The organism is Jiella pacifica, assembly GCF_010500815.1.
Classification (GTDB): Bacteria; Pseudomonadota; Alphaproteobacteria; order Rhizobiales; family Rhizobiaceae; genus Jiella; species Jiella pacifica.
Genome location: NZ_JAAAMG010000010.1, coordinates 1 through 57137 on the forward strand (window position 1 = coordinate 1; position 57137 = coordinate 57137).

The 57137-nt window shown below is 66.2% G+C and carries 50 protein-coding genes, 3 tRNA genes and 1 pseudogene (1 of these 54 running past the window's edge); 25 read left to right on the forward strand and 29 right to left on the reverse strand.

The genetic code is table 11. The features are described 5' to 3' along the window. The 3 genes from GTK09_RS13240 to GTK09_RS13250 form a co-directional block, all read right to left on the reverse strand. On the reverse strand, positions 1-127 hold a 127-nt coding region (locus tag GTK09_RS13240), incomplete at its 3' end, for a GTP-binding protein (protein WP_245396639.1). 211 nt (positions 128-338) lie between these two features. Further along, positions 339-412: transfer RNA gene (locus GTK09_RS13245), tRNA-Gly, on the reverse strand. Positions 413-453: 41 nt separating this feature from the next. Next, a tRNA-Tyr gene (locus tag GTK09_RS13250) sits at positions 454-538 on the reverse strand. A gap of 201 nt (positions 539-739) precedes the next feature. On the opposite strand from GTK09_RS13250, the gene GTK09_RS13255 reads away from it, so the two are divergent. Continuing rightward, positions 740-1600, forward strand: a complete 861-nt coding sequence (locus tag GTK09_RS13255; protein ID WP_163463800.1) for a TrmH family RNA methyltransferase — start codon at positions 740-742, stop codon at positions 1598-1600. A 100-nt stretch (positions 1601-1700) separates the two neighbouring features. On the opposite strand, the gene GTK09_RS13260 is transcribed toward GTK09_RS13255, so the two are convergent. The 7 genes from GTK09_RS13260 to GTK09_RS13290 form a co-directional block, all read right to left on the reverse strand. Continuing rightward, complete coding sequence (locus GTK09_RS13260; RefSeq protein WP_163463656.1) at positions 1701-3047, reverse strand: MSMEG_0569 family flavin-dependent oxidoreductase; 1347 nt, start codon at positions 3045-3047, stop codon at positions 1701-1703. A 5-nt stretch (positions 3048-3052) separates the two neighbouring features. Further along, entirely contained in the window at positions 3053-3340 is a 288-nt protein-coding gene (locus tag GTK09_RS13265; RefSeq protein ID WP_163463657.1) for an MSMEG_0570 family nitrogen starvation response protein, read from the reverse strand. Further along, positions 3333-4307, reverse strand: a complete 975-nt coding sequence (locus GTK09_RS13270) for a sll0787 family AIR synthase-like protein (protein ID WP_163463658.1) — start codon at positions 4305-4307, stop codon at positions 3333-3335. The genes GTK09_RS13265 and GTK09_RS13270 overlap by 8 nt, the downstream gene beginning before the upstream one ends. Next, entirely contained in the window at positions 4304-4933 is a 630-nt protein-coding gene (locus GTK09_RS13275; protein WP_163463659.1) for an MSMEG_0567/Sll0786 family nitrogen starvation N-acetyltransferase, read from the reverse strand. Before GTK09_RS13275 ends, GTK09_RS13270 begins: the two co-directional genes overlap by 4 nt. After that, a complete protein-coding gene (locus GTK09_RS13280) occupies positions 4930-6033 on the reverse strand; it encodes an MSMEG_0568 family radical SAM protein (protein ID WP_163463660.1) in 1104 nt (367 codons plus the stop codon). The genes GTK09_RS13275 and GTK09_RS13280 overlap by 4 nt, the downstream gene beginning before the upstream one ends. Further along, positions 6026-7021 carry a Nit6803 family nitrilase gene (locus GTK09_RS13285; RefSeq protein ID WP_163463661.1) on the reverse strand — a complete coding sequence of 332 codons (996 nt, stop codon included), beginning with the start codon at positions 7019-7021 and terminating at the stop codon, positions 6026-6028. The genes GTK09_RS13280 and GTK09_RS13285 overlap by 8 nt, the downstream gene beginning before the upstream one ends. Positions 7022-7103: 82 nt before the next feature. Then, complete coding sequence (locus GTK09_RS13290; protein ID WP_163463662.1) at positions 7104-7586, reverse strand: MSMEG_0572/Sll0783 family nitrogen starvation response protein; 483 nt, start codon at positions 7584-7586, stop codon at positions 7104-7106. A 288-nt stretch (positions 7587-7874) separates the two neighbouring features. Between GTK09_RS13290 and GTK09_RS13295 the strand changes: the two genes are divergently transcribed. Continuing rightward, entirely contained in the window at positions 7875-9248 is a 1374-nt protein-coding gene (locus GTK09_RS13295) for an aminotransferase-like domain-containing protein (protein WP_163463801.1), read from the forward strand. Positions 9249-9363: 115 nt separating this feature from the next. Here the strand turns inward: GTK09_RS13295 and GTK09_RS13300 are convergent, their stop codons facing one another. The 3 genes from GTK09_RS13300 to GTK09_RS13310 form a co-directional block, all read right to left on the reverse strand. Continuing rightward, the gene (locus GTK09_RS13300) at positions 9364-10578 is read right to left on the reverse strand and encodes an acetate/propionate family kinase (protein WP_163463663.1); all 1215 of its coding nucleotides are present in this window, start codon (positions 10576-10578) and stop codon (positions 9364-9366) included. 25 nt (positions 10579-10603) lie between these two features. Further along, complete coding sequence (locus GTK09_RS13305) at positions 10604-12964, reverse strand: phosphoketolase family protein (protein WP_163463664.1); 2361 nt, start codon at positions 12962-12964, stop codon at positions 10604-10606. Between the two features lie 593 nt (positions 12965-13557). Beyond that, positions 13558-13642 (reverse strand) — tRNA-Leu (locus GTK09_RS13310). Positions 13643-14268: 626 nt separating this feature from the next. On the opposite strand from GTK09_RS13310, the gene polA reads away from it, so the two are divergent. The 6 genes and pseudogenes from polA to GTK09_RS27995 form a co-directional block, all read left to right on the forward strand. Beyond that, positions 14269-17211 carry a DNA polymerase I gene (polA, locus tag GTK09_RS13315; protein ID WP_163463665.1) on the forward strand — a complete coding sequence of 981 codons (2943 nt, stop codon included), beginning with the start codon at positions 14269-14271 and terminating at the stop codon, positions 17209-17211. A 326-nt stretch (positions 17212-17537) separates the two neighbouring features. After that, positions 17538-18809, forward strand: a complete 1272-nt coding sequence (locus GTK09_RS13320) for a PAS domain-containing protein (protein WP_163463666.1) — start codon at positions 17538-17540, stop codon at positions 18807-18809. Between the two features lie 51 nt (positions 18810-18860). Then, a complete protein-coding gene (gene pyrF / locus GTK09_RS13325; RefSeq protein ID WP_163463802.1) occupies positions 18861-19559 on the forward strand; it encodes an orotidine-5'-phosphate decarboxylase in 699 nt (232 codons plus the stop codon). 17 nt (positions 19560-19576) lie between these two features. Beyond that, positions 19577-19870, forward strand: a complete 294-nt coding sequence (locus tag GTK09_RS13330) for a DUF1330 domain-containing protein (protein ID WP_163463667.1) — start codon at positions 19577-19579, stop codon at positions 19868-19870. Beyond that, positions 19860-20474 (forward strand): GNAT family N-acetyltransferase, encoded by a 615-nt coding sequence (locus tag GTK09_RS13335; protein ID WP_163463668.1) that lies wholly within the window; start codon positions 19860-19862, stop codon positions 20472-20474. Before GTK09_RS13330 ends, GTK09_RS13335 begins: the two co-directional genes overlap by 11 nt. A gap of 342 nt (positions 20475-20816) precedes the next feature. After that, positions 20817-22037: pseudogene (locus GTK09_RS27995) on the forward strand (polyhydroxyalkanoate depolymerase); the annotation flags it as partial. Positions 22038-23175: 1138 nt separating this feature from the next. Here the strand turns inward: GTK09_RS27995 and trmD are convergent. From trmD to GTK09_RS13375, 7 genes are all read right to left on the reverse strand, one after another. Next, positions 23176-23889, reverse strand: coding sequence for a tRNA (guanosine(37)-N1)-methyltransferase TrmD (gene trmD / locus GTK09_RS13345; protein WP_163463670.1), 714 nt, complete (start codon positions 23887-23889; stop codon positions 23176-23178). A gap of 5 nt (positions 23890-23894) precedes the next feature. Further along, entirely contained in the window at positions 23895-24197 is a 303-nt protein-coding gene (locus tag GTK09_RS13350) for a putative quinol monooxygenase (RefSeq protein ID WP_163463671.1), read from the reverse strand. Next, positions 24194-24814 carry a ribosome maturation factor RimM gene (gene rimM, locus GTK09_RS13355; protein WP_163463672.1) on the reverse strand — a complete coding sequence of 207 codons (621 nt, stop codon included), beginning with the start codon at positions 24812-24814 and terminating at the stop codon, positions 24194-24196. The genes GTK09_RS13350 and rimM overlap by 4 nt, the downstream gene beginning before the upstream one ends. Before the next feature lie 211 nt (positions 24815-25025). Further along, positions 25026-26510, reverse strand: coding sequence for a sensor domain-containing diguanylate cyclase (locus GTK09_RS13360; RefSeq protein ID WP_246217895.1), 1485 nt, complete (start codon positions 26508-26510; stop codon positions 25026-25028). A 249-nt stretch (positions 26511-26759) separates the two neighbouring features. Beyond that, positions 26760-27176 (reverse strand): 30S ribosomal protein S16, encoded by a 417-nt coding sequence (gene rpsP, locus GTK09_RS13365; RefSeq protein WP_163463674.1) that lies wholly within the window; start codon positions 27174-27176, stop codon positions 26760-26762. A gap of 101 nt (positions 27177-27277) precedes the next feature. Next, positions 27278-28828: a signal recognition particle protein gene (gene ffh, locus GTK09_RS13370; protein WP_163463675.1), complete on the reverse strand. Its 1551-nt coding sequence runs from the start codon at positions 28826-28828 to the stop codon at positions 27278-27280. A 1280-nt stretch (positions 28829-30108) separates the two neighbouring features. After that, positions 30109-30993: a hypothetical protein gene (locus GTK09_RS13375; protein WP_163463676.1), complete on the reverse strand. Its 885-nt coding sequence runs from the start codon at positions 30991-30993 to the stop codon at positions 30109-30111. A 54-nt stretch (positions 30994-31047) separates the two neighbouring features. Between GTK09_RS13375 and GTK09_RS13380 the strand changes: the two genes are divergently transcribed. Next, the gene (locus GTK09_RS13380) at positions 31048-32625 is read left to right on the forward strand and encodes an LA2681 family HEPN domain-containing protein (RefSeq protein WP_163463677.1); all 1578 of its coding nucleotides are present in this window, start codon (positions 31048-31050) and stop codon (positions 32623-32625) included. Positions 32626-32768: 143 nt separating this feature from the next. Here the strand turns inward: GTK09_RS13380 and GTK09_RS13385 are convergent, their stop codons facing one another. Beyond that, positions 32769-34565 (reverse strand): chloride channel protein, encoded by a 1797-nt coding sequence (locus tag GTK09_RS13385; RefSeq protein ID WP_163463678.1) that lies wholly within the window; start codon positions 34563-34565, stop codon positions 32769-32771. Positions 34566-35306: 741 nt separating this feature from the next. Here GTK09_RS13385 and GTK09_RS13390 point away from each other — a divergent pair. The 9 genes from GTK09_RS13390 to GTK09_RS13425 all read left to right on the forward strand — a co-directional run bounded on the left by GTK09_RS13390 (position 35307) and on the right by GTK09_RS13425 (position 44588). Next, complete coding sequence (locus GTK09_RS13390; RefSeq protein ID WP_163463679.1) at positions 35307-36413, forward strand: helix-turn-helix transcriptional regulator; 1107 nt, start codon at positions 35307-35309, stop codon at positions 36411-36413. 606 nt (positions 36414-37019) lie between these two features. Further along, a complete protein-coding gene (locus GTK09_RS13395) occupies positions 37020-38099 on the forward strand; it encodes an endonuclease/exonuclease/phosphatase family protein (RefSeq protein WP_163463680.1) in 1080 nt (359 codons plus the stop codon). A gap of 400 nt (positions 38100-38499) precedes the next feature. Then, positions 38500-38883 carry a hypothetical protein gene (locus GTK09_RS13400; RefSeq protein WP_163463655.1) on the forward strand — a complete coding sequence of 128 codons (384 nt, stop codon included), beginning with the start codon at positions 38500-38502 and terminating at the stop codon, positions 38881-38883. A gap of 29 nt (positions 38884-38912) precedes the next feature. Continuing rightward, entirely contained in the window at positions 38913-39602 is a 690-nt protein-coding gene (locus GTK09_RS13405) for a LysM peptidoglycan-binding domain-containing protein (RefSeq protein WP_163463681.1), read from the forward strand. A 188-nt stretch (positions 39603-39790) separates the two neighbouring features. Further along, positions 39791-40666 (forward strand): diaminopimelate epimerase, encoded by an 876-nt coding sequence (dapF, locus tag GTK09_RS13410; protein WP_246217900.1) that lies wholly within the window; start codon positions 39791-39793, stop codon positions 40664-40666. After that, positions 40666-41964, forward strand: coding sequence for a tRNA (N(6)-L-threonylcarbamoyladenosine(37)-C(2))-methylthiotransferase MtaB (gene mtaB / locus GTK09_RS13415; RefSeq protein ID WP_163463683.1), 1299 nt, complete (start codon positions 40666-40668; stop codon positions 41962-41964). The genes dapF and mtaB overlap by 1 nt, the downstream gene beginning before the upstream one ends. Positions 41965-41981: 17 nt before the next feature. Then, positions 41982-42293, forward strand: coding sequence for a hypothetical protein (locus GTK09_RS27305; protein ID WP_210254084.1), 312 nt, complete (start codon positions 41982-41984; stop codon positions 42291-42293). Between the two features lie 59 nt (positions 42294-42352). Then, positions 42353-43696: a signal recognition particle-docking protein FtsY gene (ftsY, locus tag GTK09_RS13420; RefSeq protein ID WP_312869843.1), complete on the forward strand. Its 1344-nt coding sequence runs from the start codon at positions 42353-42355 to the stop codon at positions 43694-43696. 211 nt (positions 43697-43907) lie between these two features. Further along, a complete protein-coding gene (locus GTK09_RS13425; protein WP_163463684.1) occupies positions 43908-44588 on the forward strand; it encodes a septation protein A in 681 nt (226 codons plus the stop codon). Between the two features lie 275 nt (positions 44589-44863). Here the strand turns inward: GTK09_RS13425 and trhO are convergent, their stop codons facing one another. Next, positions 44864-45796 carry an oxygen-dependent tRNA uridine(34) hydroxylase TrhO gene (gene trhO, locus GTK09_RS13430; RefSeq protein WP_312869844.1) on the reverse strand — a complete coding sequence of 311 codons (933 nt, stop codon included), beginning with the start codon at positions 45794-45796 and terminating at the stop codon, positions 44864-44866. 104 nt (positions 45797-45900) lie between these two features. Here trhO and GTK09_RS13435 point away from each other — a divergent pair, with 104 nt between their 5' ends. Continuing rightward, a complete protein-coding gene (locus tag GTK09_RS13435; RefSeq protein ID WP_246217901.1) occupies positions 45901-46332 on the forward strand; it encodes a DUF805 domain-containing protein in 432 nt (143 codons plus the stop codon). A gap of 314 nt (positions 46333-46646) precedes the next feature. Here GTK09_RS13435 and dksA read toward each other — a convergent pair whose 3' ends face one another. Then, entirely contained in the window at positions 46647-47063 is a 417-nt protein-coding gene (gene dksA, locus GTK09_RS13440) for an RNA polymerase-binding protein DksA (RefSeq protein ID WP_163463686.1), read from the reverse strand. 339 nt (positions 47064-47402) lie between these two features. Here dksA and GTK09_RS13445 point away from each other — a divergent pair, with 339 nt between their 5' ends. The 4 genes from GTK09_RS13445 (at position 47403) to GTK09_RS13460 (ending at position 51229) form a co-directional block, all read left to right on the forward strand. Next, complete coding sequence (locus GTK09_RS13445; RefSeq protein WP_163463687.1) at positions 47403-47915, forward strand: SixA phosphatase family protein; 513 nt, start codon at positions 47403-47405, stop codon at positions 47913-47915. A 145-nt stretch (positions 47916-48060) separates the two neighbouring features. Beyond that, positions 48061-49512: a YcjX family GTP-binding protein gene (locus GTK09_RS13450; RefSeq protein ID WP_163463688.1), complete on the forward strand. Its 1452-nt coding sequence runs from the start codon at positions 48061-48063 to the stop codon at positions 49510-49512. Then, the gene (locus tag GTK09_RS13455) at positions 49509-50597 is read left to right on the forward strand and encodes a YcjF family protein (protein ID WP_163463689.1); all 1089 of its coding nucleotides are present in this window, start codon (positions 49509-49511) and stop codon (positions 50595-50597) included. Before GTK09_RS13450 ends, GTK09_RS13455 begins: the two co-directional genes overlap by 4 nt. A gap of 98 nt (positions 50598-50695) precedes the next feature. Continuing rightward, entirely contained in the window at positions 50696-51229 is a 534-nt protein-coding gene (locus GTK09_RS13460) for a hypothetical protein (RefSeq protein WP_163463690.1), read from the forward strand. A 62-nt stretch (positions 51230-51291) separates the two neighbouring features. Here the strand turns inward: GTK09_RS13460 and GTK09_RS13465 are convergent, their stop codons facing one another. The 4 genes from GTK09_RS13465 to folP form a co-directional block, all read right to left on the reverse strand. Continuing rightward, positions 51292-51642 carry a response regulator gene (locus GTK09_RS13465; RefSeq protein WP_203561024.1) on the reverse strand — a complete coding sequence of 117 codons (351 nt, stop codon included), beginning with the start codon at positions 51640-51642 and terminating at the stop codon, positions 51292-51294. 25 nt (positions 51643-51667) lie between these two features. After that, on the reverse strand, positions 51668-53206 hold the full coding sequence (locus GTK09_RS13470) for a sensor histidine kinase (RefSeq protein WP_163463691.1): 1539 nt from the start codon (positions 53204-53206) through the stop codon (positions 51668-51670). Between the two features lie 227 nt (positions 53207-53433). Then, positions 53434-53934, reverse strand: a complete 501-nt coding sequence (gene folK, locus GTK09_RS13475; RefSeq protein WP_163463692.1) for a 2-amino-4-hydroxy-6-hydroxymethyldihydropteridine diphosphokinase — start codon at positions 53932-53934, stop codon at positions 53434-53436. After that, positions 53931-54791, reverse strand: coding sequence for a dihydropteroate synthase (folP, locus tag GTK09_RS13480; protein ID WP_163463693.1), 861 nt, complete (start codon positions 54789-54791; stop codon positions 53931-53933). Before folP ends, folK begins: the two co-directional genes overlap by 4 nt. Before the next feature lie 163 nt (positions 54792-54954). On the opposite strand from folP, the gene GTK09_RS13485 reads away from it, so the two are divergent. Continuing rightward, positions 54955-55563, forward strand: coding sequence for a DUF922 domain-containing Zn-dependent protease (locus tag GTK09_RS13485; protein WP_163463694.1), 609 nt, complete (start codon positions 54955-54957; stop codon positions 55561-55563). 139 nt (positions 55564-55702) lie between these two features. Here GTK09_RS13485 and GTK09_RS13490 read toward each other — a convergent pair whose 3' ends face one another. Continuing rightward, positions 55703-56023, reverse strand: a complete 321-nt coding sequence (locus GTK09_RS13490) for a 2Fe-2S iron-sulfur cluster-binding protein (RefSeq protein ID WP_163463695.1) — start codon at positions 56021-56023, stop codon at positions 55703-55705. Between the two features lie 228 nt (positions 56024-56251). Further along, the gene (locus tag GTK09_RS13495) at positions 56252-56641 is read right to left on the reverse strand and encodes an Hpt domain-containing protein (protein ID WP_246217896.1); all 390 of its coding nucleotides are present in this window, start codon (positions 56639-56641) and stop codon (positions 56252-56254) included. A gap of 430 nt (positions 56642-57071) precedes the next feature. On the opposite strand from GTK09_RS13495, the gene GTK09_RS13500 reads away from it, so the two are divergent. Then, on the forward strand, positions 57072-57137 hold the 5' portion of the coding sequence (locus GTK09_RS13500; RefSeq protein WP_163463696.1) for an apolipoprotein A-IV repeat region-like domain-containing protein. It continues 8565 nt past the right edge of the window; the window shows 66 of its 8631 coding nt (coding positions 1-66); the start codon lies at positions 57072-57074; its stop codon lies off the right edge, out of view.

Consider the following 57137-nt stretch of genomic DNA (forward strand, 5'->3'; position numbering starts at 1 on the left):
CATAGGCGCGGTATTCGCCGAAATACTTGGTGATCGCCGCCGTCAGCGACGTCTTGCCGTGGTCGACGTGTCCGATCGTGCCGATGTTCACATGCGGCTTGTTACGCTCGAATTTGCTCTTGGCCATCGCCAGCTCCCCATGTCGGAAGAGATTTCAGGTGCGCGCGACATAGAGGCTTGCGCGATGCGGCGCAAGTGCGGGCACCTCCGCGACGACACCACACCGCTGCTGAGAATGCCTGCCCGGGCGGCTGGATCGAAGGCAACTGATCGACGCAGCCGCTCGGCTCGACGCTATAGGGCCGCAGGCACCGGCGAGAGAAAGTTGATGGTCAGAATGGAGCGGGTAGCGGGAATCGAACCCGCGTATTCAGCTTGGAAGGCTGCTGCTCTACCATTGAGCTATACCCGCGCAGCCATTGTCTACGCCAAAACGCGGACCTTGGAAAGCGATGGTGGAGGGGGCTGGATTCGAACCAGCGTACGCTAAGCGAACGGATTTACAGTCCGTCTCCTTTAACCACTCGGACACCCCTCCGAACCGACCATGGCGCTTTTCGCGCTTCGTCATCCGCATGTTACCGGCTGGTGCAAAGCACCGCCCGGCATGTCCGTGCGGCCTTATGAAAAAAGAGCGGGCCCGTGTCAACGCCCCCGAAGGCGCGAATTGATCGATCCCGGGTCCGCCCGGCATCGCCGCCCCCTTTCCCTCGCCCCCCGCCTCCGATAAGCCGGCATGATGACAGACGAGACCGCCGGCACCCGCAAGGACACTCATTACGCCAAGCTGCGCCGCTCGCACCGCGACGCCAAGCGCGCCGGCGCCGGCGAGCCGGCCCGCCGCGGCAAGGGCGAGCCGAGCCCGGGCCGCGCCCCCGCGCCCGGCCGGATCTGGCTCTACGGCCTCCACACGGTCGGCGAGGCGCTGAAAAATCCGCGCCGCCGGCTGCATCGCCTGCTGGTGACACGCAACGCTCTCGCCCGCCTCGGCGTCGCGGAAGGCGCCCTGCCCTGCCCGTATGAAATCGTCGAGCCCAAGACCATCGTCGCCGAACTCGGCTCGGAGGCTGTCCACCAGGGCGTCGCGGTCGAGACCGAGCCGCTGACGGCGCAGAAACTCGGAGACCTCGAGGGCGCAAGGCTTGTCCTCGTCCTCGATCAGGTGACCGATCCGCACAATGTCGGCGCGATCCTGCGCTCGGCGACGGCATTCGCCGCCGACGCGGTGGTCACCACCACCCGCCATTCGCCCCAGGAAAGCGGCGTCCTTGCCAAGGCCGCCTCGGGGGCGCTGGAACACGTCACCCAGATCGAGGTGCGCAATCTCGCCGAAGCGCTCGGCGAACTCGCCGAGCACGGCTTCACGACGATCGGCCTCGATTCGGAGGGGCCGGAGACGTTCGAGGCAAGCCTTGCCGGCGGAAAGCTCGCCATCGTCCTCGGCGCCGAGGGCAAAGGGCTGCGCCAGAAGACGCGGGGCACCGTGACGAAGCTCGCGAGGCTGCCGATGCCCGGCGCCATCCACTCGCTCAACGTCTCCAACGCGGCCGCCATCGCGCTCTACGCGGCGCGGCGCCATCTCGGCGACGTCGAAGGCTGAGCCCGAGGCACGCGATTCGGCGCGGGGAGCGGCCAGAGGCATCATCCGGTAGCGACGGGGCCGCCGCATCTCCGCCGACCTCATCCGACGCTGCCGCCCTCTATGCGCTCGCCGCGGCTTCCGCATGCCGCCGGACGATCGCGTCGGCGAGGAAGCGGCTGTCCTCGTCAATGGCGAGAAAGCGGCCCGAGCCCCAGGTATTGAGCCAGCCGAGGCCGATGAAATAAAAACCCGGCGCCTTGGTGACGCCGCGATCGAAGACCGGCTTGCCGCGGTCGTCGAACACGTCGACGTCGATCCAGGAATAGTCCGGGCGAAAGCCGATCGACCAGACGATCGAGGTGATGCCGAGTTCCGCGGCGTCGATCCCGGTGACTTCCCGCTCCGGCCGCCAGAGTTTTTCGAAGGGTGGTTCCTCGGGTGCATCGATGCCTTGCCGGGCGATATAGGCGTCGATCTGGTCGCGAATGCCGCAATAGCTCCGGTCGGCGTCGTCGAGGTTCTTTTCGAGATCCGGCAGGAATTCGATCCGGCTCCCCTCCATGCCAGCCAGCGAGCCGTAGAGCGAGACGCCGTCCTCGACCACGAATCGGCGCAGGTCGATCTCCTTGCCGCCGTCGCGGCCGGACATGTAGTGGTTGGTCTGGGTGAGCGCCTTCTGCGGATCCGGATGCTGGGCGATGGTGATGGCGTAGTGGCCCATGTCGTAGAGCCAGTCGGTGGCGTCGCGGCCGCGATATTTGCGCGGGCTGCGCGGTGCCGCGCCGACGGCGAGATGCACCTTGCGCCCGTCGCGGACGAGATCCTCCATGATCTGGACGCCCGACTGGCCGGTGCCGACGACGAGGCTGGCGCCCTCCGGCAGCTGCGACGGACGGCGGTATTCCCGCGAATGGATCTGGGTGATCGACGGGTCGAGCCGTTCCGCACAGGGGGGCACGATCGGCGTGTCGTAGCCGCCGGTGGCGATGACCACCTGATCGGCTGACCAGACGCCCTCGGATGTCTCGACCACATAACCGCCGGCATGGTGGAAGATCTTCTTGACCGCGACGCATTCGCGCAGCGGCGGGTCAAAGCTTTCGGCGAAGGCATCGAGATAGTCGGTGATCTCGTCCTTCAGCATGAAGCCGTCGGCGTCGTTTCCCTGGTACGGAAAATCCGGCAGCCGGCACTGCCAGTTGGGCGTCACCAGGCAGAAGCTGTCCCAGCGGTTCACCCGCCAGGAGTGGAAGCGTCGGTTTCGCTCGAAGACGACATGCGCGATGCCGTGCCTGCACAGATGGCGGCTGACGGAGAGGCCGGCCTGTCCGCCGCCGACAATGATCACCGGCACCTGCTTCGGCGTTCCGGAAGCGGGAATCCCGGAGGAAGCCGCAGCCTTTGCAGGCGCCTGCTGCTGAGGGGCCGGCAGCGATTGGCGGGCCGTGGGTTCAGGCTTCGTCATGGCGCTCATCCTTCGATCCTCGTGCAGAGGACACTGGCGTCCTCGCCGCCCTCGAACGCCCTTGCACGCGCCTCGATTCGGGCGAGCTGATCCATCGCCGAGGAGCAGGCGAAGCCGTATTTCGCCGCCACCCGGTCGGAGGCTTCGGACAGGCCGGTGCGGACACGGTCGAGCAGTTCGTCGAGCGGATAGGTCTTCCCGGCATCGAGATGGCGCTTGATGGCGGTGGAGGGCGAATAGCAGCGCTCCTCCGCGCCGTCCGGCCAGCGGAGGGTGAAATGGACTTCAGGCATGGGCAGGCTCCGAAATGGACGGGCGGAGATAGGGTTCGGCGCGCCAGTCCCAGAAGAGCGCCCGCTCCTCCCCCCGGCATAGGCTGACGGCGCTGCCCTCTTCGATGCGGCCGATCGGCGCCGCCGACAGATCGCGCTCGACAAAACGGGCGATGACCGCATCGACATCGCCGGGCTTCACCGCCAAGAGGAAGCCGAAACTCGGAAAGCTGCGCAGCCAGCGCTCCAGCGTGGCCCCCTCGGGCAGCGTGATGCGGCCGAGATCGAGCGTGATCGCAACGCCGGAGCACTCGGCGAGCATCAGTGCCGTACCGACGAGGCCGCTCTGGCTGATGTCCTTGCCGGCCTTCACCAGCCCCGCCTCGGCAAGCTGCGGCAGGACGTCGAGGTCGCCGCGAAGGCGCTCCGGCGGGGCGTCGAGGGCGGCGCAGAAATTGTCGTAAGGCGGCCGGTAGTCGCCGCGCCTGTCGATTGCCGCGAGGAGGACATCGCCCGGCTCGGCGTCGAAGCTGGTGATCGGCGCCGCCGCATGACCGAGGACGGTGACGGCAAGGCCCAGCTCCGCGCTGCCATAGTTGGTGTGGCCGCCAACGACGGGCACGCCATAGGCTTCCGACGCCGCCCGCAGGCCTTCCATCAGTGGTCTCGCCGCCTCCGGAGACGGGGCCCAGACCTGATCGATCAGGGCGCTCGCCCGGCCGCCCATGGCGGCGATGTCGGAGAGATTGACCATCACGCCGCACCAGCCGGCGAACCACGGATCCTCGGCGACGAAGCGGGGGATAAAGCCCTCCCCGGCCAACAGGTCGAAGCCGCCGTCCTTGCGCGGCAACAGCGCCGCGTCGTCGCCCGGCCGGCCGAAGCTCGAGCCGCTGAGGCCAAGCGCCGCCGTTGCCGCGCCGATGGCAAGCTTGCCGCGGATCGAGGGATGGCCGCGGAGCGCTTCGGCGAGAAAACCCAGCGTCATGCCGCGCCCCGGTGGACTTGATCCAAGGGCGGCAGCAGTGCCGGCACCTCGTGGCAGGCAGGAAGCGAAACGGGAATGGACCGGCCCTTGCCAGTGCGAGTGAGGCTGAGCCAGCCGCTTTCGGGATCGGCGAAGGGCGGATAGCTCGCCAGATCGGCCTGCATCAGGGCATGGGGGACGCCGTGGATCACCACCTCGCCCTCCACGGCCCAGGCGAGCTTCTGAAACAGCGGCACGTTCTGCATTTGCACATGGGCGAGGAAGCGCTGGCAACCGCGGCCGTTGGCGGTGGAGACGGCAAGCCGGATCAACTGCTGGCCGAGCCGGCCGACATTGCGAAAGCGGCTGTCGACGGCGAGCCGCGAGCCCCACCAGAGGCCCGGCTCGGCCTCGTGGATGCGCACCGTGCCGACCACCTCGTCGGCCTCGTGGGCATAGGTGGAGAGGGCGACGAGGCAGGTCGCGACCTCGTCGATCGCGTCGCGGTCGTGATCGCGGAAGATCTTCTGTTCCTCGACGAAGACCCGCCGGCGCAGCGCCGCCGCGCCAGCCTTCTCGAAGGGCGCGCCGGCCGCCTTGATGAAGAAGCCGGGGCAATGGAAGACGGCGGGGTCGAAGGCGTTCATGCCGGCACCTTCAGCTTCTCGTAGGTCGACAGCGCCGAGCAGGCGCCGCAGCGTCCGCAGCCGGCCTTGATGTCTTCCGAGCGCATGCCGGCCGCGACGATCATCTGGCCGAGCGGCCGCAGCACGCTGGCCATGAACTCGGCGCTCGGCGCCGGATGGCTTTCGAGCGGCGTTCCGGAAATCGGCACGAAGGGGACGACGAAGGGATAGACGCCCATGGCGCAGAGCCTCTCGCCCATCGCCAGGATCTCTTCGGCGCTGTCGCCGAGGCCGGCGAGGATGTAGGTCGAGACCTGGCCGCGGCCGAAGACTTTTACGGCAGCCTCGAAGCTCGAATAGTATTTCGTCAAAGGCACGCTCGCCTTGCCCGGCATGATGCGGGTGCGCACTTCGGGCGTCACCGCTTCGAGATGCATGCCGAGGGCGTCGACGCCGTCGTCCTTCATGCGCTGGTGCCAGGCATCGTCTTCCGGCGGCTCGCACTGCGCCTGGATCGGCAGATCGACGGCCGCCTTGATCGCCCGGGCGCTTTCCGCCAGCACCGCGGCGCCGCGATCGGGGCCCTTCGGCGTTCCCGTTGTCATCACCATGTGCCTGACGCCGTCGAGCTCGACCGCCGCCTTGGCGACCTCGGCCAATTGCCAGGGCGTCTTGTGGGCGATGGTGCGGCCGGCGGCGAGGGACTGGCCGATGGAACAGAACTGGCAGGTCTTCTTGCGGCTTTCGTAGCGGATGCAGGTCTGCAGCACCGTCGTCGCCAGGACGTCGCGGGAGTGGAGGACGGCGATCTGATTGTAGGGAACGCCCTCGGCCGTCTTCAGATCGTAGAAGCGCGGACGCGAGGGAAACCGCACCTTTGCGACTTCCGCCCCGTCGCGGGTGACGCGCGAGCGGCCGGCGCCGTCCGGCGCCTCGACGAGATAGGGGCTTTCGAAGGCCGGCGCGGTGTGGACCGGCACCATCACCGTCGTCTCGCCGATGGTCACCGCCTTGTGGTCGGAAGGACCGGCGCCGCCGCGCCGGCTCTCGTTGCCGACGCGCGGGTCGACGAGGCGCATGCCGCGGGTCTGCAAATCGTTGATGAGGTCGGACTCAAGCATCGGCCGTTTCCTCGCGCTGGGTGGGAAATTCGTTCTCTCGATCGTCGTCGTCGGACGGCAGGATCTGGCGAACCGGCGTCGCCGGACGCATGTCGTGGACGAGATGCAGGAGCTCGGGCCGGGCGTAGTGGCCGACCGAGTCCATCATGCGCTTGCGCTTGGTGACGAGCCGCATGTCGAGATCGGCGATCACCATGCCCTCCCCCTCGGTCAACGGCTCGGCCAGATGGCGCCCTTCCGGCGAGACGATGCATGTCATGCAGCCGTCGCGCAGGCCCTTCTGCAGTTTCGGATCGGGATGGATCTCTGCGATCTGCTCCTCGCTCAGCCATCCCGTCGCATTGACGACGAAGCAGGCGGATTCCAGCGCGTGGTGGCGCATGGTCACCTCGATCTGCTCGCCGAAGATCGGCCCGACCAGGCTGCCGGGAAAATGCGAGGCGTGGATCTCCTCGTTCTGCGCCATCAGGGCGTAGCGGGCGAGCGGGTTGTAGTGCTCCCAGCAGGCCAGCGCACCGACCCGGCCGACCCTGGTGTCGACCACCTTCAGCCCGGCGCCGTCGCCCTGCCCCCAGACCATCCGCTCGTGATAGGTGGGCGTGATCTTGCGGCGCTTGAGCTTCAGCGTGCCGTCGGCGTCGAAGATCAGCTGGGCATTGTAGAGCGAGCCGTGGTCGCGCTCGTTGATGCCGAGAACGACGACGACGCCGCGCCGCCGCGCCGCGTCCGCCACCGCCCGGGTCTCCGGCGACGGGACGCTGACGGCTTCTTCGTAAAGCTTCAGATGCGCCGCGCCTTGGCTCACCGGCGGCAGAACGAAGGAGAAATACGGGTAGTAGGGAACGAAGGTCTCGGGGAAGACGATGAACTCGGCGCCCTTGTCGGCAGCCTCGGTGATGGCGTTCAGGACGCGCTCGATCGTCCCTGCCCGACCCGACAGATCGGGCGCGATCTGGACCGCTGCGGCCCGCACGGTATCGCTTCGCATGGTGCCTGCCTCCTCTCCGAAACCTCGACGCTGCGCATGAAGACCGTGGCGCACCGGGCCTTGCCGCCCGGCGCGCCAGCGATCAGAGGGTCCAGGTGTCGATGACGACGGCGTTGGCCTTCTTGTGCAGAAGGATGCAGTCGAGCACGTCCTGCGGCGCGATCGGCCGGATGCCGGGCAGCAGCGCCGGCTCGCCATGGCCGTAGAGGGCCTGCAGGGCGAAGCGGCAGGCATAGACCTTGCCGCCCTCGGCCATGAACTTCTTCAGATTGGCGGCGAAGTTCTGATGACCCGGAAAGGCCTCGTCGCCCAGCGTCGGGAAGCCGCGCTGAATGCCCAGGGTGACCCCCGGGCCGTAGAGCAGGATCGAGGTCTCGTAGCCCTTCCGGCCGAGGCGGATGGCATTGAGGATGTTGACGAGGCCGATAGAGCCCTCGAAGGCGACGGTATGGAAGGCGACGAGGGCCTTTTCGCCCGGTTCGGCCTTGACGTCCTCGAAGACCTTTTCCTCGTAGTCGACGAAGTAGTCGCCGTCCTTGTGGGCTTCCGCGGTAACTGCCGGCATCCATTCCTCCTGTAGCCGTGGGGGTATGGCCGGCAGAGTGATCGGGTGGCCCTGATCCCGTCAATATCCATTCTATTTTCCATACAATATTTTTTGCAGCGCAGTGGCCTCATGCTTATAATATAGCATCATTGCTTGCTAAATCGGCGGTCTCTGCTAAATTTCACGTCAATAAGACCAATAAAACAGCGGGCAGCGCAGCACCCAATTCCACGATAATTCTCCATACAATTTTTTGCGCCGCACGCCGGGATGTGTAAAGCACGGAGGCGCATGCAGGAGACGACCGTGACGGACTGGATCCCGGAGATCGCCAAAGGCGGCAAGCCGCTCTATCTCGACATCGCCGACGCGCTGGAGAGCGACGTGCGGCTCGGCCGGCTGAAGGCGGGCGCCCGGCTGCCGCCGCAGCGCCGGCTCGCCAAGCGGCTGTCGATCGACTTCACCACCGTCTCGCGCGCCTATGCCGAAGCGAGGTCTCGCGGTCTCGTCGACAGCCATGTCGGCCGGGGCACCTTCGTTTCGCCGCCGGCGGGCCGGGCGGACCGGGTCGATCCCGAGCGGGCGACGGCCGAAGATGCGACCATGAACATGCCGCCGGAGCCGAGCGATCCGGTGCTGCTTGCCAAGATGCGCGAGGGGCTCGACTATGTCGGCGCCAACCTCGTCGCGCTCTTGCGCTACCAGTCGCCGACGGGCGGCGAGAAGGACAAGATCGCCGCCTCCTCCTGGCTGTCGATGCGCGGCATGGTGCCGAAGCTCGAACGCATCGCCGTGACGCCCGGCGCCCACGCGACGATGACGGCGATCCTCTCGCTCGCCACTGAGCCCGGCGACACGATCCTCTGCGAGGCGATCACCTATCCGGGCTTCCGCAGCATCGCCAAGGTCATGCGCCGCAACATTCTCGGCCTTGAGATGGACGAGGCGGGCATTCTCCCCGAAGCGCTGGAAGAGGCGATCCGCCGCCACCGGCCGAAGATGCTCTATCTGAACCCGACGCTGCAGAATCCGACGACGATCACCATGCCGACCGCGAGGCGCCTCGCCGTCGCCGAGATCCTCAACGAATATCGCCTGCCGGCGATCGAGGACGACGCCTACGGCTTCATCCCGCCCAAGGCGCCGGCGCCTCTCGCCGTCAGCGCGCCGGACCTGATCTGGCATATCGGCGGCCTTGCCAAATGCATCGGCGCCGGGCTGCGGCTGGCCTACACGGTCGCGCCGAGCGGCAAGGACGCCTTCGCCCTCACCCAGGCGCTGCGGGCGGCGAGCGGCATGGCTTCGCCGATCTCCGTGGCCCTCGCCACCCATTGGATCGAGGACGGAACGGCCGACGGCATCCGCCGCTTCATCCGGGCCGAGAGCGCCGCCCGCCAGACGATCGCTGCCGAATGCCTCGACGGCTTCGACTTCGCTTCGGACCCCTACGCCTTCAACATCTGGCTGCGCCTGCCGGCCGAGGCCGACGGACGGGCCCATCTGATGGGCCGTCTCGCCGGCCGCCGTCTCGGCGTGATGCCCTCCGATGCCTTCACCGTCACGGGCCCGCCGCGGGAGGCCCTGAGGATCTGCCTCGGCGGCGCGATCACCCGCGAGGAACTCGTCGCCGATCTCGGATTCTTGGGGAACGCCCTGACCGAGCACGACTGGTTCGCATGAGCTGACGGGGCCGGTGGAGATTCTGCGGCGGCAGTGGCGCCGGCACTCGCCGGAGCTACCGCTTCATCACCGGCGAACTGCCGGAGCGCCACCGCGAACGCGGTGGAAGACCCCGCTAAGCCAGCAGACGGGCGGCGTCCCGAGCTATGATGGATTCTTCGTCGGTCGCGATCCTCAGCACCTCGACCGGAGCGCCGTCCGGGCTGATACGAGTCGCCCCCGCCCGGTTCGGCGCCGCTTCGACGGCAAGCCCCAACCAGGCAAGCCGTTCCGCCACACGCATTCGGACCTCCGGCTGATTCTCGCCGATCCCGCCGGTGAAGACGAAGCGGTCGATCCCGCCGAGCGAGGCCGCCATCGCTGCGGTCTCGCGGGCGATCGAATGAACGAAGAGCTCGACCGCTTCGCGCGCCGCGGCGCTTTCGTCGGCCAGGAGTTCGCGCATGTCGCGCGAAATGCCGGAGACGCCGAGGAGCCCCGATCGGTGATAGAGGAGGTCCTCGACCGCATCCGCGGTCATGCCGATCCGTTTGAAAAGGTGGAGCACGACCCCCGGGTCAAGGGAGCCGCAGCGAGTTGCCATCACGAGTCCGTCGAGCACCGAAAAGCCCATGGTGGTGTCGACGCTTTTACCATCTCTCATGGCGCAGAGACTGGCGCCGGAGCCGAGATGGGCGACGACCGTGCGCTTGCCCTCACCGCCGGGATCGCGGCGAGCCAGTTCGCCGGCGATGAAGTCGTAGCTGACGCCGTGAAAGCCGAATTTCGTCAGGCCCTCGCGATTAGCGAGGTCGCGCGGCAGGGCGTAGCGCCTGAGGACCGGCGCGATGGTGCGGTGGAAGACCGTGTCGAAGGAGGCCGTCTGCGCCAGCTCCGGCCGCAGCCGGGCGATGGCATGGATCGGCACCAGTGCCAGCGGCTGGTGGAGCGGCGCGAGCGGCGTCAGCGCTTCGACCGCCGCGATCGTCGGGGCTCCGAGGATGGCGGGGCCGGCGAAGTCCGGGCCCCCGTGGACGACCCGGTGCCCCGCGCCGGCAAGTCGTCCGGTCGGCGCGGCCGTGACAGCCCAGTCGAGGAGCCGCGCATGGGCGGGTTCGTCGCTCTGACCACCGTCGCCGACGGAACGCGCCACCGTCTCGTCGAGCGGCGGGACGTTCTCTCCGGCCATCGCCACGTGAAGTCCGCCCTCCACCGGCTTCATCCGCCCGCGGGCGAGCGCGACGAGCGAGCCGCCTTCCGCCGCCGCGAACAATGCCAGCTTCAGGCTCGACGAACCGGCATTGAGGCAGAGGACGGCATCGCCGGGGCGCAGGTCGGTCGGCTCGCTCATCGTCCCGGCTCGGGGCGAAGTTCGCTCACGACGACCAGACCCACTCGGTGATTTCCGGCATGTCGATGCCATTGGCGACGACGTAGGTCCTGTGGGCATCGAGCCTTCGGTGGAGCTCCCGCAGCGCCTCGGCGCCCGCTTCGCCGCCCTTCTCCGGCAGCCGCTCGATGGCGGCGATGGCGAGGTGGAACCGGTCGAGCCCGTTGAGGACGGTCATGTCGAAGGGCGTCGTCGTCGTGCCCTCCTCATGATAGCCGTGAACGTGGAAATTGGCGTGGTTGGTGCGCCCGTGGCAGAGCTGGTGAACCAGCCGCGGATAACCGTGATAGGCGAAGATCACCGGGCGGTCGCGGGTGAACAGCGCGTCGAACCGCGCCGCGTCGAGACCGTGCGGGTGGTCCTCCCGGCGCTGCAGCGCCATCAGGTCGATGACGTTGACGAAGCGGATCGAGACATCCGGCAGCGCTCGCCGAAGGAAATCGACGGCCGCGAGCGCCTCGATGGTCGGAACGTCGCCGGCCGAAGCCATGACGAGATCGGGCTCGGCATCCTCGGCAACGTTGCTGGCGAAGGGCCAGGCCGAGATCTTCGCCGCGACATGCGCCCTCGCCTCCTCGATCGACAGCCATTGCGGCGCCGGCGCCTTGCCGGCGACGATGACGTTCACCCGGTCGTAAGTCTCGAAGCAATGATCGGCGACGCACAGCAGCGTGTTGGCGTCCGGCGGAAAATAGATCCTGACGACATCGGCCTTCTTGGAGGCGACATGGTCGACGAAGCCCGGGTCCTGATGGGAAAAGCCGTTGTGGTCCTGCTGCCAGACATGGGAGGTGAGCAGATAGTTCAGCGAGGCGATCGGCGCCCGCCAGGGAAGGTGGCGCGAAACCTTCAACCACTTGGCGTGCTGATTGAACATCGAGTCGATGATGTGGATGAAGGCCTCGTAGCAGGCGAAGAGCCCGTGACGGCCGGTGAGGAGATAGCCCTCGAGCCAGCCCTGGCAGAGGTGCTCGGAGAGGACCTCCATCACCCGGCCCTGGGAGGCGAGGCTGACGTCATAGGGCTCGATTCCCTCCATCCACACCCGGTCGGTCGTCTCGAACACCGCGTCGAGGCGGTTCGAGGCGAGTTCGTCCGGGCTGAACAGGCGGATGTTGGCGGCTTCGGCGTTTTCGTCGAGCAGCACCTTCAGATAGCGGCCGAGCGCCCGCGTCGCCTCCCCGGTGGTCCGGCCCGGCGCCTCGACCTTGATGGCGAAGGCGTCGAGGCCGGGACGGGCGAGGTCGAGGCGGCGCAGCCCGCCATTCGCAGCCGGGTTGGCGCCCATGCGCCTGGCGCCCGTCGGCGCGAGCTCGGCAAGTTCGGCTTTGAGGCGCCCATCCGGCTCGAACAGCTCTTCCGGGTGATAGGAGCGCATCCACTCTTCGAGAATGGCGAGATGCTCGGGATTGTCGTGCACGGTGGCGACCGGCACCTGATGGGCGCGCCAGAACCCTTCCACCTTCTTGCCGTCGACCTCTTTCGGCCCGGTCCAGCCCTTCGGCGAGCGCAAGACGATCATCGGCCAGCGCGGCCGTTCTTCGGCACCCTTCCCGCCGCTGCGAGCGCGGGCCTGGATGGCGGCGATCCGATCGAAGGCGTGGTCGAGCGCGTTTGCCATTGCGACATGCATCGCTGCCGGATCGGAACCTTCGACGAAGATCGGTTCGTGGCCGTAGCCGGTGAACAGCGCTTCCAGCTCTTCCCGGCTCATGCGGCCGAGAACGGTGGGATTGGCGATCTTGTAGCCGTTGAGATGGAGGATCGGCAGCACGGCGCCGTCGACCGCCGGGTTCAGGAACTTGTTGGAATGCCAGGAGGCGGCGAGCGCGCCCGTCTCGGCCTCGCCGTCGCCGATGACGCAGGCGGCGACGAGATCCGGATCGTCGAACACGGCGCCATAGGCATGGGCGAGCGCATAGCCGAGTTCGCCGCCTTCATGAATGGAGCCGGGCGTCTCGGGCGCAGCGTGGCTCGGAATGCCGCCGGGAAAGGAGAATTGCCGGAACAGACGCCGCATGCCGTCGAGCGTCTGGCCGACCTTTGGATAGATCTGGCCGTAGCTGCCCTCGAGCCAGGTGTTCGCCACTATCGCCGGCCCGCCATGGCCAGGGCCGCAGATGAACAAGACCGAGGCGTCGCGGGCGTGGATGACGCGGTTGAGATGGGCGTAGAGAAAGTTCAGCCCCGGCGTCGTCCCCCAATGGCCGAGCAGCCGTCGTTTGACATGCTCCGGCTTCAGCGGCTCCGTCAGGAGCGGATTGTCGACGAGATAGATCTGGCCAACGGAAAGATAGTTCGCGGCGCGCCAGTAGCGGTCGATCAGCGCGAGATCTTCGTCTTGCATGATGCCCTCGAAGGTCGAATGGGTGAATTCAACTGGGTCTGCCGGAACCCAACGGGTTGAAAGTGGCGAAGTTCACCGTCTTTTTCGCGGCGCACGACCCGACCCGGGTTTGGACCCGGAATCCGCGCGTTCTGGCAAGGCCAGCCGTCGGTGAAAAATGCCGCGACGCTCGGATGCGCCTTCGCGTCAGGCGTTCGCTGTTGCAGCCTGCCGGCCAGCGGCGCCTTCGTCCTTGACGAAGATCAATCCCGCGTCCCGATCGCATCGTTCGTCACGACGCTTCGCGGCGAAGAACACTCGCCCCTCGCACCCGCAGGGTCGATGGAGCGGCCAAAAGCGTAATGCAGCCTCCGAGGCCGGCCAACGGGTGAAAGGCGACGATCACGAGATGCCGCCTGCGTGAAGCAATGCGGCAGACGCTCGCCGTCGGTCGAAATCGGCGTCACCACGGACAACGCTTCGACCGCGCAAGGATCTCGCCCTGCGCCGCCATCCCGACCACGCCGGCGGCACCGAAAATGGGCGACCCAGCGTCTCACGGCTCGGAACGGCCGCCCGATACCGGGTCGGCTTTTACGATTCAATTTGGGGAATGGTGCCCAGGAAAGGACTCGAACCTTCACGCCTCGCGGCACACGGACCTGAACCGTGCGCGTCTACCAATTCCGCCACCTGGGCACGGGGCGGACCATTAGAAGCTGGACTTCGCGGTGTCAACGCGGTTTTCGCAGGTGCTTTGCGAAATCCCCAGATCGCGAAATCTTCGTAGCTGGCGGCTGCGGTGACGGGAGGCCGTCAGATCAATGACACGACGATGAAGGGAAGCAGGGCCATCATAAACGAAGAGAGCCGCCACGGCCTGGAGGGGGATACGCCGTGACGACTCTCTTGCACTCTCTCGACGCCGGTCCTGGAGAGGGGGGAAGAGGACCTCGGCGTCTCTAATTTCGGCTCTTAAGCGGGGGACGTGCCTTGGCCGAATACGGCGCTTTCTGTCGCACCGTCGCTTATGATAATGCGACCGCGGAGTGCGGAAATCAAGCTACGGGCAAGGCTCACCCTCTCACATCGACGTGAATAGGGTGATTTCGCCAGAAATGATCATGGATCGCGCTGCAATGCAACGCCCCGGAACGATGCATGCGCGCATAAGTCGACCAACGTGACTTTTCGGCAACGTTTCGTTCCCGTTGCATCGGCTGTTTCGTTCTGGCCATCATTGTGCGGCGATCCTGCTTGGAGAGACGCGGCGTCGCCGCTTCCGGCGATGGACAGGCCGACGCGCGCGCGATACCAACCCTGCCATGAAAAAGGGCGATCACCTCTTCCTCGTCGACGGCTCGGCTTACATCTTCCGCGCCTATCACGCTTTGCCGCCATTGACCCGCAAGTCCGACGGGTTGCCGGTCGGCGCGGTGTCGGGCTTCTGCAACATGCTGTGGAAGCTCGTCGAGGAATCGCGCGACACGTCCGTCGGGGTCGCGCCGACGCATTTCGCGGTGATCTTCGACCATTCCTCGACGACGTTCCGCAACGAGCTCTACGATCAGTACAAGGCCAACCGCACGGCGCCGCCGGAAGACCTCGTGCCGCAATTCGCCGTCATCCGCGAGGCGGTGCGTGCCTTCGACCTGCCCTGCATCGAGAAGCAGGGATACGAGGCGGACGATCTGATCGCCACCTATACGAAACAGGCGATCGCCGCCGGCGGCGACGTCACCATCGTCTCCTCCGACAAGGATCTCATGCAGCTCGTCGGCCCGGGCGTCATCCTCTACGACCAGATGAAGGACAAGCGCCTCGGGCCGGAAGAGGTGAAGGAGAAATTCGGCGTCTATCCGGAGAAGATGATCGACCTCCAGGCGCTGGTCGGCGACACCTCCGACAACGTTCCGGGCGTTCCGGGCATCGGGCCGAAGACGGCGGCGCAGCTGCTCGACGACTATGGGGACCTCGAAACGCTGCTCGAGCGCGCCGAGGAGATCAAGCAGGCCAAACGGCGGGAAAACCTCATCGCCTTCGCCGAACAGGCGCGGCTCTCGAAGCGTCTCGTCACCCTCGACTGCGACATGCCGCTCGACACGCCGCTCGATGATCTCTTCCTCAACGAGCCGGACGGCGAGAAGCTGATCGCCTTCCTGAAGGCGATGGAGTTCACCACCCTAACCCGGCGCGTCGCCGCGACCCTCGCCGTCTCGGCGAGCGACGTCGAGACGGCGAAGATCGACGTCGACGCCCCGGTGCGCGGGCCCGATCTCGATCCCGCCGCGGCGAGCCGGCCGGCAGCGGTCGGCGCCGGCGAGGATGGCGCGCCGCGCCTTGCCCTCGTCCCGGCGATGCTGGTCGAATCGCGCAAGGGCGAGGCCGCGGCCGCTAGCTTCGACCATTCGGCCTATCTGACGATCCGCGACGAGGCCGCGCTGCGTGACTTTCTGGCTGAAGCGACCGAGACCGGCATCCTCGCCTTCGACACCGAGACGGACGCCCTGTCAGCGATGAACGGCAAGCTCGTCGGCGTCTCCTTTGCGGTGTCTCCAGGCCGCGCCGCCTATGTCCCGCTCGGCCACGTCTCGCCGAATGGCGAGGCGGATCTTCTCTCGGACAAGTCGGTGGAAGAGGAGATCGGCCCGCAGATCCCGCTGGAAACCGCGCTGGCCGTGCTCAAGCCGGTTCTGGAAGATCCCGCGATTCTCAAGGTCGGGCAGAACACCAAATACGACTATCTCGTCATGCTGCGCCATGGCATCGTCGTCGCTCCCTTCGACGACACGATGCTGATCTCCTATGCGCTCGACGCCTCGGCCTCGCTCTCCGGCCACGGCATGGACGAGCTTTCCGAGCGCTTCCTCGGCCACAAGCCGATCTCGTTCAAGGATCTCTGCGGCTCGGGCCGCAACGCCCGGCCGATCGCCGCCTGCGAGATCGAGCGGGTGACCCACTACGCCGCCGAGGACGCCGACGTGACGCTGCGGCTGTGGCGGGTCCTGACGCCGCGGCTCGCGGCGGAGGGCTTGGCCTCGGTCTACGAGCGACTGGAGAAACCTCTGATGCCGGTGCTGGCGCGGATGGAAGAGCGCGGCATCATGGTCGACCGGCAGATCCTGTCGCGGCTGTCCGGCCGCTTCGCCCAGAAGCAGGGCGGGCTGGAAGCCGAGATCGCCGAACTCGCTGGCGAGGAGTTCAACCCGGGCTCGCCCAAGCAGCTCGGCGAGATCCTGTTCGGCAAGCTCGGTCTGCCCGGCGGCAAGAAGACCAAGGGCGGCCAGTGGTCGACCGACGTGAAGGTACTGGAGGAACTCGCCGCCGAGGGCCATCCCCTGCCCTCGAAGATCGTCGAATGGCGTCAGCTGACCAAGCTGAAGGGCACCTATACCGACACGCTGCCGAACCATATGGACCAGCGCGGGCGGATCCACACCTCCTATTCGATGGCCTCGACCACCACCGGCCGCCTCTCCTCCTCCGAGCCGAACCTCCAGAACATTCCCGTGCGCACCGAGGAAGGCCGGGCGATCCGCACCGCCTTCGTCGCGCCGGAAGGCAAGAAGCTGGTCTCGGCCGACTACAGCCAGATCGAGCTGCGCATCCTCGCCCACATCGCCGACATCCCGCAATTGAAGCAGGCCTTCGTCGAGGGGCTCGACATCCACGCCATGACCGCCTCGGAAATGTTCGGGGTGCCCGTCGAGGGCATGCCGTCGGACGTCAGGCGGCGGGCGAAGGCGATCAATTTCGGCATCATCTACGGCATCTCCGCCTTCGGCCTCGCCAATCAGCTGGCGATCCCGCGCGAGGAGGCAGGGCTCTACATCCGCCGCTATTTCGAACGCTTCCCCGGCATCCGCGACTACATGGACGCGACCAAGGCCTTCGCGAAGCAGCACGGCTATGTCGAGACGCTGTTCGGCCGGCGGGTGCATTATCCCGACATCAAGTCCCCGAATGCTTCGATGCGGGCCTTCAACGAGCGCGCCGCGATCAATGCGCCGATCCAGGGCACGGCGGCGGACGTGATCCGCCGGGCGATGATCCGGATGGAGGGCGCCCTCGACGAAGCCGGGCTGGCGGCGAAGATGCTGCTTCAGGTGCATGACGAACTGATCTTCGAAGTGCCGGACGACGAAGTCGAGGCGACGCTGCCGCTCGTTGCCAAGATCATGGCAGAGGCGCCGCTCCCCCGCGTCAATTTGTCAGTTCCCCTCGTCGTCGACGCCAAAGCCGCCGATAATTGGGAAGCGGCTCACTGAGGCGGGTCACCGAGCCGATTCAGGGCGTTAGGTCGTTCGGATGACGAAACTGGGACAGCGCGGTTTCGTAGCCGGCCATTGATCGCAAGGCTTGCAATCGTCGGCGAAATCAGGCGGACTCCTTGCGTTTTCAAGCCTTTCAGCAGCTCGGTTCTTGAAATCTTCGCGCCTGAACCAACCTCTTCGTCCGTCGACGCATTCTCCACATACCGGCCGGACTGGAACCCTCGCCATCCATGGCCAGGCACCTGGCAGGGCTCGGGCAGGCGGGCGACGACGAAAGACAATCGGGCTTGATATCGGATTCGCGACGAGGTTGGCGTCACATGGACAAGCGTGATGAGGAAAACTCGGAGACCTTTGGGATCCCCTCGAATATTACGACAGCGGCGCTTGCAAAGCTGCCTCTCGCGCTGGTTCTGACCAACCCGCATCTCGACGGCAATCCGATCATCTATGCCAACGCCGCCTTCGGCCGCATCACCGGCTATGCGGCAGCCGCCACGATCGGCCGGAACTGCCGGTTCCTGCAAGGCGACGAGACCGATCCCGAACACGCGCGCCAGATCGGCGAGGCGCTGCGCGCCGAACGCGACATCTCGATCGACATCCTGAACTATCGGGCGGACGGGACGAAGTTCGTCAATCGACTGATGATCACGCCGCTCTACGACGACAACGAAAAGCTCCAGTGCTTTCTCGGTGTCCAGCGGGACATGAGCGAGGGCGCGGACGCGGCGCCCGGGACGCGGACTGTCGGCGAGGCGGCGCCCATCGACGCCGCGCTCGGCGAGATCCAGCACCGGGTGAAGAATCATCTGTCGATGATCGTCGGCATGATCCGCATGCAGGCCCGGGTGAAGACCAGCCACGATAGTTTCAGCGCCCTGGCCCGAAGGATCGAGAGCCTGCAGCTTCTGTATCAGGAGATGACCGAGGCGGGCGTCGGCTCGACACGCTCCGAACGGGTCCCGCTCGGCGCCTATATCAGCCGTGTCGCGGCGACCATCGGCCATCTCGACGGCCGCCGCTCGGTGCGCATCAACGTCGATTGCGATGCCGTCGAGGTGAAGGTGGACCGCGCGGCGCGAATCGGCCTCCTGTTCTCGGAACTCCTGACAAATGCTCTCAAACATGCGTTCCAGGGCCGCGAGGAGGGCCTCGTCGAGGCGCGGCTGAAGATGCTCTCTTCCGGGGTCATTCGCCTGACCGTCACCGACGACGGCATCGGCCTGCCGGAGGACAGCAGCTGGCCCTACGAGCGCCAGCAGCCCAAGCCGCTCAATCGGCGCGAGATCTCGGAGCTGACCGAGGACGCGCGACGTGAGGGCGAAGCGCAGAGCGGAGTCAACGAGGCCCGGCAGCTGGCCGACTCGCTGGGCATGTCGCGGCCGTCCGCAGAGCCGAAGACGACCGGCGGCGGCAGTGAGATCGTCGAGACCGGTGCCCAAGCCGGTCGCCGGCAGAAGGCGCGCGAAGTCGAAGGCGGCCTTGGCGGCCGCATCACCGTCTCCCTCGTCCGCGGTCTCGACGCGGAAATCGACGTCAATTCCCACACCACCGGCACCACCGTCACGGTCGACATTCCGCCCGAATGATGAAAAGAGCTTCGGAGGTCCGATTCTGGGCCTTTCGAGGAGGCTGCGGTGATGCGAGACAATGCCAGGGACAGGCTGATCGTCGGGTTGGACGTGACCGGCCGGAACGAAGCGGAGCGGCTCATCGAGTGCCTCGGCGACACCGTCGTCTGGTACAAGATCGGCTACCAATTGGCGCTGTCCGGCGGCCTGCCGCTGGTCGGCGAACTGGCGCGGGCCGGCAAGCGGGTGTTCCTCGATCTGAAGCTGCTCGACATTTCCAACACCGTGGAAAAGGGCGTGGAAAGCGCGCTCGAACTCGGCGCCTCGATGCTGACGATCCACGCCTACCCACACGCCATGCGCGCCGCGACGGCTGCGGCGAAGGGCAGCGATCTCACCCTTCTCGGCGTCACCGTGCTGACCTCGCTCGACGAAGCCGACCTGACGGCCACCGGCTACCGGCTGACGATCCCTGAACTCGTCGCCTTGCGCGTCTCCCAAGCCCGCGACGTCGGCATGGGCGGCGTCGTCGCCGCCGTTGCCGAAGCGGCCGAAATCCGCAAGATCGTCGGTCCGGAGATGGCGGTCGTCACCCCAGGCATCCGGCCTACGGGCAGCGCGCACGGTGACCAGAAACGCGTTGCGACGCCGGCCGACGCACTGAACGCCGGCGCATCGCATCTTGTGGTCGGCCGGCCGATCGTCGCGGCGGACGACCCCAAGACGGCCGCGACCGCCATCCTCGCCGAAATGGCCGAGGCAAACTGAACCGGGAGGAATTTAGAATGGCAAAAGGATACTGGATCGCCTCGATCGACGTGCGTGATCCCGAAGGCTACAAGGCCTATGTCGCGGCGGCAAAACCCGCCTTCGAGGCGCATGGCGCGAAATTCCTGGCCCGCGGTGGCGCGGTCGATGCGCTCGAAGGCAAAGCGCGTTCGCGCAACGTCATCATCGAATTCGACAGCCTGGAGACCGCCAGGGCCTGCTACGCGAGCGACGACTATCAAAAGGCCAAGGCGATCCGTCAGAGCGTGGCGGACGGCGACATCGTCATCGTCGAGGGCTATGACGGCTGAACAGGGCGCCGGCGGCGAGCCTCGTGTCGGCCCACGGATCGGCGCAGCCTCGAAGGCCGGCCGGAAAGCGTTCAAGGGCTTCGGCCCGAAGGGCTATCGCATCCGCATGATGGAGCCCGGCGAGGCGCAGCAGCTGCTTGCGATCGAGCGCCGAGCCGAGGCGACGCTGATTGCCCTCGGCAAGACGAAGCTTTCCGATGCGCCGAAGCCGTCCATCGGCGAATTCGTGCGCTTCCTGGTCGAACACGAAGTCTTCGTCGCCGAGGAGAAGCGCTCCGGCGAAGCCGTCGGCTTCGTCGCCGCCCGAGACCTCGGCGAACTCTACTGGATCAGCGAACTGTCGGTCGATCCCGATCACCAGCGCCGCGGCATCGGCCGGTCGCTCGTGTCCGCCGTCCTGGAGCGAGCCCGCTGGTTCCAGCACCGCGCGGTGGGACTGACGACCTATGGCGACATCCCGGTCGGCGCGCCCTTCTATCGACGTCTGGGCTTTGCCGCCGTTCCGGACGCGGACTGTCCGCCATGGCTGCATGAGCGCAAGCGGGCGGAAACGCCGCCGGGAAGCCTTGGGGCAACGCGAAGCGTGATGATCCGCTGGCTTTGAGCGGCGGCCGTTTTCGCGCCTAGCCGATGAAGCGGCCAATTTCGGCCTATGATCCCTGTGGCGGAACGAGCACGCAGCTTCCGACATTGTGACATCATGGTCGTCGCGGCGCTCGACACGCCCGACGATACGTCATTTTATGCCGGAAGAGTTTTCATGAAGGTTTCACAAAAGCATTTGCCGCTTAACCTGCCGGAAGCCAATCCAGGCGCTGATTGATCGGGCCTCGCCGGTCCGCCGGCCGTTCGTCGTCCGGAAAATGCTCGATGCGAAGTGGACGTCCCGGAATTTGTGCATTGCAGCAACGCTTGCTATAACGGAATTAAAGAGAAGGTAGCCGCGATGTTATACCAGCTATATGAATGGAATCACGCCGCGCTGACGCCGTTTCGCGCCGTTGCCGACGCCACCCGCCTGTTCTACCAGAATCCGCTCAACCCGCTTTCGCACACCACCGCCGGCCGCTCCTTCGCGGCGATGGCGGAGCTTTTCGAGCGCACGACGCGGATCTACGGCAAACCGGAATTCGGCCTCGACGAGACGACGATCCGCGGCCAGCGCGTTCCCGTGGTCGATAAGCCGGTCTGGTCGAAACCGTTCTGCGACCTCCTGCATTTCGAGCGCGCTTTGCCGAAGGGGCACGGCAAGGACCCGCGCATTCTCGTCGTCGCGCCGATGTCGGGCCACTATGCGACGTTGCTCCGAGGCACGGTCGAGGCGCTGCTGCCTTACGCCGAGGTCTATATCACCGACTGGAAGGACGCCCGCACCGTCCCGCTCTCCAGTGGCGGGTTCGATCTCGACGACTATGTCGACTACGTCATCGAGATGCTCCGCTTCCTCGGGCCGGACACCCACGTCATCGGCGTCTGCCAGCCGGCCGTGCCGGTGCTGATGGCGACAGCCGTCATGGAGCAGAACGACGACCCCTGCGCGCCGGCCACCATGACACTGATGGGCGGGCCGATCGACACCCGGATCAATCCCACCGCGGTCAACGATCTTGCCAAGGAACGCGGCATCGACTGGTTCCGCGACAACGTCATCATGCAGGTACCCTTCCCGCATTCCGGCTTCATGCGGCAGGTCTATCCGGGCTTCCTGCAGTTGACCGGCTTCATGTCGATGAACCTCGACCGGCACGTCATCGCCCACAAGGATTTCTTCTGGCACCTCGTCAAGGACGACGGCGATTCGGCGGAAAAGCACCGGACCTTCTATGACGAGTACAATGCCGTCATGGACATGACCGCCGAGTTCTACCTGCAGACGGTCAACGAGGTGTTCGTCAAGCATTCGCTGCCGAAGGGCGAGATCACCCATCGCGGGCAGCGGGTCGACCTCACGGCGATCCATCGCACCGGTCTCCTCACCGTCGAGGGCGAGAACGACGACATCTCCGGCGTCGGCCAGACCGAGGCGGCACAGGATCTGTGCGTCAACATTCCCGGCAACAAGCGCGTCCACTACGTCCAGCCGAAGGTCGGCCATTACGGCGTCTTCAACGGCTCGCGCTTCCGTGCCGAGATCGCCCCACGCATCGTCGACTTCGCTTTGACCCACGGCACCACCCACACCGGCGCGACGCAGCCGAAGGCGGGTGAGCCCGCCGCCGGTCCGCGCCGCATGGGCGCCTATGCCGAGCGCATCGCCAAGGCCGGCGTGCTCGGGCGCGGTGTCTCGGGCGCCGGCGAGAGCGGCTTCGGGGCCGCGGCTAGGCTGGGGAGCTTCGGTGCGACGATCGAGGCCATGAGCCTGCCGGCTCAGGCATTGATGTCGGGCGCCCTGGAGGCTGCGAACCTCTCCTTCGGCTCTTTCGCCGGTGGCAACAATTCCGGCTTTTCGGCACCCTATACCGCTGCCAACGGCTCGTCCTCGCGCCGTCCCGCGGAGCCCGCCCCGGTGGGTGAGGCGGCGACGCAGGCTACGCCCAGCCTGGAGCCGGAACGCGCTTCCGAAGCCCCGGCGATCGACCAGCTGGACGCCACCGAGGGGGCATCCCACGAGCTCGTAGAAGCCCCGATCGAAACGGCCCCGTCCGAAATGGCGGCGTCTCCCGATCCGGTCTCCGCAGAAACCGCATCACCCGACGCAGTCGAAATGCCGAAGCAGGACGACACGGTCGAGACCGCCGCCGGCGATTCGCAGCCAGCTGGCGACGCCGCTTCGTCCGAGCCGGTCAAGCCCTATGGGGAGGATGCTGCGGGCGATGCAGACCCGTTCCTGCTCCCGGACGAAGACACCTCAGACGCGGCTCAGGAGCTCGCCACCGAGGAGACTGCCAAGCGGGAAGCTGCGAACGACAGCGACGGCACGCCCGCATCCTCCGCAAACCAGACGGCCGTCATGGAGCAGCCGACGGGGTTGTCTGCCGCCGAGCCCAAGAAGGGCGCGGTGGCGTCGGCTGCGGCCAGCGAAACGACGAGCGAGCGTCCGAGCAAGCCGTCGCGGCCGCGGGGCGCATCGCGGTCCGGCAAGGCCCGAGGCGGCAAGGGTCCGAAGGGACCGACCCGCCAGCGCTAAGCGCGGGCGCCCGGCGCAACCTGCAGCGCCGCAGATCTGCATGAACGAACGGCGACGATCCTCGATCGTCGCCGTTCGTCGTTTCGGTCGGATACCGACGCTCAGCAAGAACGTCTCGACGCGGATCGGTCCGAAATCGCCGCCCAGCCATCAGCCCGGCGTCGAAGTCGGTAAAGGCTCACCGGTCGGAGGCGCCGGTTCCCCTGACGGGAGGCGCCAGAAGGTCGGGCCGCCGTTCCCGGGTGAGCCGCTCGGCCTCGGCCCGGCGCCAGCGTTCCACGGCGCCGTGATTGCCGGAGGTCAGAACCTCCGGGATCGTCCGCCCCTCCCATTCGGCAGGCCTCGTGTAGTGGGGATGTTCGAGCAGCGGCGCCTCGAAGCTTTCGTGGACGCCCGACTGATCGTTGCCCATCACCCCCGGCAGGAGCCGGATCACCGCATCGAGCAGCACCATCGCGGCGATCTCGCCCCCCGACAGCACGTAGTCGCCGATCGAGATCTCGGTGAGGCTGCGCCCCTCGATGATCCGCTCGTCGACCCCCTCAAACCGGCCGCAGACGATCAATGCCCCCTCGCCCGCCGCAAGCTCGCGCACGTAGTCCTGGCGCAGCGGCCGGCCGCGCGGGCTCATCAGGAGACGCGGCCGCGTGTCGCCTTCATAAGACGCCGCGTCGATGGCATCGGCCAGGACGTCCGCCCGCAGCACCATGCCGGCGCCGCCGCCAGCGGGCGTGTCATCCACTGCCCGATGCCGGCCGCGGCCGAAGTCGCGGATCTGGCAGGTCTCAACGATCGCCTCGCCCCGCTCCAGCGCCCTGCCTGCCAGCGAAACGCCGAGGGGGCCGGGAAACATCTCCGGATAAAGGGTGAGGATCGTGGCGCGGAACGGCATTGCGATCAGCCGAGCGGCTCGACCTTGCCGGCCTCGATGAGCTTGAGGTCGCGCTCGATGACGGTGACGGCGCGAAGCGCCTGGTGCCAGGCGGCGATGTGGGCGGATTTGCCATGGGCGGCGAGCGCCTCGCGGCTTTCCCACTCCTCGTAGATCCGCACCAGGCCGGGCTCCAGGAGGTCCTCGGCGAAGGCATAGACGATGCAGCCTTCTTCCGCCCGCGTCGCAGTCAATACGGCCGCCGCAGCCGTCGTGACACTGGCGAGGTCGGACGGGCTCAGGCGCAGAATGCCGGAGACGATGATCATGGCTGTTCCTCTTCTGGTTTCGACGGATCCGGCCGCTCACCGGCCTCCCCCTCCTCCGCTTCCTCGTCCTCCGCCCCTTCCGCGTCAACAAGGCCGGCCGCGAGCGGCTCGACGATCAGCATCCCGGCTTCAAGATCGAGCTCCGGCACCGCCGCCTCGGAAAACGGGATCATCACCGTCGGCCCCTTTTGCGGGGCGATCTCCAGGATGTCGCCCGCGCCGAAATTATGCACGGCGACGACGCGGCCAATTGGCTCGCCGGTGACCGAGCGCGCTTCGAGCCCTTCGAGATCTTCCAGATAGAACTCGTCGTCCTCCTCGGTCTCGGGCAGCGCCGACCGGTCGACGAAGAGCTCGGTGCCGTTCAGCCTTTCGGCATGATTGCGGTCGGCAACCTCGGCAAAGCGCACCAGCAGCATGTTCTTCTGCGGCCGGGCGGACTTCACCGTGAAGCGATTGCCCTTGCCGTCGAAGAGTGGGCCGTAGCGGGAAAAATCCTCCGGCACGTCGGTGAAGGATTTCACCCGGCATTCGCCGCGAATGCCATGGGCGCCGCCGACGACGGCGAGCAGGACGCGGCGTCTGTCTGCGTCCTGGGCGGCCGCGTCATCGGTCATGGGCGGGGCCGGCGTCTGCGCGCTGGGGGGGCGGTTCGAAGACAAAGGCTTTTCTTGTTCCGGTGTTCATTGCAGCGTGGCAGGCGCCGTCGACGCGGCACCAGCGTGTATCCTTAGACCGCCATCAGCTAGTCTGGAAGGCGGTTCGACGCGTATCCGTCGGAAAGCCATCGTCGCTTGCGCTCGACCTCAAGATACCGACGATGCCAGGTCAGTTCGGCTGATCCACGGTATCGGCCGCCCCGCGCCGATCGGCCACGCTGCCCTCGTAATGCTGGCGCTTGGCCTCGTACATCCGCCTGTCGGCGCGCTTGACGGTATCCTCGAGGCGCTCGGTCCGAAGCGAGGTCGCGAGGCCAAGGGAGAAGGACAAGGTCGATCCTGGATAGAACTGGTTGTTGACCTCGACGAGTTCCTCGATGTCGGCGATCATCTGCAAGCCTTCGGCCTCCGATGTCGCCGGCATCAGGACAACGAACTCGTCGCCGCCGATCCGCGCCGCACAATGGGGCTTCTGCACGCCCTCGCGCAACACTTCGCCGGCCCGGCGCAACAGCGCGTCGCCCGCCGCATGGCCGAGCGTGTCGTTGACCACCTTCAACCCGTTGAGGTCTGCGACGATGATCGTCACCGGCAGCGGGCCCTTGCGCTCCAGCCGGTTGAGTTCGTCGACGAAGAAGGAGCGATTGTAGAGCTTGGTCAGGATGTCGTGCTTGCCGAGGAATTCCAGATAGGCCTCGGCCTTCTTGCGGGCGGTGATGTCGGTCAGCGCCACCTGGACCAGCGACCAATCCGCCTCGCGTCCCGGAAACACCGAGAACTGCATGTGGACGTGCAGGAGTTCGCCGTCGAGGGAGTAATTGACCACCTCGCGCTGCTGAAAGAGCTTGCCATTCCAGAGATCGACGAGCTGCTCGCGGAAATGCGGCTCCATGTCGTCGCGGAACACCTCGGCGAGGCGGTTGAGCAGCATCGCCTTGTCGTCCGCCTTGAACAGGTCCAGCGTATGCTGATTGACGTCGATGACGCGGATCTCGCTCATGCAGCGGAAGACGAACTCGGGATGGACGTCGAGAAAGGTGCGGAAATCGGTGACGCCGCGCTCGCGCACCTCGTCCATCAGGTCCTTCACCACCGAGAAATCCTCGACCCAGAGCGAGATCGGCGAGTGCTCGAACAGGCCGCGGGCAAAACCTTCACTCGCGGCAACCAACCGTCGCTGCTCGACGATCTCGGTGATGTCCTCGGTCGAGACGATGACCCGGCTCCAGTCCCCCTCCGAGCCCGGCAGTATGCGGGCCTTCAGCTGGACGTCGAGCCGCCGACCGGAGAGGGTATAGTTGACGGCCTGGCTCTCGAAGCCGCCGGTGCGCTCCCACAGCTGGCACAATTCGCCCATGTGGGTGGACAGCATGTCGCGGGAAAAGACGACGCCGAGATTGGCGATGAGTTGGTCGGAATTGTCGGCCTCGAAGAGCTCGACGGTCTTGTCGTTGACGGCGATCACCCTGATCGAAAGGGCCGCCTTGCGCACGAGGTCGGGATTGGCCTGGAGATGAGCTCGAAGGTCGGTCACACCCTCGGCACGCCACCCGTCGAGGAGGATCTTCACGGCGCTGAAGTCTTCCAGCCAGAGCGGCAGCGGCGCGAGCTGGAACAGGTCGCCGATCGCGTCCGCTTCGTATCGGCTGTCCATGGGCATGGCTTCCATCCAAAATGTATCCATGGCTCGGTCGCAGTACGCTCGGCGCAGGGTGAAAATCGGCGAAATCGGCGCGACCTGCATCGATTCGTCGCGGAGGCATTATTTTGAGGTAAAGCTTACCGTCGCGTTATAAAACGATAAAGTTCTAAGCAATTGGTATCATAAAATGAAACGGGCGGCGTCGATGACGCCGCCCGTCGGGACTTTCGAAGAGACCGCTTCAACCGCGGGCTGAGGCCGTCATTCGGCCGGCGCTTCCTCGGCCGGTGTCTCGGCGGGCGCGTTCTTGGCGGCCTCGGCCTCGGCGGCGGCAGCAGCGGCGTCTTCCTCGCGCTGCTTGCGCTCGGCCTCGCGCTCCTGCGCCTTCTTGCCCGGCAGACCCTTGGTCGGGTTCTTGCGCTCGCCGCGCGAGGCGATGCCGGCCTTGTCGAGGAAGCGCAGCACGCGGTCGGTCGGCTGGGCGCCTTCCGACAGCCAATGCTTGATCCGGTCTTCCTTCAGCGTGACGCGCTCGGCGTCCTTCGGCAGCATCGGGTTCCACGCCCCGATCTGCTCGATGAAGCGGCCGTCGCGGGGCGAACGGGCATCGGCGACGACGATGTGGTAGTAGGGGCGCTTCTTCGAGCCGGCACGGGCCAGGCGCATCTTCAGGGGCATGTTTCATTTCCTTCTGAGGTTGTCTCGGTGCCGGCCTTCTTGAACCGCCGGCATCCGTATCGATTGCGTTGGTGTGTCTGGCGAGGAGCCGACCGGCTCCGCTACTTCTTCTTGCCCGGCAATCCGGGCAGTCCCGGAAAGCCGCCCGGCATTCCGCCGCCGCCGCCGAAGCCGGGGGGCAGGCCCTTGGGCATACCCGGCATGCCGCCCGACTGGGCGGCCTTGGCGAGGGCTTCGAGTTCCTTCGGGTCCATCTTCGACAGGTCGGGCATGCCGCCGGGCATCCCGCCGCCGGGCAGGCCCATCTTGCCGGCAAGGCCGCCCATCATCTTCTGCATCATGCCGCCCCTGCCGCCCTTGCCCATGGACTTCATCATGTCGGCCATCTGGCGGTGCATCTTGAGCAGCTTGTTGATGTCGGCAGAATTGGTGCCGGAGCCCGCAGCGATGCGCTTCTTGCGCGAGTGCTTGAGAAGATCCGGGTTGGCGCGCTCGGCCTTGGTCATCGAGGAGATGATCGCGAGCTGGCGCTTCAGCATCTTGTCGTCGAGGCCGGCGGCGGCCATCTGGCCCTTCATCTTGCCCATGCCGGGCATCAGGCCCATCATCCCGCCCATGCCGCCCATCTTCTGCATCTGGCCGATCTGATCGGCCAGATCGTTCAGGTCGAACTTGCCGGACTGCATCTTCTTGGCCATCGCCGCGGCTTTTTCCGCGTCGATGTTTTCGGCAGCCTTCTCGACCAGCGAGACGATGTCGCCCATGCCGAGGATGCGGTCGGCGATGCGCGAGGGATGGAAATCCTCCAGCGCATCCATCTTCTCGCCGACGCCGATCAGCTTGATCGGCTTGCCGGTGACGGCGCGCATGGACAGGGCCGCACCGCCGCGGCCGTCGCCGTCGACACGGGTGAGGACGATGCCGGTGATGCCGACGCGCTCGTCGAAGGAACGGGCGAGATTGACGGCGTCCTGGCCGGTCAGCGAGTCGGCGACGAGCAGGATTTCATGCGGCCGGGTCTTGGCCTTGATGTCGGCCATCTCGACCATCAGCGGCTCGTCGATATGGGTGCGGCCGGCGGTGTCGAGGATGACGACGTCGTAGCCGCCGAGGCGGGCGGCCTGTTCGGCCCGGCCGGCGATCTCCACCGGGCCTTGCCCGGCGATGATCGGCAGGGTGGCGACGCCCGTCTGCTCGCCGAGGATCCTCAGCTGCTCCTGCGCGGCCGGGCGCCGCGTGTCGAGCGAGGCGATCAGGACCTTCTTCTTCTGGCGCTCGGTCAGCCGCTTGGCAATCTTGCCCGTCGTCGTCGTCTTGCCGGAGCCCTGCAGGCCGACCATCATCACGACGACCGGGGCCGGCGCATTGAGATCGATCGGCACCTGGGTCTCGCCCAGCGTCGCGACCAGCTCGTCATGGACGATCTTGACGACCATCTGGCCGGGCTTGATCGACTTGAGGATCTCGGCGCCGACGGCCTTCTCGCGCACCCGGTCGGTGAAGCCGCGCACCACTTCGAGGGATACGTCGGCCTCCAGAAGCGCCCGGCGCACCTCGCGCAGCGCCGCCGACACGTCCTTGTCGGAGAGCGCGCCGCGGCCGGTGAGGCCGTTCAGGATGGACCCGAGGCGGTCCTGGAGCGAATCGAACATCAAGCTTCCTTCCGTCCTTCCGGTGTGACCCGAAAGGTGGGGCGGACAGGACCGGCTCGCAAACCCTCATGTCTGGCCAAAGATCGGCACAAAGCATGAGCGCATCCCCGGGCGAAACTCGCTGGGGGATGTGGACCTCCGGGCGGCTCGGTATTCCTGTCAGGAATTTCCTGTCAGGACGAGGGGCCCGGTCGGCGGATCGCGGACGGCTTGTCGCGGATTTGCGGGGTTTCAAGCAGGATGGGGGGCGGATGTCAAGGTCGAGGCCTCGTCTCGGCGTCTTTGCAGCGCCATCGCCGGCCAGATCGCCTTCCGCCCGCACAGGACGGACCGCGCGCGGGAGTGCCCGGCCGCGCCATGCGCTCCGGGTGTCGGCCAGTTCGTCCCGCTTGCCTTCCACCGGAAGCCACAGCGGTGTCCTCGCGCCGTCCCGACATGGAGACAGCGGAACGCCGGAGGCAAGCCCTCCGAACTTTTGGCATTCTACGGCTCGCCTCCGGCGCTCCGCACGGTGTTTTTTCGGGCCCTTGGGGCCTTCTTCGCCCGCCCGTCCCTCGGCTGTCGCCTCGGGGCGGGTTGCGGGTTGGAAGACCGGCTGCCGGCGCTTCACGGAAAACCCCTTTTCAGGATTTTCCCCTCAAGCGGACCGATCCGCACCCGCGCCGTAGTACGCGAGGGGCCGGCGGAGCCTCGAACCCGTCCGAGCCGCGAAAACCCTCCGGAAGGGTCCCGCGCCGCGGACACCGCCCGCCTTCCCGAACGATCCCGGCGATCGTCCGTGTCCCTCCGGGAAGACGGTGCGGAGATTGTACGGGCGGTGAGAGGGTTGGGGATAAGTTTTTTCGTCGCGGTGATGTGACGAGGGAGCAGGACATTGTTTCGGTTGTCCTTCTCGGCTTTCAGCGTCGCAAAAACGAGGCGCCGCCCTCCCCGTTTTCGTCATCCTCGTGCGACAGCACGGGGATCCATGCCTCGCCCTATCCGCCTCTGCTTCGGTGCAGGAAGACGGCCCGCCCGTTAGTGGACTGCTCCTGAGCCGGCGAGGCATGGATCCCCGACCCTATCGGGCCGAGGATGACGAAAGCAGGGACTGCTGCTCCTCAAAACTTGGGCGCCGAGCAGGCGTCAGCTTCGCGCCCGTCCCGGTCGTTGCCGTATCCAAGCCCGGTGCCCATAAGCGGACATCCGCGCCATAAGTTCGCGCTTTTTAAGAGCTCGGAGATGCCCGGCTTGTCATTCGGTTCACTGCGCCGGTGGTCGGGCCAAGGGAAAGCCTTCCCTTATACGTCGGAGTTACCCACGCAGTGCGGACAGGTCGGATCTGCTGTTTGTTCCGGTAGGTAATGATTGTAGGGGTTCTTCAGCACCCTGGGATGCGAGTGTCCGACTACCATCTCGGCAGGAATGTCGCGTCGCAGGATTACCGAGAAATCGAGGATCGGCGAGAAGGTCTCCCCCATCACAAGAACCCGCGTCCACTCCTGCAGCAGATGCCGAGCGAATGCTCGGCGCGTTCCCTCCGATGTCCAGTCAAAGGGTAGATCGACTTCCACTAAGGTTGGCGTCCCATACCGCTTTAATGCGCGATGACCGCCCCAACCGAGCAGGCACTGAAGCCACTCACTACCAAATAGGAGGTAGTGGCCGCTGCGGTCTAGCTGCGACCGCTCATCGACGCAAACATAGAGCCGTCCGGTGTCGCGCTCCCGGCCGTCGAACCCAGCGATCATCCCTTCGATCTTCGGGCGCATCGGGGCCAAGTAGTCATCCTCGGCGACTAAGCGGCGCGCCAACGCTTCGAGCTCCGCCGGGGCGTTGAGCCGCAATCCCTCTCGATGGAAAACTCCAGCATCCGGCACGCGGCAGCCATGAAAGGTCCGTAGCTTCGCTTTAGCGAGAGCATCCGCCAACCCCTCGATCAACGCCTCCACGCTCGGCCGCACATGGCGGTCAAGATTATCCAGCCAGTCGCTGTCGTCCCAGCAGAGATCGAGCTTTCGCTTTTTGAGACGGGACTTGCCGCCCGGCCGCCACTCCCTTTCAAGCCACGTTTCCAACGCGCTGAACCAAGTGGCGCGGTCCTGCCAATGGATCTGGCGGCTTCGCCAAACCTCGGCAGAGGGCGCCCGCTCTCCGACGTCGGAAAGATCTGATTCGCCGTCCATGCTTCTTAGTATAGCAGACGGTACGAGCGTCACGGCATACCCGAGAGAACCACCATGGCGGATTTCGAGAACAGCTCAGATCTCAGCAAGCTGCTCACTATCGACCCAACGAGCCTGTCCGACGACGATGCGATGACCTTGGCCGCCCTGTTGGTGGACCTTAGTGCCGAAGCTGCGAGCCCCGTAGGCTTGGATCGAGCCGAGGCCGTGCTAACGAGTTTAAAGGTGCGTGATCTCTGCCCGGCCCATCGTGCACGCTGGCACTATTTCACAGCCAACCTCTGGAGAATTCGACGGGATCAGTCGCTGACCCACCAGACGTGGACTTGGCGCTCGAACGAGATCGACCAGGAGCTGCTCGCGCTCCGGCGCGCGGTGGCAAGCGAAGGCTTCGAAGCTCTCGGCTTGATCCAGCGCGCCCAAGCGCTTACCAACCTGGGCAACGTCCTTAACCACATCGGCCGGTTCGTCGAAGCCATCGAGGTTTGGGATCGAGCGCTCGCCTTGGTCCCTAATATGGCCATGGCCAACGGAAATCGCGGCATCGGCCTTTCCCACTATGCCGCCAACCTGCATGATCCCGGCCACAACTATGTCATTGCTGCCGCCGCGCACCAAGCCTTCCGCCGAGCCATCGACCCCAATGCCATCATCGAGAGTGATGGGCTCGAACCCGCCCTGGATTACTTTGCGAAACACGCTCAAGCACTCGACGCGTACCTGACCGCCAACCCTATCGAATTGGACCTTCGTGGGCATTCCCTGGGCCGAGGCCGTCGCGAACGCGAATATCGTCGCTGGTGTCTGGCGCGTCGGCTATTCATCAACCCACTAAATGACGCCGGCCCATTCGATATCGCGGCGCGCGACGTGATGATGCTGCCTTCTATCACGGTCGTCGGCTTGGATGAGGGCCCCGGTCCGCCGCCGGTCATCGTCTACTTCAACCTGATCAAGCAGGAGTATGCGGCGGCCCGTTTCGCTTGCTGGGAAGGTCTAACTGCCGGCGGCGTCCACTTTGCCGACCGTGCTGTGCAGGTCTACAACACCCTAGACTATCCGTCAGTCGGTTTCGCCGTCGAGCGTTTGAAGATGGCGTTCCGCCACGCATATTCGATCTTCGACAAAGTAGCCTTCTGCCTCAACACCTACCTAGGTCTCGGCCATCCAGAGCGGCAGGTCAGCTTCCGGAACCTCTGGTTCGTAAAAGGCAAGGGCAAATCCCTCCATCCCACCTTCGACGGGCTCGCCAACTGGCCGCTCCGCGGACTCTTCTGGCTGTCGAAAGACATCTTCGAGAACGACTTTAAGGACGTCACCGAGCCCGATGCCCAGGCGATCTACGAGCTACGCAACCACTTGGAGCACAAGTTCGTCAGCGTCCACGACATGTTTCTACGAGCTGTCTCGATCTCACCGTCCCCCGAGACAGCGCCCGGTATCTTTGACCTCTCCTTCGAAGACCTCGCCGCCCGCACCAGCCGCCAACTTAAGCTCGCTCGGGCCGCGATCATGTATCTCACGCTAGCGATCCACGCTGAGGAGCGACGGCGGGAAGCCGAACGGCCGCCTGGCACGAGGTTGCCCATGTCGCTCGACACCTGGGAAGACGCCTGGAAGCGGCGAGACTGAACCCATGGGAACCCGTCCGACAGTTTTAGATGTCCGTTTCCATGGAGCCGATAGGCTCGATAGGGTCGTAAGAGGAACGTCGGCTTGTCGGCTCAATTGCCCCAGATCTGCCAGGCAGCTTCCGGCCCAAACCACCCCCACACTCACCCCCTCTCCCCGAACAGATCCCGCTGGTTCTTCTCCATCTCCTCGGCGTAGCGCTTCCTGACGAAGCTTTCCGACAGGAGCCCCAGCACCTGCCCCTCCGCGCCGACGACCGCGAGTTCGTCGGCGGCCGCCGTGTCGAAGGCTTCCATGACCTTGGAGATGTCCATCTCCGGGCGCAGCGCCGCATCGGTGAGGACGGCGACTTCGCTGATGGGCGCGGCGGTGTCGAGGCTGTCGGCGTAGGCGGTGGGGGTGACGACGATGCCGGCGTAGTGCTCCTTCTCGTCGATCACGACGACGCGGGAGGTGGAGCCGAGGGGGAAGCGACGGCGGAACTCGGCGATGGTCAGGGCGGCCGGGGTCGCCCGGGTCTCGCGGCGCATCATCCGGCCGGCGGTCAGCGTCTTCACCCAGCCTACATCCCGTGCGGAGCGGACGGTCTCGCCCCTGAGATGCAGCCGCCAGGTGGAGAAGGAGTAGCCGAAGAACACCCGGACGATGGTGCTGGCGACCAGCGAGCCGACCAGGACGACGCCGGTGAGCGACAGGTTCTGCGTCGTCTCGAGAACGAGCATCGCCATGGTCAGCGGCCCGCCGATCACTGCGACGGCGAGCCCCGCCATGCCGACCAGCGCGGCATGGGGCGCCTCGACGACGACGTGGCCCGCAAGGAGGAACAGGACGTCGGCATAGAGCTGGCCGAACAGCGAGCCGACGAAGAGCGAGGCGAAGAACAGCCCGCCCCTGAACCCGAAGCCGAGCGAGATCACCGAGGCGGCGCATTTGGCGAGAATGACGGTGAAGAGAAATAGCGTCGGCAGGCCGCCGGAAATGTCGAGATAGAGCGCCGAATGGCCCGAGGAGAGCACCTGCGGCGTCAGATAGGCGAGCGGCATCAGGAGCGCGCCGCCGATGGCGGGCTTGGCCCAGACCGGCAGCTTCGCGCGCTTGGTCAGCGCCTCGACGACGGAGATCGTCCGCATCAAAAGGATGCCGAGGCCGGCACAGAGCGCCGCCAGGGCGACATAGAGGAGGTAGTGCGTGAGGTCGATCGGCCCCGAGCCGCCCGAGGCGATCAGATAGGGCACCTCGCCGAGACCGCGGGCGGTGAGCACGGCGGCAACGCAGGCGGCAGCGACGGGCGCGATGGTGGACGGCGTATAGGCGCCCATGACGATCTCGAAGGCATAGAAGGCACCGGCGAGCGGTGTGCCGAAGGCCGCGGCGATGCCCGCCCCCGCCCCGGCGCCGACGAGGGTGCGCATGTCGGAGCGGCGCACGGCGAGGAAGCGGCCGGCGAAGGAGGCAAAGCCCGAGCCCATCTGCGCATAGGCGGCCTCCAGCCCCACCGAGGCGCCGAAGCCGTTGGAGACCAGCGTCTGGCCGGAGACGATGAAGCTGTCCTTCATCGACATCTGGCCGCCATGCAGCGCATTCGCCTCGACCGCGTCGACGAGGGCCCGCTTGCGCCCCTTGACCAGCCAGGTGAACAGCGCCAGCGCCGCGCCGCCGGCGGGAAGCGCCAGAAGCTGCATCCAGTTCAGCGACGGCTGGGTGCTGAGGCGTTCCGACAGGTCGAGACCGTAGACCAGCGCCTGGATGCCATGGGCGGCCAGTTGCAGACAGACCGTGAAGGCGCCGGCGGCAACACCGAGCAACGCCGCCAGCGCGGTGAACCAGATTTCGTTCGAGCGAAGCAGCGCCCGCAGCCGCTCGAGCGGCCTGACGGGCGCGGCGGCGGCGTCGGAGCCTTCTTCGTCGACGCTGGAAGGTGGGCTGTTTACGGAGGACATCGCGGCGACGCGGATACGCTACACATGAGCTCGCGGAGAAGGCTGGCGCGCGTCGAGGGGGGGGCGCTGGTTTGAGATTGGCGTCCGATCGCAGGCGGCCGGGACACCACACGACCGGTTCTCTGCCACACCCTTCCTCGTCCGGCTACCCGTCGCTGCGCGGATGTTCGGCGACACGCCAGTCACCGCCCGTTCGCGGCGATGGAGAGCCTTGCATCACGCCGGCCCTGCCCTGGCGCCACTCGGCTGCAGCGTCGAAACCGCTGATCGATGCCGCAGCACGAAGTGGCGGAACGCCGTCGCGGCTGCCGTGGATACCGCAACGTCCGTCGGCGCGCCGCGGAGACTGGCCGTGGCCGATCACTGCGAAACGACAACATTGATGACTTATCGAGCTCTTGCTATGCTTTTCACACCGAGGGGATAACGCGATGATCGCATGACGGTTTTGACACTATTCTTGGCGGAACGCAGAGGCATAGCTATCGACATCGAAGTGGATCGGTCTCATTCGGCCAGGCGGCGAAGACCATCCGCGCCGGATGAGGAGGGCTTTCACATTCGCATCCACGATTCAGCCGAAGATCGCGGACCGGCCGTGCGGGCCACGACGATCACCATCCTGTCGGCCGAGATTGCGACGCGGCTCCCTCGCCGCCTCGTCCGGCACGGGGCGGACGATCGCGGTGCCTTGATGCGGCGAGCCAGGTGGCGGTTGTCGGAACCACCGATCGTCGATCGATGACCGAGACGCTGACGACGCTGACCGGCGCCCTCGACGGGCTCTATCGATCGCTGGCGAACGGCAGCGACTGGCAGGAGACCGTCCGGCATGGTGCCGAGGCGACGGGCGCCGACCGGTTCAACCTCGTCACGGCGGGAAACGACGGCACCGCCCGGCAGTTCACCTATCCCTTCGATCCCGAATCGGCGCTCGAATACGTCACCACCTATCTGCCGCGGGACGCCCGGTTCCCGCGTCTGATCGCCCGGCCGAGCGGATTCGTGACCACCGAGGACCTGATGAGCCCGGAGGAGATCGCGAACTGTCCGGTCCATCAGGAATTCTACCGGCGGCACCCGGAATGCTGGAACTCGGCGATCGTGTTCGGGCGCAGCGAGGACGGCCTCGTCGTCGTCGGGGCCCATCGCCATCGCGCCCATCCGGCGGGCTGGCGCAAGGACCAGCCGAGCCTGATGATCTTCGCCAATCATCTCGCCCGGATCACCCATCTCAGGGACATCGTGCCGAACGGTGCGATCGCTCGCCAGGGCGCCCTCGCCGCCTTCGACGGACTTGACGACGCGATCGCCATCTTCGACGTCAACGGCCTCCTCGTCCACCTCAATCCGGCCGGCAGACGGCTCATCGACGGGCGGCACGGGCTGCGCCTCGTCGGCCACCGGCTGATGGCCGGCCAGCCGGAGGTGACCGAGGCGATCACTCGGGCCGTCGGCAAGACCATCCGCGTCCTCGCCGGCACCGACCTGACGTTGCCGAGGCCGGTTCCGGTGCCACGGCCGAACGGCCGTGTCCCGCTCTTCCTGCGTTTCTTCGCGGCGCCCTCCCATGACGGACGCGCCCGCTACGGCGTCGTCAAACTCGTCGACCCGGCGGAAAAGCGCGTGCCCGACATCGCCTTCTTGCGCAGCGCCACCGGCCTTAGCAACGGCGAGGCTGCCCTCGCCGTCGGCATCTATCGGGGGCTGACGGTGAAAGCCTTCGCCGAGGAGGCCGGGCTCTCCGAACAGACCATCCGCAAGCGGCTGAAGCATGTCTGTGACAAGCTCGGGGTTCGCCGCCAGCCGGAAATTGCGATGCGAATCGCGGCCCTCGCCAGCGTCTGAGGCGCCGGCAACACACCTTCGCGAAGGCCAGGGGCTGCTCCGGCTTCGATGGAATCCTCTCGCTGCGGCCGGCTCGCCAGCCACACCCCGCCGTGCCGGCCCTCACCGTGAAAGTCCCCGACCCGCTCCTCCGGGACGATCGGTTGTGCCGCAAGAAATCCGGCTCAAGGAAAAACCTGAGCTGGTGAAAGGGTTTGTGCGAAAGCGGCTCTCGACGCGGCGAATTTCTTCGCCCACCGCTGCAAAAACGGCTCCTGGCTTTCCACTCTGACGGTGTCGGCGACAAGGGGCATTGCCTTACCCCCGTTTGGGGGCTGGCGAAAACCGCCGGCGGGCGCATCCTGACCGCGCGGCCACATCAGTTCACCGAACTCTTTCGCTCGCTTCAACGCCCCAAAAGCGAGCCGAAAGGTGGGACCAGCGCGGCCGAAAGGCCGCGCTGGCTCTTTGACGGCGCTTGGCGACCTGCGGAGATTTCTTTGGCTTCGCCATGGAAGACGGCCGCCGAGCGGATAGTTTGGCTGCAGCCGCCACACGATGCGCGTGCGCGATTCAAACCGGGTCTCGCCAGAGCCAGCCCCCAATCAGCCGGAGCATTCGTCCGAGATGGACCTTTTGTTCGCAGCCCTAACCCTGATCCTTCTGGCCGCGACCGGAATCCCGTTTCTCCACATTCCCCACGGCTCGGTCCGGGTCTTCGCCTTCCCGCGTCTCCAGATCCTGGCGATCACCTTGATCGTCGGAGCGCTGTCGATCTGGCTTCTTGACGGGAACGCGCGCAACTGGATCGTTGCCGGCCTGTTGATCGTCGCCGGCGTCCAGGCCGCCTGCATCGCCCAGTTCCTGCCCCTGCGGCCGCGCCAGTCGAAGCGCTACGAGGGCGATCCGAACGGGCCGAACACCGTGTCGATCGTTTCCTACAACGTCAAGATGTCGAACCGGCGCTACCGGGACGCCGTCGAGCTCATCGAGCGCGAGGCGCCCGATCTGGCGCTGTTCATGGAGGTCGACGATGGCTGGGCCGAGGCGCTGGAGCCGCTCGGACGGACCATGCCGTATGTCGTGGCGCAGCCGCTCGACAACAGCTACGGCATGATCCTCTATTCGAAGCTGCCGCTTTCCGACGTTCGGCTCGCCAATCTGGTCATGGAGAAAGTTCCCTCGATCATCGCCCGGGTAACGCTTCGGAGCGGCCACGACTTCTCGCTCTACTGCGTTCATCCGGAGCCGCCGGTTCCCTATGCGGACTCGTCGGGACGCGACGCCGAGCTCATCCGGGTCGCGGAACTGATCGAAGAGGATCCGCTGCCCGCCATCGTCTGCGGCGATCTCAACGACGTCGCGTGGTCGCATACGACGCGCCATTTCCAGCGCGTCTCGAGGCTGCTCGACCCGCGCGTCGGCCGCGGCTTCTACAACACCTTCGATGCGCGTTACCCGTTGCTGCGCTGGCCGCTCGACCACCTTTTCCACAATGCCCGCTTCGACTTCATCGCAATGCAGCGGCTCGAACATATCGGCTCGGACCATTTCCCGATGCTGTTCAAGCTCGCCCTGACGCGCGACGCGGAAGACGCGGATTATCCTGAGAAGGCGAATGGCGACGACCTGAAGGAAAACCGCGAAATCGTCGAAGCGGCGAAGGACCTCGACCGTGATGCAATCGGGACGGATTGGGAGAAATAGCGGGTCGGCGTCGACTCGCACCCCGCGCAGGGGAGAATGATATGATTGATTATAACCGATAGATTACAATTGCTTAAATCGAATCCTTGATCCATAGCATTACATTGACATCTCGCTTGATGTCGACGGAGCGGCGCAATCGCGCCGTCGTTCGCTCATGCTTCAATCCGCGAACATGAGCCCCGGTCCAGGCCTCCTCCGGCGCTTTCTGCCTCGGCGTCTCCTCGCTGGGCCTGCCCCACTGCCAGGCACCCGATGCACATTTCCGCGGCAGCCGAGGAACGTTCGCCTCCGGCCGACATTTCTCCGTCGATAGGGACATGCCGCGAAACGCCCATTCGGACAACTTCGGGATCGGAGGGATTGGCGACGACGCGGCAAAGAGTTGGAGCGCTGGATCATGAGCAATACGAACGGGCGAACGCCTGACCGGGACAGGACGACGATCGTCAACAACGACCGCGGCGGCGGCGGTGGTGGCGGGTCCGGCTGGCTGATCGCCGGCATCGTCATCGTTGTCGTCATCATCGGCGGCTACTTCCTCCTGAACGGCAATTATTTCGGCGGAGCGGACAACGAGGCGGTCACGACCGAGCCGGCCACGAGCGAGCCGGCGGCCGGTACGGCCAGCAGCACCGGCGGGGAAGTCACTCCCGCCCCTGCCCCCGCCACGACGCCTGCGACGGGCAATGCCGACACCGGGAGCGCGGCGGGCGGAACGGACGGGGCTGCCGGAACCACTCCGGACGGCGCCACCGGTACCGGCACCACCACCGGCCAGTAATCGACGCCAGCCGTAACCGGAGAAACAACATGCTGACACGCGCCCTCGCAGTGAGCGGACTGATCGTCGCCACATTCACGGCCTCTTCCGCCTACGCCCAAACTGCTGAGCCTTGCGGCCGCGAGGTCGAAGTGGAGCCGGGTGACACGTTGAGCTCGATCGCATCGCGGTGCGCCGTGTCGGAGGGCCTGATCCTGAGGGCCAATCCGCGCATCGACGGATCGGCCGACCTGCGGGTCGGCCAGTCCGTCAGCCTGACGGGACGGATGGACACGCTGAAATCGATGGCGACGAGCGCCGGCGAAGGGCTTTCACAAGCCGCCGACAATGTCGGCTCGCAGGTAAAGTCGTCGGTGGAGGGCTTTCTGAGCGACAATCCGCAGCTGCAGTCGAACATCCGCGATCTGGGCACACGGCTCGGCCTCAGCGAGGGACAGCAGCCGGCCGAGGTCTCGCTCGACCCGGCCTCGCCTTCTCCCGGCGCCACCGTCACGGTCTCCGCAACCGGTCTTCCGAAGGATCAGGCGGTGATCATCGGCGGCGGCAGTCCAAGGGCTGCCTTCGCCCAACTCGACGAAGCGCGGACGACGCCCGAAGGCACCCTGCAGGCCGCCATCAAGCTGCCGGCCGACCTTCCCGCCGACGACTACCAGATCTCGGTGCGGAGCGAGGATGGTTCCTGGAAGGTCGAAGCACCGGCTTTTGCGGTCACGCGCTAACGCCGTCTTTCACATCCCCAACTGCAGGATAAGACGCCGCCGGCCCCGCCGCGCGGCGTCTTCGTACGCATGAGCCGGAGAGTCCGTGCTCCCGGTGGCAATCGTCGCCGTTTCTTGCCATATACGGCTCGATTGTTGCAGCGACCGGTCCGAACACCTTGGCACTTTCCTCTGCCCCCTTTGCCCGCATGAATGGCTGCGGCAACGAGATCCTCGTGGTCGATCTGCGCGAGTTGCAGTCGCGCGTGCGCCCCGAGGCTGCGCGCACGCTTGCGGCGGGAGCGGAAACGCATTTCGACCAGATCATGGCAATCCATCGCCCTGCGACGCCGGGCACCGATGCCTATGTGCGGATCATCAATGCCGACGGGTCCGAGGCGGAGGCCTGCGGCAACGGTACGCGCTGCGTCGTCCAGGCGCTCGCCGCCGAAACCGGCCGCACGCATTTCACCTTCGAGACGAGAGCGGGCCTGATTCTCGCCGAGGAGCACGAGGACGGGACGATCTCCGTCGACATGGGCAAGCCGCGTTTTTCCTGGCAGGAAATCCCGCTCGCCGAGGAGTTTCGCGACACTCGGGCGATCGAACTCCAGATCGGCCCGATCGACGCGCCGGTGCTGCATTCGCCCTCGGTCGTCTCCATGGGCAATCCCCATGCGATCTTCTGGGTCAAGCAGGACGTGAACGCCTTCGCCCTCGACCGCTTCGGGCCGGTCCTCGAAAACCATCCGATCTTCCCCGAGCGGGCGAACATTTCGATTGCAGAGGTGACGTCCCCATCCTCGCTCACCATGCGGACATGGGAGCGCGGCGTCGGTCTGACCCGGGCCTGCGGCTCGGCCGCCTGTGCCGCCGCCGTTTCCGCCGCCCGCACCCGGCGCACCGGCCGTGAAGTCGCCGTCACTCAGCCCGGCGGCACGCTGACGATTCGGTGGCGCGACGACGACCATGTGATCATGACCGGGCCGGCCGAATGGGAATGGTCCGGCCGGCTCGACCCCGAGACCGGCGACTATCTCCGGGACACCGTTGCCGATTCCGCCGAGGAGCGGGAGATCGGCTGATGGGCGTCGAGGTCGTATCCTTCGGCTGCCGGCTCAACACCTACGAGTCGGCGGTGATGAAGCGCGAGGCGGAAGCGGCCGGCCTCGGCGAGGAGGCGCGCGGCGCCATCGTCTTCAACACCTGCGCGGTGACGGCCGAAGCGGTGCGCCAGGCGCGCCAGCAGATCCGCAAGGCGCGGCGCGAGAACCCGGAGGCCCGCATCGTCGTCACCGGCTGCGCGGCGCAGACCGAACCGGGCCGGTTTGCCGAGATGGCCGAGGTCGACGCCGTCATCGGCAACATGGAAAAGCTCTCCGCCGAGAGCTATCGCAAGCTTCCGGACTTCGGCGTCTCGGCCGAGGAAAAGGTTCGCGTCAACGACATCATGAGCGTCACCGAGACCGCCGGTCACATGATCGACGCGATCGAGGGCCGCTCGCGCGCCATCGTGCAGATCCAGAACGGCTGCGACCACCGCTGCACCTTCTGCATCATTCCCTATGGGCGGGGCAATTCGCGCTCGGTGCCGATGGGTGCGGTCGTCGAGCAGATGAAGCGGCTGGTCGGCTCCGGCTACAACGAGGTCGTGCTGTCGGGCGTCGACATGACCAGCTGGGGCGCAGATCTACCCGGCGGCCCGAGGCTCGGCCACCTCGTCCAGGCCATCCTCCGCCACGTGCCCGACCTGAAGCGGCTGCGGCTCTCCTCGATCGATTCCATCGAGGCCGACGAGGCGCTGATCGAGGCGATCGCCTCGGAGAGGCGCTTCATGCCCCACCTGCACCTGTCGCTGCAGGCCGGCGATGACATGATCCTAAAGCGGATGAAGCGCCGGCATTCGCGCGACGATTCGATCAGATTCTGCGCGGAGATCCGCGACAAGCGCCCCGACATCGTCTTCGGCGCCGACATCATCGCCGGTTTCCCGACCGAGACCGAGGACATGTTTCAGAATTCGCTGGCGATCGTCGAGGAATGCGGGCTGACGTTCCTGCATGTGTTTCCGTTCTCGCCGCGCGAGGGCACGCCGGCGGCGCGCATGCCGCAGCTGGCAAAGCCCGTGATCAAGGAGCGGGCCGCGCGGCTGCGGGCAAAGGGCGAGGCCGCCCACACGGCACACCTCGCCGGCCTCGTCGGCAGCCGGCAGTCGGTCCTGATCGAGCGCGAAGGCGTTGGCCGGGCGGAGAACTTTACCCTGTGCCGGATCGAAGCCGGCCTCCCCGGCGAGATCGTCGACGCTATCATTACCGGTGCCTCGGAAGGAGCCGCGAACGCGCGTCCGGCCGATGCGGCCCCCTCGCCGGCGAAGGCCGGCTAGAACGACGAAGGACAGGCATGGCTGAGAAAAAGGGCTTCTTCCGGCGGATCTTCTCCTTCGGTTCCGACAGCGAAGAGGCGCGTACGCCGGAACACGGCCAGACGCCCCGCCCCTCCGATTCGGAGTTCGGGCGGGAGGATGCGCCCGATCCAGACGTGCGGCCGCAGGCGGCGGCGAGTTCCGTCGCCGACGCCGAGGCCGGCGCCGATACATCCGACGAGGGCGGTATCACGCCGCTGAAGCCACGCGGTGAGGAAGCGTCGACGGCCACCGAGCCAGTCGGCGGGGCTCAAAAAAAAACTCCACCGTCCAGGATGAGCGGCAGCTAGAAGAGCTCGATGCCGGCGCTCCGGCACTGGAGCGGATCGACCCGGAGCCGCGCCCATTCGTGACGGCCGATGCGGAGACGGAAGAAGAGGAAGTCGACTTCTCCTTCCTCGACACCGCCGAGCCGCTCCCCGAGAGCCCGGCGGACTTTTCCTTTCTCGAAGAGCGCGTCGAGCCGGTCGAGACCGCGACGCGGGAGCCCTCACCGGAAGCCGAGGCGGTCGCCCCCGAGGTCGAACCGGCCCGCGAAGAGGATCATGTCGGCATCGAGCCGGCGAAACCCGGCGAGGAGGACGACCTCGACGAGGACGGCGCCGACTTCTCCTGGCTGGAAGCCGATCTCCCCCCCGAAGAGGAAGACGAGCGCAGCGAGCCGGCGGCGCCGGTCGTGCCCGCCGCTCCGCCGCGCGCGCCCGTTCCGGCCGATGCCGGTTTTCGGTTGCGCGAAAAGCCGGTCGAGGCTCCAGCGGCATCGGCACCGCGCATTTCCTGGGCCGAGCGCCTGCGCCAGGGTCTCGCCCGCTCCTCCAGCCAGCTCTCCGGCTCGATCACCGCGCTGTTCACCAAGCGCAAGCTCGACGAGGACACGCTCCAGGATTTCGAGGACATCCTGATCCAGGCCGATCTTGGCGTCGAGACGGCGATGCGGATCACCGATCGGCTGTCGGAAGGCCGTTTCGGCAAGGAGATCGCCGGCGCCGAGGTGCGCCGCATCCTCGCCGAGGAGATCGAGAAGACGCTGGCCCCGGTGGCCCAGCCGCTGGAGCTCGATCTGGAAAAGAAGCCGCACGTCATCCTGGTCGTCGGCGTCAACGGCACCGGCAAGACGACGACCATCGGCAAGCTCGCGGCCAAGCTCACCCGCGGCGGCCTCAAGGTCACGCTCTGCGCCGGCGACACGTTCCGCGCCGCCGCCGTTGAGCAGCTGAAGATCTGGGGCGAGCGCACTGGCTCGGAGGTGGTCGCCAAGCAGATCGGCGCCGATGCGGCGGGGCTCGCCTTCGAGGCCTACGACCGGGCGGTGGAGAACGATTCCGACGTCCTCATCATCGACACGGCGGGCCGGCTGCAGAACAAGGCCGAGCTGATGGCCGAGCTGGAAAAGATCAACCGCGTCCTCGCCAAGCGCGAGCCCGACGCGCCGCACACCGTGCTCCAGACCCTCGACGCGACGACCGGGCAGAACGCGCTGAACCAGGTCGAGATCTTCCGCAACGTCTCGGGCGTCAACGGGCTGGTGATGACCAAGCTCGACGGGACGGCGCGCGGCGGCATCCTCGTCGCCATCGCCGCGAAACACCGCCTGCCGGTCTATTTCGTCGGCGTCGGCGAAGGGATCGACGATCTCGAACCGTTCAAGGCGAAGGATTTCGCCAGCGCGATCGCGGGGACGCCGCTGAACTAAGACGGGCCGAGCGGCGGTAACGCCATAAATTGCGCGGCAAAATCACCCAACGTCGTCATCCCGGCCTTGAGCCGGGATCCATTCCAAGCCATGTCAGCGACGGGTCGGTCAAAAACGGCTGCCTGCCGACAGAGTTGGTCTTGCCCGACGATTTGGAATGGATCCCGGGTCAAGCCCGGGATGACGAAGCTGAGAAGGCGAAACCTCTCCCATGACCGAACACATCATCGAAGAAGCCCCCAACAAGCCCGGCCGCAAGGAGATGAACCCGCTGCTCAAATTCGCGCTGGAGCTGGGGCCGCTGATGGTCTTCTTCTTCGCCAATTCGCGGGGCGAGGATCTGGCGCGAACCTTCCCCATCCTCGGCGAGCTCGGCGGGCCGCTGTTCATTGCGACGGCCCTGTTCATGGCGGCGATGGTGATCGCGCTCGCCGTCTCCTGGGCGGTGACGCGTTCGCTGCCGATCATGCCGCTGGTGACGCTCGTGGTCGTCCTCGTCTTCGGCGGGCTGACGCTGTGGCTGCAGGACGAGACCTTCATCAAGATGAAGCCGACCATCGTCAACGCGCTGTTCGCCGCCGTCCTCCTCGGCGGGCTGATGTTCGGCAAATCCTTCCTCGGCTACGTCTTCGACCAGGCCTTCAAGCTCGACGACGAGGGCTGGCGCAAGCTGACCTTCCGCTGGGGCCTGTTCTTCGTCTTCCTGGCGATCCTCAACGTCGTCGTTTGGAAGGCGGCGGATGCCTATTACGGCCCGGGACAGGTGTCCGACGACCTGTGGGTCGACTTCAAGGTCTGGGCGACGATGCCGATCACCATCGTCTTCATGCTGACCCAGATCCCGCTGCTGAAGCGCCATGCGACGGAACCTCTCGGGGGGAAGAAGGAGTAGCGGCAAAGGTCGGGGCGCGCTTCTCATCGATGCTTGCGCCGAGGCACCCCCCTCTGCCCTGCCGGGCATCTCCCCCTCAAGGGGGGAGATCAGCGGCTTCGGCTTCCGCGCCTGAATTGCCGGCGTTCGTGCAAGTCGAGGCATCCAAGTGAGGGCGATACGTCGGAGCGGGGTCGATCTCCCCCCCTTGAGGGGGAGACGCCCGGCAGGGCAGAGGGGGTAGTCACGGCCGCAACGTGGGGACGCGATTCAGCCATCGCTCCACGTAATGCCGCTCACCCCTCGCCTGCAATCATCCTCTGATGCCGCTCGCGCAACGCTGCGATCTCCTGGTCGCTCTTCGTCCCGGCGCAGGCGGGACAGCAAACGCCCTCCTCGAATTCCGGCGCCGCCCGATCCTCGTCCGACAGAGGCGCGCCGCAGCCGAAGCAGGCCGTCCAGTCGGTTTCGGCCAGCCCGTGTCCCAGCGCCACGCGGCCGTCGAAGACGTAGCAGTCGCCCTGCCAGCGGCTTTCAGCCTCAGGCACCCGTTCGAGATAGGACAGGATGCCGCCCTTCAGCTGGTAGACCTCGGCGAACCCCTTCTCCAACATGAAGGCCGAAGCCTTTTCGCAGCGGATGCCACCGGTGCAGAACATCGCCACCTTCGGGGTCGTCGCGGGATCGAGCCTCTCCTCGACATAGCGCTTGAAGTCGGTGAACTGGTCGATGCCCGGATCGACGGCGCCCTCGAAGATCCCGACCTTCGTCTCGTAGTGGTTGCGCGTATCGAGGAGGAGAACGCTTGGGTCCGAGATCAGGGCGTTCCAATCTTCCGGCGGGACGTGGACACCAGTCTTCGCCAGGGGGTCGCCCGCCTCGTCGCGAAGGGTGATGATCTCCGGGCGGATGCGGACCTTCATGCGGGCGAAGGGCCAGTCGGCGGCGGTCGACAGCCGCAAATGCTCGTCGGTCAGGCCGAACCGGCGGGAGAGTTCGGTCAGAAATTCACCCATCGTGGCCTTCTGGCCCGCAACTGTCCCGTTGACGCCCTCGGGGGCGATCAGAATGGTGCCGCGCAGGCCGCGCTCGCGGCAGAAGGCGAGCAGCGCGAAGCGCAGAGGCTCGAGCTCGTCGAGCGGCAGGAAGCGGTAGAAGGCGGCGACGGTCAGCGGCATGGCCGCGTGATAGCCGCGCGGCGCGACGATCGCAACGCGCTTCGCGAGCACTGGACAACGGGGACACGGTACCGAACGCTCCAGCCTTGGCATCGGACCGGTAGGCTCTATAAGCCGTGCCTGTCGTCAACGGTCAGGAGATCCCCGTGTCAACCATGCTTGCGCCCTATCGGCGCTATTTCGATCTTTCCAGCCGGGCGCGCCGCAAGGAATACTGGCTGTACATGCTGTTCTTCTATGGGGTCGGTTTCGTCCTGATCTTCGTCGACTCGGCGCTCGGCCTCGGCGGCCCGACCCAGACGGCGGTCGACACCGTCGACGGCTTCAGCGCCAGTGCAAGCGCCGAAGGCGGGGTGCTGACGGCAATCTGGGGCATCGTCAACGTCATCCCCCTCCTCGCCTGTTCGGTCCGCCGCCTGCACGATACCGATCGCCGGGGCTGGTGGGTATTCATCACCCTCATCCCGCTGATCGGCTCGATCTGGTTCCTGGTGCTGATGTGTCTCGACGGAACGACGGGCAGCAACCGCTTCGGCCCGGACCCGAAGGACAGGATCGGCGCGAAGGCAGAATCCGTCTTCGAATGATCGCAGGAGTGTGGGTGCCTCCGGGCGCCTGCTCTGGGGCGCCCGTCCCGGCGCCCACGACTGTGGCGCGCGACCTGCAGCCAGATCTTGCCGAAAAACTTCACGGCCCGTCACATTCGGGCCGTGTTCCTTTGGCGTGATGGAGAAGTCGGCGCTGGCGGCAGGTTAGGCCCATGCCCCCACCGATACCGATCGCGTCGGCAGAGCTGCCGCATGCGCCTGATCGACCGACCCGAAGCGGGGCGAACCACATGGCAAGCCATCACAGGGCCGGATTCTGGACGGCGGGTGATTCCCCCCCCCCCGTGACCGGTTCATTCGTCGCGATAGACCTTCTCGCGGCGCTCGTGCCGCTCCTGGGCCTCCAGGGAGAGCGTGGCGATCGGCCGCGCGTCGAGACGCTTCAGGCTGATCGGCTCGCCGGTCTCTTCGCAATAGCCGTAGGAGCCGTCCTCGATCCGCTCCAGCGCCGCGTCGATCTTCGAGATCAGCTTGCGCTGCCGGTCACGGGCACGAAGCTCGATGGCCCGGTCGGTTTCGGAGGAGGCGCGGTCGGCAACGTCGGCGAGATTGGAGTTGTCGTTGGCGAGTGTGTCGAGCGTCTCGCGCGCCTCGCGCAGGATCTCGGCCTTCCAGGTCAGGAGCTTGCGCCGGAAGTATTCCTTCTGGCGGTCGTTCATGAAGGGGCCGTCCTCGGACAGCTTCAGTTCGGCATTGAGTGTTTCGCTCATCACGCACCTCCATTCCCGCTGGCCGGCCTTATAGCGGCGGTTTGGCAGACGAACAAGTTGAGTTTACGCCACAGCCGCCCGCTGGATGTGATTCTAACAGTCGGATTTGCTTGACGAATTGGAACGTTCAGTCCGCTGGACGATGCCGTAGCGCCTGCCGATCCAGCGTCGCGCCAGCCTCGATACCCTCCAATCGGCCAATTCCGGCGGGTTCAAAGGTGTTTTCGCGCCTCTGGGACCGCTCTCTCGTCAATCGGCCGGCATGCACCAGGTTGCGCCGAGGATCGCGTGGCCGGCGCGGCGATTGCCTGGCGACGGGTTTCGGCTTATCGAATTTCCATGACGGCGAGCTTCGCGCACCATCTCCTGATCCTCAGGCATGCCCATTCGTCCTGGGCGCGGCCGGGCGAGCGCGACCATCAGCGCCCGCTCGACGAACGCGGCGCTGCCGATGCCGACCGGTTGGCGGAGATCTTCGCGGACGAAGCGCTGCGGGTCGACGCGGTCGCCTGCTCGACGGCGAAGCGTGCGGTCGATACGCTCGCTCCGCTCCTCCCCCTATTCGGGAAGACTGTTCCGGTCGCCTATGCCGACGAACTCTACGCCCTCGGCGCCGATGCCTATTTCGCTGCTGCGAAGGACGCGGGCGACGTCGGCAACCTGCTCGTCGTCGGCCACAACCCGATGATCGAGGACTTCACGCGCTCTCTGTGCGACAGCGGCGAAGAAGACGCCATCGCGACAATCGCCGGCGGCTTTCCCACCGCGGCCCTGGCGATCGTCGGTCTCGATCGTCCGCTTGGCGAGATCGCCGCCCGATCTGGCCGTCTCCTGCGCGTCGTCCGGCCCTGATGGCACGGCGTCGGGATTGAACGGCGTTTTCCGCCGGTTCGCCGCAATGCCCTTCGAAGCCGGGCACACCATGCCTATATGCCGGTGAAGGGCCCATCGCCCCGAAACCCCGCCCCTGTTCCCGCCTCGAAGACCAGCGCCGCCCATGACATCGATTGCCGACGAGGCCCGCCTCGTCTTCGACAATTTCACCGACCGGACCGCGTCGATCTTCAATCCGCATCTTCGCCTCGGCGTCACGGGCCTTTCCCGGGCCGGCAAGACGGTGTTCATCACCGCCCTCGTCCATAACCTGCTGTCCGGCGGCCGGCTGCCGCTGTTCAGGGCGCAGGCCAACGGCCGCATCCTCGGCGCCGACCTGCAGGAGCAGCCGGACGACGCGGTGCCGCGCTTTCAATACGAAGATCACATCCGCCGTATCGTCGAGGAGCGGGTCTGGCCGGAATCGACCCGGGCGATCTCCGAACTGCGCCTCACCATCGCATTCGAGTCCGCCGAGGCCTGGCGGCGCATGCTGCCGGGCGGCAAGCTCACCCTCGACATCGTCGACTATCCCGGCGAGTGGCTGCTCGACCTGCCGCTGATCGACAAGGATTTCGCCACCTTCTCGGCGGAGGCCCTCGAGCGGGCGCGGCTGCCCTCGCGGCAGAAGGAGGCCGGGCCGTTTCTGGCGAAGCTCGCGACCATCGATCTCGATGCGCCGGCGGACGAGGTGACGGCGCGCGATCTCAGCGTCCTCTTCGCTGATTATCTCAAGGCCTGCCGGGCCGACACGGCGGCGTTATCGACCCTGCCGCCGGGGCGCTTCCTGATGCCGGGCGATCTCGACGGCTCGCCGGCCCTCACCTTCGCACCGCTGCCTGTCGAAAAGGGCAAGACCTATCCGAAGGGCTCGATGGCGGCGCATCTTTCCCGCCGCTACGAGGCCTACAAGACCGTCGTCGTCAAACCCTTCTTCCGCAATCATTTTGCGAGGCTCGACCGGCAGATCCTGTTGATCGACGCGCTGCAGGCGATCAATGCCGGGCCGGAGGCGGTCAGCGATCTTGAAACGGCGCTTACCGACATTCTCGCCTGCTTTCGCCCGGGGCGCTCCAGCTGGCTCGGCTCGTTCCTCACCCGCCGCATCGACCGCATCCTCGTCGCCGCGACCAAGGCCGACCATCTCCATCGCGAAAGCCACCGCCGGCTGGAGGCGATCGTCCGCGTCATGGTCGACGACGCGGTCGCCCGGGCGAAGTTTTCCGGCGCCAAGACCGAGGTCCTCGCCATGGCGGCCGTGCGCGCCACCCGCGAAGCGACGGTGAAAGATGACGGCGAAGACCTGCCGGTGATCGTCGGCATCCCCGCCGCCGGAGAGACCATCGGCGAGCGGATCTTCGACGGCCAGAGCGAGACGGCGGTGTTTCCTGGCGATCTCCCGGACGACCCGCGCCGTCTCTTCGACCCGGTCGACGGCGTAGCGGCCGGCTCGCTGCGCTTCGTCCGTTTCCGCCCGCCGAAGCTGCAGCACAGCCCCGAGGGCCTGACCCTCTCGCTGCCGCACATCCGGCTCGACCGGGCGCTGGAGTTTCTCTTGGGAGACAGGCTGCAATGAGCGACGAGCACGGCCCTCGCCGGCGCGCCCCCGGCGCTTTCGACCTGCCGGGAACCAAGCCGCCACGCCAACCCGAGACGCGCGAAGACGCCGCTCACGCGCCGCCGCGCATGCCGCGCTCGATCGGGGCTGTCGCGACGATCGAATTCGATCCGGACGAGGCCATCGACGAGGACGTCTCGGCGAATGGGGAGCCGGAGATCGAGACCGGCCGGCGCTTTTCCTTCGGCAAGCTCCTCGCCGCCTCGCTCGGCCTGCTCCTGTCGATCGGTGTCGGACTGGCGATCGACGCGATCGTGCGCGACGTCTTCGCGCGTTCGGAATGGCTCGGCTGGACCGCCCTCGCCCTCGCCGTGCTCGCGCTTTTCGCCCTTCTTGCCATCGTCATCCGGGAAATCGTCGGCCTGATGCGGCTCGCCGCCGTCGACAGGGAGCGCAAGCGGGCGCTTGCCGCCTATCGCGGCGATTCGCTTCCCGAGGCGAAGCTCGCCGTGGCGACCCTGGAGACCCTCCTCTCCGGCCGGCCCGAGACCGCCCTCGGCCGCGCCGAAATGGCGACGCTCAAGGACGAGGTGTTCGACGGAGCAGACCTCGTCGCGCTGGCCGAGGAGCACATGCTCGGGCCGCTCGACGCCAAGGCGCGGGCCCTGGTGCTCGCCTCGGCCAAACGTGTCTCGGTGGTGACGGCCGTCAGCCCGAAGGCGTTGGTGGACGTCGCCTATGTCGTCTTCGAGAACGTCAAGCTGATCCGCAAGATGGCCGATCTCTATGGCGCACGGCCGGGCACTCTCGGCCTCGTCAAGTTGACCCGTGACGTGCTCGGCCATCTCGCGGTCACCGGCTCGATCGCCGTCGGCGACAGCCTGGTGCAGCAGGTGATCGGACACGGGCTCGCAGCGCGCCTGTCCCAGCGGCTCGGCGAGGGTGTCGTCAACGGCCTTCTGACCGCGCGGGTCGGTCTGGCCGCGATGGATCTCTGCCGTCCGCTGCCGTTCTTGCGCGCAAAGCGCCCGCGAATCGGAGCGATCCTGTCGGAACTCACAGCCCATTCCGGCATCGAAACGCCTGCCGGCAAACGAACTTGAGCCCGCTTGCGCCATGCGACGGCTACGCCGAAAGGCTTGGTTAACCCTTTGAAGCGACAATGACATGGTAAACGGTCTTCATTCAGGAAGTTTTCTCCATGTCGCGTCTGATGACAGCCGGTCTCGCCCTCAGCCTCGCAGTTTCGGCCGCGACCATCGTTCCGGCAAAAGCCGACAGTGACGAAGCCTTCTTCCGGCGCATCACAGGCCAGTGGTCCGGCCCGGGCGAGATCGTCGCCGGCAAGTTCGCGGGCACAAAGTTCGTCTGCAACTTTGCCGGCTCCGAGCACGCAAAGAAGGTGGGCGTCGCGCTCGAAGGCTCCTGCCGAGTCGGCCTGTTTTCCCAGCCGATGCGAGCCGAGGTCGTGCGCTCCGGCAAGTCCTATCGCGGTGCCTTCCAGGACGGTGCGGCCGGCAAGGGCCTCGACATCGTCTCCGGTGAAGTCGCCGGCGACCACATCGTCGTAGGCCTCGACCGCAAGCAGCTGAAAGGCGCGATGATCGCCCGTCTCGCAGACGACGACTCGCTGGCGATCACCGTCTCGGTCCGCGTCTCCTCGCAGCTCGTTCCGGTCATCGGGATGAACCTGAAGCGGGCGGCCGGCACGCGCCAGAGCGCGCTGTCCGACTGATCCGGTAGCGCTGTTGGCCACCCTGCCCGAAGCTCCTGCCCGACTTGGGCACGGCGGCGAAATCAGTTGACGGGGATGCCGACCGCGCGGCGCAGGTCGCGCTCGACCACGGGCTTGATCAGCACCTCATACGGATGGTCGGCGCGGATGCGCGCGAGCGAAGTCGGCTCGCTCGAACCAGTGATGTAAATGATCTTGAGGTCCGGCATGTCGGGCTGAATCGCTTGGGCGACGTCGACGCCGTCGCGATCGCCCCCCAGCCGAAGGTCCATGAACACGAAGTCGGGCCGATTTTCCAGGATGGTCGTGACCGCCTGCTCGGCGACGTCCGCAGTTCCGAGAACGTTCAGGCCGATGTCCTCCGATAGCTCGCGCAGATATTCCATGATCAGGAAGTCGTCTTCGACGATCACGACACTGAACCGGCTTTCCATGAAATCATCTCCCCACGGGCATTCGGATGGAGATCCGGGTGCCCGGCTCATTGGAAACTTCGACGCTGCCACGAAGTTGCGCGACGATGGCCTGAATGATCTTGATCCCGAGATCGTCTTCCGAGCCTCGTTCGGCCAGGCGTTCGAGGCCAGAGCCGTCGTCTCTCACCGATAGCTCGCAGCCGTCGTGTCCGACGAGCCGGAAGCGGACGTCGACCGTGCCGCCGCCGGTCGCTGCGAGGCCGCGCTTGATCGCCCTGCTGGCCAGCTCGTTGAGCAGCATTCCCGCCGAAATGGCGAAGTCGAGTTGCAGCGGTACCCGGTCCGCATCCACTGCGATGCGGATGCCGCGCTGTCCGGCCCCGAGCTCCTCGTCGATCCGCTCGCACAAGGCAGTGAAATACTCGCTGGCACAAAGCGTGCTCGGATTGTCGTTGGCGAGAAGAATCCGGTGCAGCGTGCTCAACGCTTCGATCCGCCCCTTCATGTCGATCAGCTCCTGCCTCGCGGCAGGATCGGCAACTCGGCGTGCCTGCAGCCCAAGCATCGCATGGACCTGCGCGAGGTTGTTCTTCACGCGGTGGTTCACCTCGCGCAGAAGCAGATCGCGGTCCTGGGCGTAGAGTTCCATTTTCCGCATCATCTCGGCGAGACGTACTTCACGTTCGTTGACGAGATGGCCGCTCCTCAGGACGCTGGCGCCCAGAAGAAGCGAAGACAGTGCCGCGATGATGCTGGCGACGACGGCCGCAGGCAGCATCTCGTCGACCATCATCCGATAGCCGGCGTAGCACAGCACGACCGGGATCAGGATGGTGAACGGAAACAGCCAACGCGCCATCATGCTCCCGGCGCCCCGGCCGAGCAGGATCGAGGTCCAGCTGCGCGCGGGACGAAGCATCAAAAGCCCGGTGAAGCAGACGAGGAACGCCAGCGCCGAGGACAACGCGTGGCCGACGAAGAACGGCACGGAATAGATCGCCCCGACGTCGAAAAGGATCCCGAGGAGGGACACGGCGATCGTGACGAGGCCGATTGATGCCGCGACTGCAGCAACGGCCACCCATCGTCGCCGGTTGGCACTGAACAGCCAGATCGAAAGGGCGGCCAGAGCGAAACACAGGCTCGTCGCCCAGGACATGACCGCATGCTCTGCCCCGGACGAATGAAACGAGAGCGCCCGGGCCGGCCACGCCGCCGCACCGAAGGCGAAGAGAAAGAGATTGAACACGACCACCACGGCTACGGCGGCGGCCAGCAGCCTTGCCGTCCGAGAGTTCCAACGAACTGCGGCGACGATGGCAATTCCGGTGATGAAGAAGCACAAGGCGGCAAGAGGTGCGGTTGCGGTGTAGCGGGAGCCGGCAGCCAGAAGCCCACTGCCGCTCAACCAATCGAGCCAGTCCAGCGCCCCGAAAGAAGCGACGAGGATGCCACAGCACATCGTGAAGGTTTCGGCGTACCGCAAGCGACGCCGCATGGCTATCCTGACCGGTTGCAGAAAACGGGTATCGACTTGCGTAATTTCGCCGATGCGCTGCAAACAAAGCGGCTCTCCCGCGACACTACAATACGGAGGGGGCCGCAGAATACGTTTTCAGTTCCAGGTGCATGCAATCGATTGCTTACAGCAACCATTCATGCGAAGTCCATTCAGAATATCGGCCCCTGGAACTTGGTGTCAGAATCGCACTCATCGCCTGAAGACGCAAGCCTTGGGACCTCGTTCCAATCAATCGCTGAGCGGATTGAGTAACGTCGAAGAGACCTTCAGCGCCACCAGGCGCCATCCTCCGTGACCGGCGCGATCACTCCTGTGTCGAGCGCGTCGACGAGTTCTGCGACCCGTCGCCCGCCGAAGGCGAGGTCCGGCGCGATGTCGGCGAGCGGCACGAGGACGAAGGCCCGCTCGACGGCGCGAGGATGTGGCAGCGTCAAGGCCTCGTCACGGCTGATCGTGCCGCCGAAGTCGAGAAGGTCGATGTCGAGGGTGCGCGGGCCCCAGCGCTCCGCGCGCTCGCGCTTGAACGCCCGCTCCGTCTCGAGGCAGAGGTCGAGGAGTTGGCGCGCTGAAAGCTCCGTCTCGACAGTCGCGCAGGCGTTGAGAAAATCCGGCTGATCCGTCTTGCCCCAAGGCGGGGTGCGGAACAGACGCGAGACTGCCACCACCGCGCAATCGGCTCGCCCGTCGATGGCCTGAAGAGCCGCAGCCATCGCCGCCCGCGGATCGCCGAGATTGCCGCCGAGGCCGAGATGGGCCCTGACGCTCACCAACGTTCGCCCTTCAGCGCCCGTCGCATGGCGTCGGCAATGGCCAGCGCGTCGCGGTTGGCCGGCACGTTGTGAACCCTGATGACGTCGGCCCCGCGCTCGCGCAGAAGCACGCTCGTCGCCGCCGTGGCGATGTCGGGCTCCGGATCGGCTCTGCCGATCGCGCCGCGGACGAAGCGCTTGCGTGAGGTGCCGACGAGCAGCGGATAGCCGAGCGCCATGACCTCGTGGACGCGAGCGAGCAGAATGAGGTTCTCCGGCCCGTCCTTCGCGAAGCCGAAGCCGGGGTCGAGGACGATCGCCTCGTCCTCGACCCCGGCGGCCTTGGCGATTTCGAGGGAGCGGCGGAGGAAATGGAACTGGTCTTCGATGACGTCGGCAAGTTTGTCCCGGTCGCGTCCGGTATGCATGAGGCAGAGCCCCGCGCCGGTCTTCGCCGCGACCTCGGCGATCGCCGGTTCGCGCTGGGCGCCGTGGACGTCGTTGATGATGTGCGCGCCGGCTTCGACCGCCAGCCTTGCCGTCTCCGCCCGATAGGTGTCGACCGAGATCAGGCAGTCGGAGCACCGCACGAGTTCCTCGATCACCGGCAGAATCCGGCGCTGTTCCTCGGCGGCATCGACGGGCGTCGCCCCCGGCCGGGTGGATTCTCCGCCGATGTCGATGATCGACGCGCCCTGCTCGACCATCCTCAGCGATTCGGCGACCGCCGCCCCCACCGAGGCGTAGCGCCCGCCGTCGGAAAAGCTGTCGGGCGTCGCGTTGAGGACACCCATGATGGTCGCGGTCTCGCCGAGAACGAGGCTGCGGCCATGCGCGAGCTTCCAGGTTCCGCCGCGCGGTGAAATCACGTCCATCTGGCTTCCTCCACGATCCGCTCCGAGCCATCGCGAGCCTTCGGTCCTTTGGGTAACCTCACCGGAAAGATTGCGCAATTGTGTCGCTGGCCGCGCTTGCTTCCCGGCCCGGTTGAGGTACCGTTGCACGATGGTCTTTCGGCTCCTTCCAGAGGCGGCGCGCATGAAATCGAGGTTCGGGGTGTGCGTGGCGCTGGTCGCGTTCTGTCTGCCAGCTGTCGCCGGAGCGGCGTCGGTTCGCGAGAAGACCACCTATTTCGCCGTGCGCGGCTCCACCCTTGCCGAGCTCGATCAGGACCTCAACCGGCGCGGTCCCTTCGTCTCCGATACCGGCATCCGTCATCCGGGCGCCACCCAGGTGAAATTCGACGGAAAGGTCACCTACAAGCGAACGCCGGAAGGCTGCGCCGTCGACGCGACCAATCTCAGCCTCGACCTCGAGATGACGCTGCCGAAATGGATCCAGCCGAAACGGGTCCCGGCGCACACCAAGCTGATCTGGGAGACGCTCGAAAAGGACATCCGCCGGCACGAAAACCGCCATGCGGCCATCGCCAGGAACTGGCTGAAGCGGATGGAGTCGGCGATTCGCAATCTGCGCACGGAGCCGAACTGCTCGGCCATGGAAGAGATGGTGAACACCGTCACGCATCGCTATCTCGCCGGCCACGAACGCGCCCAGATCGAGTTCGACACCATCGAGGGCCGCGAGGTGAACTTCCGGCTGCGCCGGGCGCTGTCGCGCGCCGTCGAGGCGCAGGGTAGCCGCTGACACGGTCGTGCCGAGCGGTGTCGGGCTCGATCGTGTAAGTCGCGATCAGCTCGCCTGAACGTTTCGGACTTCGCTCGCCTGCTGAAGCGCCAGGCCGATCGCTGCTCTTCCTCGACCTTGGCGAGGGGGGAGGCCTGCCTCAGCCCTGCCGCTCGGGGACGTAAAGTACCAACCCGTCGAGTTCGGGCCGGACCTTGATCTGGCACGACAGCCGGGAATTCGGTTGCGGGTCGTGGGCGAAGTCCAGCATGTCCTCCTCCATCGTCTCCGGTTCGCCGACGCTCTCGCGCCAGGCCTCGTCGACATAGACGTGGCACGTCGCACAGGCGCAGGCGCCGCCGCATTCGGCCTCGATGCCCGGCACGTCGCCACGGACGGCGTTTTCCATCGCCGTGGTCCCGTCGCGGGCGTCGAGGTCGTAGCGGGTCCCATCCACCGTCTGGAAGGTGATCTTGGTCATGCCGGACAAACCTTGGTTGGATATCGCTCGAGGCGCCCCCTGCCCGCCTCACCGAGGCCGAGCGCCGATCGGCGCGGCAGAATGCGACGCATCGGCTCCGGTGTTAGTGAGCCTACCGCCGACAAGTCAATCGGAACCATTCCAGATTTCGGTAGCGGGCGCGCACATCCACCGGCGCGCGGCGCTGGCGGATGGGTCCGCACCGGGTCGCGAAGAGCCTCGGCGGTTTCAGGCGGTCGAGAGCTCCCTGGCAAAGCGCGCCGTCCGCTCGAGTTCGTCGAGAAGACCGTCCACCATCGCCGGCCCACCCGGGTCCCGTTCGAGCTCTTCGGCCGCGTCGGCCAGCCGGAAGGCGCCGAGATTGCGGGCTGCGCCCTTCAGCGCATGGGCGAGCCGGCATCGCTCCTGCGGACCCGCAGCCAGGATCGCCGGCCTCGCGCGCTCGATCTGAATGACGAGAAGCCCCAGCACCTCGACCTCGAGCGCCCGATCGCCGGCCGTCTGGCGGGCCAGATGCACGAGATCGATCGGCGAACGACGGGATGGCAGCATCGAACCGCCGGAGCGGCCTTGCGGCGCCCCGCCGCCCTCGGGCTGTCGTTCGTTCGGCTGCGACATCGCATTCTCCACCGGCGGCCGCGCCGGATTCGAAACCGCGACGCCATTCATTGAAGCCAAAGCGGAATCGTCTCGCGGTTCGGTGAGCAATTGGTTAAGGTGACGGCTCGAATCCCCATTGATCGGGCGCCCTGTGTCCTTTCGGCCGATCGATCGTAAGCCCGCCCACGCAAGCCTTCCGGCGGAAAAAGTTGCAATTGCCCCGTCGTTGTTAACCTTATGTTTAAACTTGTAGGGATTGGCCGGCTTTACGGTTTCTTTCGGACCGGGGGGCCACTAACATCCTAAGGTGAAAAACCGCGGGCGTTGCGCCCTCGTCCGGCCTCGGTGGCCGTAACGAAATGCGCGAACGCCGGCGGCCAGACGATGCGGTACCGAGCATCGTCCGGCCACCATGGGCGGATGTAGAGAGTATCGAGGCGCGACGGCCATGTCCAAGACGAAACCCTTCGATCAGCTTTCCGACGACACGGTCAACGAGCTGGAAGAGGCGCTT

What these genes read in the sequence shown, in the direction of transcription:
- GTK09_RS13255 (WP_163463800.1), top strand. Translation starts at nt 740, where the DNA reads ATGACAGACGAGACCGCCGGCACCCGCAAGGACACTCATTACGCCAAG.
- GTK09_RS13260 (WP_163463656.1), bottom strand. Translation starts at nt 3,047, where the DNA reads ATGACGAAGCCTGAACCCACGGCCCGCCAATCGCTGCCGGCCCCTCAG.
- GTK09_RS13265 (WP_163463657.1), bottom strand. Translation starts at nt 3,340, where the DNA reads ATGCCTGAAGTCCATTTCACCCTCCGCTGGCCGGACGGCGCGGAGGAG.
- GTK09_RS13270 (WP_163463658.1), bottom strand. Translation starts at nt 4,307, where the DNA reads ATGACGCTGGGTTTTCTCGCCGAAGCGCTCCGCGGCCATCCCTCGATC.
- GTK09_RS13275 (WP_163463659.1), bottom strand. Translation starts at nt 4,933, where the DNA reads ATGAACGCCTTCGACCCCGCCGTCTTCCATTGCCCCGGCTTCTTCATC.
- GTK09_RS13280 (WP_163463660.1), bottom strand. Translation starts at nt 6,033, where the DNA reads ATGCTTGAGTCCGACCTCATCAACGATTTGCAGACCCGCGGCATGCGC.
- GTK09_RS13285 (WP_163463661.1), bottom strand. Translation starts at nt 7,021, where the DNA reads ATGCGAAGCGATACCGTGCGGGCCGCAGCGGTCCAGATCGCGCCCGAT.
- GTK09_RS13290 (WP_163463662.1), bottom strand. Translation starts at nt 7,586, where the DNA reads ATGCCGGCAGTTACCGCGGAAGCCCACAAGGACGGCGACTACTTCGTC.
- GTK09_RS13300 (WP_163463663.1), bottom strand. Translation starts at nt 10,578, where the DNA reads ATGAGCGAGCCGACCGACCTGCGCCCCGGCGATGCCGTCCTCTGCCTC.
- GTK09_RS13305 (WP_163463664.1), bottom strand. Translation starts at nt 12,964, where the DNA reads ATGCAAGACGAAGATCTCGCGCTGATCGACCGCTACTGGCGCGCCGCG.
- polA (WP_163463665.1), top strand. Translation starts at nt 14,269, where the DNA reads ATGAAAAAGGGCGATCACCTCTTCCTCGTCGACGGCTCGGCTTACATC.
- GTK09_RS13320 (WP_163463666.1), top strand. Translation starts at nt 17,538, where the DNA reads ATGGACAAGCGTGATGAGGAAAACTCGGAGACCTTTGGGATCCCCTCG.
- pyrF (WP_163463802.1), top strand. Translation starts at nt 18,861, where the DNA reads ATGCGAGACAATGCCAGGGACAGGCTGATCGTCGGGTTGGACGTGACC.
- GTK09_RS13330 (WP_163463667.1), top strand. Translation starts at nt 19,577, where the DNA reads ATGGCAAAAGGATACTGGATCGCCTCGATCGACGTGCGTGATCCCGAA.
- GTK09_RS13335 (WP_163463668.1), top strand. Translation starts at nt 19,860, where the DNA reads ATGACGGCTGAACAGGGCGCCGGCGGCGAGCCTCGTGTCGGCCCACGG.
- trmD (WP_163463670.1), bottom strand. Translation starts at nt 23,889, where the DNA reads ATGCCGTTCCGCGCCACGATCCTCACCCTTTATCCGGAGATGTTTCCC.
- GTK09_RS13350 (WP_163463671.1), bottom strand. Translation starts at nt 24,197, where the DNA reads ATGATCATCGTCTCCGGCATTCTGCGCCTGAGCCCGTCCGACCTCGCC.
- rimM (WP_163463672.1), bottom strand. Translation starts at nt 24,814, where the DNA reads ATGACCGATGACGCGGCCGCCCAGGACGCAGACAGACGCCGCGTCCTG.
- GTK09_RS13360 (WP_246217895.1), bottom strand. Translation starts at nt 26,510, where the DNA reads ATGGACAGCCGATACGAAGCGGACGCGATCGGCGACCTGTTCCAGCTC.
- rpsP (WP_163463674.1), bottom strand. Translation starts at nt 27,176, where the DNA reads ATGCCCCTGAAGATGCGCCTGGCCCGTGCCGGCTCGAAGAAGCGCCCC.
- ffh (WP_163463675.1), bottom strand. Translation starts at nt 28,828, where the DNA reads ATGTTCGATTCGCTCCAGGACCGCCTCGGGTCCATCCTGAACGGCCTC.
- GTK09_RS13375 (WP_163463676.1), bottom strand. Translation starts at nt 30,993, where the DNA reads ATGGACGGCGAATCAGATCTTTCCGACGTCGGAGAGCGGGCGCCCTCT.
- GTK09_RS13380 (WP_163463677.1), top strand. Translation starts at nt 31,048, where the DNA reads ATGGCGGATTTCGAGAACAGCTCAGATCTCAGCAAGCTGCTCACTATC.
- GTK09_RS13385 (WP_163463678.1), bottom strand. Translation starts at nt 34,565, where the DNA reads ATGTCCTCCGTAAACAGCCCACCTTCCAGCGTCGACGAAGAAGGCTCC.
- GTK09_RS13390 (WP_163463679.1), top strand. Translation starts at nt 35,307, where the DNA reads ATGACCGAGACGCTGACGACGCTGACCGGCGCCCTCGACGGGCTCTAT.
- GTK09_RS13395 (WP_163463680.1), top strand. Translation starts at nt 37,020, where the DNA reads ATGGACCTTTTGTTCGCAGCCCTAACCCTGATCCTTCTGGCCGCGACC.
- GTK09_RS13400 (WP_163463655.1), top strand. Translation starts at nt 38,500, where the DNA reads ATGAGCAATACGAACGGGCGAACGCCTGACCGGGACAGGACGACGATC.
- GTK09_RS13405 (WP_163463681.1), top strand. Translation starts at nt 38,913, where the DNA reads ATGCTGACACGCGCCCTCGCAGTGAGCGGACTGATCGTCGCCACATTC.
- dapF (WP_246217900.1), top strand. Translation starts at nt 39,791, where the DNA reads ATGAATGGCTGCGGCAACGAGATCCTCGTGGTCGATCTGCGCGAGTTG.
- mtaB (WP_163463683.1), top strand. Translation starts at nt 40,666, where the DNA reads ATGGGCGTCGAGGTCGTATCCTTCGGCTGCCGGCTCAACACCTACGAG.
- GTK09_RS27305 (WP_210254084.1), top strand. Translation starts at nt 41,982, where the DNA reads ATGGCTGAGAAAAAGGGCTTCTTCCGGCGGATCTTCTCCTTCGGTTCC.
- GTK09_RS13425 (WP_163463684.1), top strand. Translation starts at nt 43,908, where the DNA reads ATGACCGAACACATCATCGAAGAAGCCCCCAACAAGCCCGGCCGCAAG.
- GTK09_RS13435 (WP_246217901.1), top strand. Translation starts at nt 45,901, where the DNA reads ATGCTTGCGCCCTATCGGCGCTATTTCGATCTTTCCAGCCGGGCGCGC.
- dksA (WP_163463686.1), bottom strand. Translation starts at nt 47,063, where the DNA reads ATGAGCGAAACACTCAATGCCGAACTGAAGCTGTCCGAGGACGGCCCC.
- GTK09_RS13445 (WP_163463687.1), top strand. Translation starts at nt 47,403, where the DNA reads ATGACGGCGAGCTTCGCGCACCATCTCCTGATCCTCAGGCATGCCCAT.
- GTK09_RS13450 (WP_163463688.1), top strand. Translation starts at nt 48,061, where the DNA reads ATGACATCGATTGCCGACGAGGCCCGCCTCGTCTTCGACAATTTCACC.
- GTK09_RS13455 (WP_163463689.1), top strand. Translation starts at nt 49,509, where the DNA reads ATGAGCGACGAGCACGGCCCTCGCCGGCGCGCCCCCGGCGCTTTCGAC.
- GTK09_RS13460 (WP_163463690.1), top strand. Translation starts at nt 50,696, where the DNA reads ATGTCGCGTCTGATGACAGCCGGTCTCGCCCTCAGCCTCGCAGTTTCG.
- folP (WP_163463693.1), bottom strand. Translation starts at nt 54,791, where the DNA reads ATGGACGTGATTTCACCGCGCGGCGGAACCTGGAAGCTCGCGCATGGC.
- GTK09_RS13485 (WP_163463694.1), top strand. Translation starts at nt 54,955, where the DNA reads ATGAAATCGAGGTTCGGGGTGTGCGTGGCGCTGGTCGCGTTCTGTCTG.
- GTK09_RS13490 (WP_163463695.1), bottom strand. Translation starts at nt 56,023, where the DNA reads ATGACCAAGATCACCTTCCAGACGGTGGATGGGACCCGCTACGACCTC.
- GTK09_RS13495 (WP_246217896.1), bottom strand. Translation starts at nt 56,641, where the DNA reads ATGTCGCAGCCGAACGAACGACAGCCCGAGGGCGGCGGGGCGCCGCAA.